The sequence below is a fragment of the Bacillus sp. FJAT-14266 genome (assembly GCF_001719225.1).
GTDB classification, from domain to species: Bacteria; Bacillota; Bacilli; order Bacillales; family Bacillaceae; genus Bacillus; species Bacillus subtilis.
Genome location: NZ_CP017072.1, coordinates 3,000,753 through 3,055,790, shown reverse-complemented (window position 1 = coordinate 3,055,790; position 55,038 = coordinate 3,000,753). Strand labels below are relative to the sequence as shown.

General features: G+C 42.8%; 64 protein-coding genes, 1 tRNA gene, 5 pseudogenes and 2 riboswitches (1 of these 72 cut by a window edge). Of the genes and pseudogenes, 35 read left to right on the top strand and 35 right to left on the bottom strand.

Annotated elements, in window-relative coordinates; all coding sequences use genetic code 11:
* Positions 1-345: the 5' portion of a CYTH domain-containing protein gene (locus BGM23_RS15830; RefSeq protein WP_046664076.1), read on the bottom strand. Its footprint begins 228 nt before the window's first position; 345 of the gene's 573 nt are visible here — the first part of the coding sequence; it begins with the start codon at positions 343-345; its stop codon lies off the left edge, out of view.
* Positions 346-469: 124 nt separating this feature from the next.
* Between BGM23_RS15830 and BGM23_RS15825 the strand changes: the two genes are divergently transcribed.
* The 4 genes from BGM23_RS15825 to BGM23_RS15810 are packed head-to-tail and all read left to right on the top strand — an operon-like array spanning position 470 to position 3,235.
* The gene (locus BGM23_RS15825; RefSeq protein ID WP_014479453.1) at positions 470-838 is read left to right on the top strand and encodes a UPF0738 family protein; all 369 of its coding nucleotides are present in this window, start codon (positions 470-472) and stop codon (positions 836-838) included.
* A 28-nt stretch (positions 839-866) separates the two neighbouring features.
* Positions 867-1,502, top strand: coding sequence for a GTP diphosphokinase (gene yjbM / locus BGM23_RS15820; RefSeq protein WP_003245294.1), 636 nt, complete (start codon positions 867-869; stop codon positions 1,500-1,502).
* Between the two features lie 18 nt (positions 1,503-1,520).
* Positions 1,521-2,321, top strand: a complete 801-nt coding sequence (locus tag BGM23_RS15815; RefSeq protein ID WP_003232918.1) for an NAD kinase — start codon at positions 1,521-1,523, stop codon at positions 2,319-2,321.
* A 14-nt stretch (positions 2,322-2,335) separates the two neighbouring features.
* Positions 2,336-3,235 (top strand): RluA family pseudouridine synthase, encoded by a 900-nt coding sequence (locus tag BGM23_RS15810; protein WP_003244860.1) that lies wholly within the window; start codon positions 2,336-2,338, stop codon positions 3,233-3,235.
* A gap of 12 nt (positions 3,236-3,247) precedes the next feature.
* Here the strand turns inward: BGM23_RS15810 and prpE are convergent, their stop codons facing one another.
* Positions 3,248-3,982, bottom strand: coding sequence for a bis(5'-nucleosyl)-tetraphosphatase PrpE (gene prpE / locus BGM23_RS15805; protein WP_003244765.1), 735 nt, complete (start codon positions 3,980-3,982; stop codon positions 3,248-3,250).
* 234 nt (positions 3,983-4,216) lie between these two features.
* Between prpE and BGM23_RS15800 the strand changes: the two genes are divergently transcribed.
* From BGM23_RS15800 to cotO, 10 genes are all read left to right on the top strand, one after another.
* On the top strand, positions 4,217-6,061 hold the full coding sequence (locus BGM23_RS15800; RefSeq protein ID WP_003232910.1) for a monovalent cation:proton antiporter family protein: 1,845 nt from the start codon (positions 4,217-4,219) through the stop codon (positions 6,059-6,061).
* A 61-nt stretch (positions 6,062-6,122) separates the two neighbouring features.
* Positions 6,123-6,231, top strand: a riboswitch (TPP riboswitch).
* Positions 6,232-6,309: 78 nt separating this feature from the next.
* Positions 6,310-7,020 (top strand): thiaminase II, encoded by a 711-nt coding sequence (tenA, locus tag BGM23_RS15795; protein WP_003232909.1) that lies wholly within the window; start codon positions 6,310-6,312, stop codon positions 7,018-7,020.
* Complete coding sequence (tenI, locus tag BGM23_RS15790) at positions 6,995-7,612, top strand: thiazole tautomerase TenI (protein WP_003232908.1); 618 nt, start codon at positions 6,995-6,997, stop codon at positions 7,610-7,612. The genes tenA and tenI overlap by 26 nt, the downstream gene beginning before the upstream one ends.
* The gene (gene thiO / locus BGM23_RS15785; RefSeq protein WP_029726273.1) at positions 7,596-8,705 is read left to right on the top strand and encodes a glycine oxidase ThiO; all 1,110 of its coding nucleotides are present in this window, start codon (positions 7,596-7,598) and stop codon (positions 8,703-8,705) included. Before tenI ends, thiO begins: the two co-directional genes overlap by 17 nt.
* The gene (thiS, locus tag BGM23_RS15780; RefSeq protein ID WP_072173897.1) at positions 8,705-8,905 is read left to right on the top strand and encodes a sulfur carrier protein ThiS; all 201 of its coding nucleotides are present in this window, start codon (positions 8,705-8,707) and stop codon (positions 8,903-8,905) included. Before thiO ends, thiS begins: the two co-directional genes overlap by 1 nt.
* On the top strand, positions 8,902-9,672 hold the full coding sequence (thiG, locus tag BGM23_RS15775) for a thiazole synthase (RefSeq protein WP_003232902.1): 771 nt from the start codon (positions 8,902-8,904) through the stop codon (positions 9,670-9,672). The genes thiS and thiG overlap by 4 nt, the downstream gene beginning before the upstream one ends.
* On the top strand, positions 9,669-10,679 hold the full coding sequence (thiF, locus tag BGM23_RS15770; protein ID WP_003232900.1) for a thiazole biosynthesis adenylyltransferase ThiF: 1,011 nt from the start codon (positions 9,669-9,671) through the stop codon (positions 10,677-10,679). Before thiG ends, thiF begins: the two co-directional genes overlap by 4 nt.
* A gap of 18 nt (positions 10,680-10,697) precedes the next feature.
* Positions 10,698-11,513 (top strand): bifunctional hydroxymethylpyrimidine kinase/phosphomethylpyrimidine kinase, encoded by an 816-nt coding sequence (gene thiD / locus BGM23_RS15765; protein ID WP_014479462.1) that lies wholly within the window; start codon positions 10,698-10,700, stop codon positions 11,511-11,513.
* 135 nt (positions 11,514-11,648) lie between these two features.
* A complete protein-coding gene (gene fabI / locus BGM23_RS15760) occupies positions 11,649-12,425 on the top strand; it encodes an enoyl-ACP reductase FabI (protein WP_003232896.1) in 777 nt (258 codons plus the stop codon).
* Positions 12,426-12,525: 100 nt separating this feature from the next.
* Positions 12,526-13,209: a spore coat protein CotO gene (gene cotO / locus BGM23_RS15755; RefSeq protein WP_072692635.1), complete on the top strand. Its 684-nt coding sequence runs from the start codon at positions 12,526-12,528 to the stop codon at positions 13,207-13,209.
* 92 nt (positions 13,210-13,301) lie between these two features.
* Here cotO and cotZ read toward each other — a convergent pair whose 3' ends face one another.
* The 5 genes from cotZ to BGM23_RS15730 all read right to left on the bottom strand — a co-directional run bounded on the left by cotZ (position 13,302) and on the right by BGM23_RS15730 (position 15,875).
* A complete protein-coding gene (cotZ, locus tag BGM23_RS15750) occupies positions 13,302-13,751 on the bottom strand; it encodes a spore coat protein CotZ (protein ID WP_014479464.1) in 450 nt (149 codons plus the stop codon).
* A gap of 127 nt (positions 13,752-13,878) precedes the next feature.
* Positions 13,879-14,367 carry a spore coat protein CotY gene (gene cotY, locus BGM23_RS15745; RefSeq protein ID WP_014479465.1) on the bottom strand — a complete coding sequence of 163 codons (489 nt, stop codon included), beginning with the start codon at positions 14,365-14,367 and terminating at the stop codon, positions 13,879-13,881.
* Between the two features lie 151 nt (positions 14,368-14,518).
* Positions 14,519-15,031: a spore coat protein CotX gene (gene cotX / locus BGM23_RS15740; RefSeq protein ID WP_015252341.1), complete on the bottom strand. Its 513-nt coding sequence runs from the start codon at positions 15,029-15,031 to the stop codon at positions 14,519-14,521.
* Positions 15,032-15,125: 94 nt separating this feature from the next.
* Positions 15,126-15,449 (bottom strand): hypothetical protein, encoded by a 324-nt coding sequence (locus BGM23_RS15735; protein ID WP_015252340.1) that lies wholly within the window; start codon positions 15,447-15,449, stop codon positions 15,126-15,128.
* 39 nt (positions 15,450-15,488) lie between these two features.
* Positions 15,489-15,875, bottom strand: coding sequence for a spore coat protein (locus BGM23_RS15730; RefSeq protein ID WP_029726269.1), 387 nt, complete (start codon positions 15,873-15,875; stop codon positions 15,489-15,491).
* A gap of 159 nt (positions 15,876-16,034) precedes the next feature.
* On the opposite strand from BGM23_RS15730, the gene yjcA reads away from it, so the two are divergent.
* The 4 genes from yjcA to spoVIF all read left to right on the top strand — a co-directional run bounded on the left by yjcA (position 16,035) and on the right by spoVIF (position 17,493).
* Positions 16,035-16,391: a sporulation protein YjcA gene (gene yjcA, locus BGM23_RS15725; protein WP_014476457.1), complete on the top strand. Its 357-nt coding sequence runs from the start codon at positions 16,035-16,037 to the stop codon at positions 16,389-16,391.
* A gap of 280 nt (positions 16,392-16,671) precedes the next feature.
* The gene (locus BGM23_RS15715) at positions 16,672-16,878 is read left to right on the top strand and encodes a hypothetical protein (RefSeq protein ID WP_017695696.1); all 207 of its coding nucleotides are present in this window, start codon (positions 16,672-16,674) and stop codon (positions 16,876-16,878) included.
* An 81-nt stretch (positions 16,879-16,959) separates the two neighbouring features.
* On the top strand, positions 16,960-17,106 hold the full coding sequence (gene yjcZ, locus BGM23_RS15710) for a sporulation protein YjcZ (protein ID WP_015252337.1): 147 nt from the start codon (positions 16,960-16,962) through the stop codon (positions 17,104-17,106).
* Between the two features lie 132 nt (positions 17,107-17,238).
* Positions 17,239-17,493, top strand: coding sequence for a sporulation-specific transcription regulator SpoVIF (gene spoVIF / locus BGM23_RS15705; RefSeq protein ID WP_003232870.1), 255 nt, complete (start codon positions 17,239-17,241; stop codon positions 17,491-17,493).
* 73 nt (positions 17,494-17,566) lie between these two features.
* Here spoVIF and BGM23_RS15700 read toward each other — a convergent pair whose 3' ends face one another.
* Positions 17,567-19,846, bottom strand: coding sequence for an ATP-dependent helicase (locus BGM23_RS15700; protein ID WP_053581887.1), 2,280 nt, complete (start codon positions 19,844-19,846; stop codon positions 17,567-17,569).
* Between the two features lie 116 nt (positions 19,847-19,962).
* Here BGM23_RS15700 and BGM23_RS15695 point away from each other — a divergent pair, with 116 nt between their 5' ends.
* Positions 19,963-20,217: a hypothetical protein gene (locus tag BGM23_RS15695; protein WP_003232866.1), complete on the top strand. Its 255-nt coding sequence runs from the start codon at positions 19,963-19,965 to the stop codon at positions 20,215-20,217.
* A gap of 72 nt (positions 20,218-20,289) precedes the next feature.
* Here BGM23_RS15695 and BGM23_RS15690 read toward each other — a convergent pair whose 3' ends face one another.
* The 3 genes from BGM23_RS15690 to BGM23_RS15680 are packed head-to-tail and all read right to left on the bottom strand — an operon-like array spanning position 20,290 to position 21,990.
* Positions 20,290-20,712, bottom strand: coding sequence for a GNAT family N-acetyltransferase (locus BGM23_RS15690; RefSeq protein WP_029726267.1), 423 nt, complete (start codon positions 20,710-20,712; stop codon positions 20,290-20,292).
* A 3-nt stretch (positions 20,713-20,715) separates the two neighbouring features.
* A complete protein-coding gene (locus tag BGM23_RS15685) occupies positions 20,716-21,231 on the bottom strand; it encodes a YjcG family protein (protein ID WP_003232861.1) in 516 nt (171 codons plus the stop codon).
* A gap of 36 nt (positions 21,232-21,267) precedes the next feature.
* Positions 21,268-21,990, bottom strand: a complete 723-nt coding sequence (locus BGM23_RS15680; RefSeq protein WP_029726266.1) for an esterase family protein — start codon at positions 21,988-21,990, stop codon at positions 21,268-21,270.
* Between the two features lie 167 nt (positions 21,991-22,157).
* Positions 22,158-22,278, top strand: a riboswitch (SAM riboswitch).
* Positions 22,279-22,345: 67 nt separating this feature from the next.
* Between BGM23_RS15680 and metI the strand changes: the two genes are divergently transcribed.
* Both metI and metC read left to right on the top strand, forming a co-directional pair.
* Complete coding sequence (metI, locus tag BGM23_RS15675; protein ID WP_003232857.1) at positions 22,346-23,467, top strand: cystathionine gamma-synthase/O-acetylhomoserine thiolyase; 1,122 nt, start codon at positions 22,346-22,348, stop codon at positions 23,465-23,467.
* Positions 23,460-24,632, top strand: coding sequence for a cystathionine beta-lyase (metC, locus tag BGM23_RS15670; RefSeq protein ID WP_017695700.1), 1,173 nt, complete (start codon positions 23,460-23,462; stop codon positions 24,630-24,632). Before metI ends, metC begins: the two co-directional genes overlap by 8 nt.
* A gap of 32 nt (positions 24,633-24,664) precedes the next feature.
* Here the strand turns inward: metC and BGM23_RS15665 are convergent, their stop codons facing one another.
* Positions 24,665-25,210, bottom strand: a complete 546-nt coding sequence (locus tag BGM23_RS15665) for a GNAT family N-acetyltransferase (RefSeq protein WP_003232852.1) — start codon at positions 25,208-25,210, stop codon at positions 24,665-24,667.
* A 69-nt stretch (positions 25,211-25,279) separates the two neighbouring features.
* The gene (locus tag BGM23_RS15660) at positions 25,280-26,470 is read right to left on the bottom strand and encodes a DUF819 family protein (protein WP_029726265.1); all 1,191 of its coding nucleotides are present in this window, start codon (positions 26,468-26,470) and stop codon (positions 25,280-25,282) included.
* 172 nt (positions 26,471-26,642) lie between these two features.
* On the opposite strand from BGM23_RS15660, the gene BGM23_RS15655 reads away from it, so the two are divergent.
* Positions 26,643-26,715, top strand: a tRNA-Val gene (locus BGM23_RS15655).
* 133 nt (positions 26,716-26,848) lie between these two features.
* Here BGM23_RS15655 and BGM23_RS21930 read toward each other — a convergent pair.
* From BGM23_RS21930 to BGM23_RS15635, 4 genes and pseudogenes are all read right to left on the bottom strand, one after another.
* Positions 26,849-27,150 (bottom strand): annotated as a pseudogene (locus tag BGM23_RS21930) (contact-dependent growth inhibition system immunity protein).
* A gap of 54 nt (positions 27,151-27,204) precedes the next feature.
* Positions 27,205-27,513 carry a hypothetical protein gene (locus BGM23_RS15645; RefSeq protein ID WP_046664079.1) on the bottom strand — a complete coding sequence of 103 codons (309 nt, stop codon included), beginning with the start codon at positions 27,511-27,513 and terminating at the stop codon, positions 27,205-27,207.
* Between the two features lie 33 nt (positions 27,514-27,546).
* On the bottom strand, positions 27,547-27,939 hold the full coding sequence (locus BGM23_RS15640; protein ID WP_003232847.1) for a CDI toxin immunity protein: 393 nt from the start codon (positions 27,937-27,939) through the stop codon (positions 27,547-27,549).
* An 11-nt stretch (positions 27,940-27,950) separates the two neighbouring features.
* A complete protein-coding gene (locus BGM23_RS15635) occupies positions 27,951-29,726 on the bottom strand; it encodes a T7SS effector LXG polymorphic toxin (protein WP_046664081.1) in 1,776 nt (591 codons plus the stop codon).
* A 136-nt stretch (positions 29,727-29,862) separates the two neighbouring features.
* Here BGM23_RS15635 and BGM23_RS21530 point away from each other — a divergent pair.
* A pseudogene (locus BGM23_RS21530) lies at positions 29,863-29,967 on the top strand (peptidoglycan-binding domain-containing protein); the annotation flags it as partial.
* Between the two features lie 32 nt (positions 29,968-29,999).
* Here BGM23_RS21530 and BGM23_RS15630 read toward each other — a convergent pair.
* From BGM23_RS15630 to BGM23_RS21920, 4 genes and pseudogenes are all read right to left on the bottom strand, one after another.
* Positions 30,000-30,236 carry a hypothetical protein gene (locus BGM23_RS15630; RefSeq protein ID WP_015715688.1) on the bottom strand — a complete coding sequence of 79 codons (237 nt, stop codon included), beginning with the start codon at positions 30,234-30,236 and terminating at the stop codon, positions 30,000-30,002.
* A 53-nt stretch (positions 30,237-30,289) separates the two neighbouring features.
* Entirely contained in the window at positions 30,290-31,018 is a 729-nt protein-coding gene (locus tag BGM23_RS15625) for a hypothetical protein (protein WP_015715689.1), read from the bottom strand.
* A 91-nt stretch (positions 31,019-31,109) separates the two neighbouring features.
* Positions 31,110-31,447 (bottom strand): annotated as a pseudogene (locus BGM23_RS21925) (YolD-like family protein).
* A 253-nt stretch (positions 31,448-31,700) separates the two neighbouring features.
* Entirely contained in the window at positions 31,701-31,904 is a 204-nt protein-coding gene (locus BGM23_RS21920) for a hypothetical protein (protein ID WP_128422176.1), read from the bottom strand.
* Between the two features lie 85 nt (positions 31,905-31,989).
* Here BGM23_RS21920 and BGM23_RS22215 point away from each other — a divergent pair.
* Positions 31,990-32,099, top strand: a pseudogene (locus tag BGM23_RS22215) (peptidoglycan-binding domain-containing protein); the annotation flags it as partial.
* A gap of 45 nt (positions 32,100-32,144) precedes the next feature.
* On the opposite strand, the gene BGM23_RS15615 reads toward BGM23_RS22215, so the two are convergent.
* The 3 genes and pseudogenes from BGM23_RS15615 to BGM23_RS22025 all read right to left on the bottom strand — a co-directional run bounded on the left by BGM23_RS15615 (position 32,145) and on the right by BGM23_RS22025 (position 33,684).
* On the bottom strand, positions 32,145-32,660 hold the full coding sequence (locus BGM23_RS15615; RefSeq protein ID WP_014476481.1) for a hypothetical protein: 516 nt from the start codon (positions 32,658-32,660) through the stop codon (positions 32,145-32,147).
* Positions 32,661-32,788: 128 nt separating this feature from the next.
* Positions 32,789-32,989, bottom strand: a complete 201-nt coding sequence (locus BGM23_RS22210) for a hypothetical protein (RefSeq protein WP_015715692.1) — start codon at positions 32,987-32,989, stop codon at positions 32,789-32,791.
* Positions 32,990-33,388: 399 nt separating this feature from the next.
* Positions 33,389-33,684, bottom strand: a pseudogene (locus tag BGM23_RS22025) (contact-dependent growth inhibition system immunity protein).
* Between the two features lie 432 nt (positions 33,685-34,116).
* Here BGM23_RS22025 and BGM23_RS15600 point away from each other — a divergent pair.
* Both BGM23_RS15600 and BGM23_RS15595 read left to right on the top strand, forming a co-directional pair.
* Positions 34,117-34,434, top strand: coding sequence for a putative quinol monooxygenase (locus BGM23_RS15600; RefSeq protein WP_072692634.1), 318 nt, complete (start codon positions 34,117-34,119; stop codon positions 34,432-34,434).
* Between the two features lie 236 nt (positions 34,435-34,670).
* Positions 34,671-35,426 carry an SDR family oxidoreductase gene (locus BGM23_RS15595; protein ID WP_038427603.1) on the top strand — a complete coding sequence of 252 codons (756 nt, stop codon included), beginning with the start codon at positions 34,671-34,673 and terminating at the stop codon, positions 35,424-35,426.
* A gap of 159 nt (positions 35,427-35,585) precedes the next feature.
* Here BGM23_RS15595 and BGM23_RS15590 read toward each other — a convergent pair whose 3' ends face one another.
* A complete protein-coding gene (locus BGM23_RS15590) occupies positions 35,586-35,933 on the bottom strand; it encodes an Ig-like domain-containing protein (RefSeq protein WP_015715694.1) in 348 nt (115 codons plus the stop codon).
* Positions 35,934-36,483: 550 nt separating this feature from the next.
* On the opposite strand from BGM23_RS15590, the gene manR reads away from it, so the two are divergent.
* The 4 genes from manR (at position 36,484) to BGM23_RS15570 (ending at position 42,146) form a co-directional block, all read left to right on the top strand.
* The gene (gene manR / locus BGM23_RS15585) at positions 36,484-38,430 is read left to right on the top strand and encodes a mannose transport/utilization transcriptional regulator ManR (RefSeq protein WP_015715695.1); all 1,947 of its coding nucleotides are present in this window, start codon (positions 36,484-36,486) and stop codon (positions 38,428-38,430) included.
* Between the two features lie 149 nt (positions 38,431-38,579).
* The gene (manP, locus tag BGM23_RS15580) at positions 38,580-40,532 is read left to right on the top strand and encodes a PTS mannose transporter subunit IIABC (protein WP_038427604.1); all 1,953 of its coding nucleotides are present in this window, start codon (positions 38,580-38,582) and stop codon (positions 40,530-40,532) included.
* 14 nt (positions 40,533-40,546) lie between these two features.
* Positions 40,547-41,494, top strand: coding sequence for a mannose-6-phosphate isomerase, class I (manA, locus tag BGM23_RS15575; protein ID WP_015715697.1), 948 nt, complete (start codon positions 40,547-40,549; stop codon positions 41,492-41,494).
* A 169-nt stretch (positions 41,495-41,663) separates the two neighbouring features.
* Positions 41,664-42,146: a YjdF family protein gene (locus BGM23_RS15570; RefSeq protein WP_072692633.1), complete on the top strand. Its 483-nt coding sequence runs from the start codon at positions 41,664-41,666 to the stop codon at positions 42,144-42,146.
* 45 nt (positions 42,147-42,191) lie between these two features.
* Here the strand turns inward: BGM23_RS15570 and BGM23_RS15565 are convergent, their stop codons facing one another.
* Together BGM23_RS15565 and BGM23_RS15560 are read right to left on the bottom strand one after the other, a co-directional pair.
* Positions 42,192-42,698: a GNAT family N-acetyltransferase gene (locus tag BGM23_RS15565; protein WP_015715699.1), complete on the bottom strand. Its 507-nt coding sequence runs from the start codon at positions 42,696-42,698 to the stop codon at positions 42,192-42,194.
* Between the two features lie 218 nt (positions 42,699-42,916).
* Entirely contained in the window at positions 42,917-43,312 is a 396-nt protein-coding gene (locus BGM23_RS15560; protein ID WP_009967031.1) for a hypothetical protein, read from the bottom strand.
* A 228-nt stretch (positions 43,313-43,540) separates the two neighbouring features.
* Here BGM23_RS15560 and ybaK point away from each other — a divergent pair, with 228 nt between their 5' ends.
* Complete coding sequence (ybaK, locus tag BGM23_RS15555; protein WP_015715700.1) at positions 43,541-44,008, top strand: Cys-tRNA(Pro) deacylase; 468 nt, start codon at positions 43,541-43,543, stop codon at positions 44,006-44,008.
* A 39-nt stretch (positions 44,009-44,047) separates the two neighbouring features.
* On the opposite strand, the gene BGM23_RS15550 is transcribed toward ybaK, so the two are convergent.
* The 4 genes from BGM23_RS15550 to cotT form a co-directional block, all read right to left on the bottom strand.
* Positions 44,048-44,242 (bottom strand): DUF4177 domain-containing protein, encoded by a 195-nt coding sequence (locus BGM23_RS15550; protein WP_003232825.1) that lies wholly within the window; start codon positions 44,240-44,242, stop codon positions 44,048-44,050.
* 131 nt (positions 44,243-44,373) lie between these two features.
* Complete coding sequence (locus tag BGM23_RS15545; protein WP_003232822.1) at positions 44,374-44,703, bottom strand: YjdJ family protein; 330 nt, start codon at positions 44,701-44,703, stop codon at positions 44,374-44,376.
* A 619-nt stretch (positions 44,704-45,322) separates the two neighbouring features.
* Entirely contained in the window at positions 45,323-46,312 is a 990-nt protein-coding gene (gene cyoE, locus BGM23_RS15540; RefSeq protein ID WP_072692652.1) for a heme o synthase, read from the bottom strand.
* Between the two features lie 122 nt (positions 46,313-46,434).
* Positions 46,435-46,683 (bottom strand): spore coat protein CotT, encoded by a 249-nt coding sequence (gene cotT / locus BGM23_RS15535; protein WP_015715704.1) that lies wholly within the window; start codon positions 46,681-46,683, stop codon positions 46,435-46,437.
* A gap of 253 nt (positions 46,684-46,936) precedes the next feature.
* Here cotT and pdaC point away from each other — a divergent pair, with 253 nt between their 5' ends.
* The gene (pdaC, locus tag BGM23_RS15530; RefSeq protein WP_003245023.1) at positions 46,937-48,340 is read left to right on the top strand and encodes a peptidoglycan-N-acetylmuramic acid deacetylase PdaC; all 1,404 of its coding nucleotides are present in this window, start codon (positions 46,937-46,939) and stop codon (positions 48,338-48,340) included.
* A 39-nt stretch (positions 48,341-48,379) separates the two neighbouring features.
* On the opposite strand, the gene BGM23_RS15525 is transcribed toward pdaC, so the two are convergent.
* Positions 48,380-48,853, bottom strand: coding sequence for a YjfA family protein (locus tag BGM23_RS15525; RefSeq protein WP_032678796.1), 474 nt, complete (start codon positions 48,851-48,853; stop codon positions 48,380-48,382).
* A 128-nt stretch (positions 48,854-48,981) separates the two neighbouring features.
* Positions 48,982-49,149, bottom strand: coding sequence for a YjfB family protein (locus BGM23_RS15520; protein WP_014476499.1), 168 nt, complete (start codon positions 49,147-49,149; stop codon positions 48,982-48,984).
* A gap of 126 nt (positions 49,150-49,275) precedes the next feature.
* Here BGM23_RS15520 and BGM23_RS15510 point away from each other — a divergent pair, with 126 nt between their 5' ends.
* Positions 49,276-50,175, top strand: a complete 900-nt coding sequence (locus BGM23_RS15510) for a DUF2268 domain-containing putative Zn-dependent protease (protein WP_029726258.1) — start codon at positions 49,276-49,278, stop codon at positions 50,173-50,175.
* Positions 50,176-50,184: 9 nt separating this feature from the next.
* Here BGM23_RS15510 and BGM23_RS15505 read toward each other — a convergent pair whose 3' ends face one another.
* Positions 50,185-50,583: a ribosomal maturation YjgA family protein gene (locus tag BGM23_RS15505; protein WP_029726257.1), complete on the bottom strand. Its 399-nt coding sequence runs from the start codon at positions 50,581-50,583 to the stop codon at positions 50,185-50,187.
* Positions 50,584-50,683: 100 nt separating this feature from the next.
* Positions 50,684-51,259 (bottom strand): YjgB family protein, encoded by a 576-nt coding sequence (locus BGM23_RS15500; RefSeq protein WP_014476503.1) that lies wholly within the window; start codon positions 51,257-51,259, stop codon positions 50,684-50,686.
* Positions 51,260-51,404: 145 nt separating this feature from the next.
* Here BGM23_RS15500 and fdhF point away from each other — a divergent pair, with 145 nt between their 5' ends.
* Positions 51,405-54,362, top strand: a complete 2,958-nt coding sequence (gene fdhF / locus BGM23_RS15495) for a formate dehydrogenase subunit alpha (protein WP_029726256.1) — start codon at positions 51,405-51,407, stop codon at positions 54,360-54,362.
* Positions 54,355-54,915, top strand: coding sequence for a helical membrane plugin domain-containing protein (locus tag BGM23_RS15490; RefSeq protein ID WP_029726254.1), 561 nt, complete (start codon positions 54,355-54,357; stop codon positions 54,913-54,915). The genes fdhF and BGM23_RS15490 overlap by 8 nt, the downstream gene beginning before the upstream one ends.
* The last annotated feature ends 123 nt before the right edge of the window (positions 54,916-55,038 follow it).

The window sequence follows — 55,038 nt, the reverse complement described above, 5'->3', positions numbered from 1 at the left end:
AAAGTATTGAATGGCATCCGTATCGATCTGAAGCTTGTGCAGCTGGTCCTTCACAGGGCCCTCGGGAACTGAAAATCCAGCGAGATCTGATACCTCTGAAAGCTGCTGGTGCGTTTCCAGAAGCCCCACATCAGCCGGCTCCTTTAATGTAAGGACATACTTTCCGTTTTTTCTGCGGATACGAAGCGCAGCTTGTTTTTGTTTCAGCGCGAAGCTGTCTGTATCAAAATAATGATTCTTTTGATCTGTAAAATCTTTTTCTGTCAGCTGGAGTTCCGCTGCTATGTTTTTGAATTCTTGTTTGGTCAGCATGTTTTTAAATTCGATTTCAATTTCTTGGCTCATGATGCTCTTCCTTTCCGCCCTGTAAATCTTATTTTTACTATTATCTCTTTAGATGTTAGGTTTATCAATATCGAGCTCGATATGATAAAATGAATCTGTACTTTGTTTAAAAAAGGAGAGCATTATGCAAAACAGAATCGAAATTTTGAATGCAACATTATCGGATGATCAGCTTCGCCTTACTTGTCAGACAGAAGGAAACGAAGCGGAACGCAAGCCGTCAGGTCAAATGCTTGTTGATTCTGACCACTTTGCTTTTGTATACATACTTGAATTAGCTGATTCTTTTGAATATGTCATTATAAAGGAACATGTATGGCCGGAACTGAAGCAGGCCCATGCACAAAAAATACCGGTTGTTTTAGAGGCAGGAGACCAAACAATTGAACTGGCAGGCCTGCATGAGGAGCTGGAATATCTTTTAGAAAATATAAAAGATAATGCAAACTATGGAGAAGAAATGGAAGAAAAAGTGAAACACGTGTTTTTATAGAAACTGGTTCGGAATTGGGGGATGTATGATGGATGACAAACAATGGGAGCGTTTTTTAGTGCCGTACCGCCAGGCTGTCGAAGAGTTGAAAGTGAAGCTCAAGGGGATCCGCACACTATATGAATACGAGGACGACCATTCACCGATCGAATTTGTGACCGGACGCGTCAAGCCTGTGGCGAGCATACTTGAAAAAGCGAGACGGAAAAGCATACCGCTGCATGAAATTGAAACCATGCAGGACATTGCTGGCCTTAGAATCATGTGCCAATTTGTCGATGACATCCAAATCGTAAAAGAGATGCTTTTTGCCAGAAAAGATTTCACCGTTGTGGATCAGAGGGATTATATTGCGGAACATAAAGAGAGCGGATACCGATCATACCATCTTGTTGTGCTGTACCCTTTGCAGACGGTATCCGGAGAAAAGCATGTTCTCGTAGAAATACAGATCCGTACACTGGCGATGAATTTTTGGGCGACCATTGAACATTCATTGAATTATAAATACAGCGGAAACATTCCTGAAAAAGTAAAACTAAGGCTTCAGCGCGCTTCTGAAGCGGCTTCCCGGCTTGATGAAGAGATGTCGGAGATCAGGGGTGAAGTACAGGAAGCTCAAGCTGCCTTTTCAAGAAAGAAAAAAGGAAGCGAGCAACAATAGGTAAAGGGGAAGAAGAGCATGAAATTTGCCGTATCATCAAAAGGAGATCAAGTTTCTGATACGCTGAAAAGCAAAATACAGGCGTATTTATTGGATTTTGATATGGAACTGGATGAAAATGAACCGGAAATCGTTATTTCAGTCGGAGGCGACGGAACGCTTTTGTATGCTTTTCACAGATACAGCGACCGTTTGGACAAAACAGCATTTGTCGGCGTTCACACAGGTCATCTGGGTTTTTATGCCGACTGGGTTCCTCATGAAATTGAAAAACTTGTTCTTGCCATCGCGAAAACGCCGTATCATACAGTCGAATATCCGCTTCTCGAAGTCATTGTGACCTATCACGAAAACGAGCGGGAAGAAAGATACTTAGCTTTGAATGAATGTACGATTAAAAGCATCGAAGGAAGCCTTGTTGCTGATGTGGAAATCAAAGGGCAGCTCTTTGAAACCTTCCGGGGCGACGGCCTCTGCCTGTCAACTCCATCAGGCAGCACAGCCTACAATAAGGCGCTGGGCGGAGCGATTATCCATCCGTCTATCAGGGCGATCCAGCTTGCGGAAATGGCTTCAATTAATAACCGCGTGTTCCGTACGGTCGGGTCACCTCTGCTTCTCCCATCCCATCATGATTGCATGATTAAGCCGAGAAACGAAGTTGACTTTCAAGTGACGATTGACCATTTAACCCTTCTCCATAAGGATGTAAAGTCGATCCGCTGCCAAGTTGCATCCGAAAAAGTGCGGTTTGCGAGATTCCGTCCGTTTCCATTTTGGAAAAGAGTCCAGGATTCGTTTATTGGAAAAGGTGAATAGAAAGAGGACATATCGTGGAGCATTTTTTTATCAGAAAGAACATTACTTCCGCTGAGGACGGGATGACTGTAAAAGAATATGCCGGTGAACTGGGAATTTCGAAACGTCTGCTGACCGATATTAAGTTTGGCGGGGGAGACCTGCAGATTAACGGTGAGCATGTGACGGTCAAATACGTTTTGAAAGAGGGAGATCTTCTTATCGTGAAGTTTCCTGAGGAGCAGGTGAGCGAGACGCTGTTGGCAGAGCCTGTTCCGCTCGATATCCTTTATGAGGATGAACATGTGCTTGTGATAAACAAGCAGCCGTATGTGTCATCAATCCCTTCGAGAGAGCACCCCTCCGGCAGCATTGCCAATGGAATTATTGATCATTATCAAACAACCGGAGTGAGGGCGACAGTTCATCTTGTCACCCGGTTAGACCGGGATACATCAGGTATCATGCTTGTTGCCAAGCATCGATTTGCCCACTCCATTTTATCGTCTGCGCAAAAAAACGGCCTTGTGAAACGCCGGTATGCGGCAGTGGTTCACGGGCGGATGGCACAGATGGAGGGAACAGTCGATGCTCCGATTGGCAGACATCCTGACAGTATTATTGAACGGACGGTAACGCCAGACGGCCAGAAGGCTGTTACTCATTTTTACGTCACATGTGCAAATGATGACATGACCTCGGTGGCATTGCAGCTTGAGACTGGACGAACCCATCAAATTCGTGTTCATATGAGCTATCTCGGGCACCCGTTGTGCGGCGATACACTGTACGGCGGAACGAGACAGGAAATTGGCCGGCAGGCTCTGCACAGCGAGCATCTTTCGTTTATCCATCCGCTGACACAGGAGAACATGAGGTTTCATGCTCCACTGCCTCAGGACATGAGCAAACTGATAAAAGGAGAGAATCATTGATTCTCTCCTTTTTTATATGGGGCGAAATCTTGATTCGTCGTAAGGCAGGGAGCTTGGAACAGAGACGGTTTCTATTTCTGGAAAGCGAAAGCCTGTCAGTTGATTTCCGAACACGCAGCCTGTATCAATGTTGATGGTGCGATTGACCTTCCGAGGCTCTTTCACAGGTGTATGACCGTATACCACCCAAGCCTTTCCGTTATAGGCTGCCGCCCAATCACGCCTGATGGGTCTGCCGTCCGGATATGTTTCACCCGTCACGTCACCGTAAAGCACAAAGTCCTTCACTCTGCGGGTATATTTGCCGATATCGTCAGCTCTTATGCCAGCATGGGCGACAACTAATTCTCCATTATGTAAGATGTCGTAAAGCGGCGCTGTTTCGTACAGCTTCATAAACTGTTCGCTGACTGATTTTTTCTCATCTTTGGAAAGTTCCTCAAGCTCTGCCGCTGTTGTTTCGAGACCATGCATCACTTTTACCGGATTTCCTTTTAAGTAACGATATAATTTATTGCAATGGTTTCCCGGGACATAACGCACAGCGCCTTTTTCGTAAGCGCCGGCTACAAATCGGATGACCTCTATCGATTTGGGCCCTCTGTCAGTTAAATCTCCGGCAAAAACAAGCACCCTGCCTTCTTCATGGACAGGTACTCCATTTTTGATTGTATAGCCAAGCTTTTGGATTAATGCAGTCATTTCGTCATAGCAGCCATGAATATCGCTGATGATATCGTAAGCCATGCGGTCTCCTCCTTACCGATTGTTTTATTTATTATGAAGCAAAGTGTTGTGAGTCATCACAAGCTTTTATGTGCAAATTATAGAAGAAGAATCATTTTCTAAACAGGATTAAGACCTTATCACTTTATTTTTCATCATCACCCTTGTTAAAATCGCGTTATGTTTTTTAAAAATGAGGTTTTGTTCTCTGAGTGAGAACTAGCATAACCCTGACTTAAAAAGGAGGTTCTGATTATGGCGCATACATCTGTCGCATCTTTAGTTGTTGTACTTATCGTTGCATTTTTGACACCCATCCTTTTGCATCGGTTTAAACTCAGCATCCCGGTTGTTGTTGCTGAAATCATTATGGGGCTGATAATTGGGAAAAGCGGCCTTAATTTAGTTGTGGAGGGTGACACCTGGCTCCAGACACTCTCTATGCTCGGATTTATCTTTTTAATGTTTTTAAGCGGGCTTGAAATTGATTTTTCGTCGTTTGAGAAAGGAAAGAAAAAGCAGTTCCTGCCGAATGGCAAGGAAGCGCCGAATACGTTTGCTGCGGCATCTGTTATTTTCGTCGGTATTTTTATTTTATCATTGCTCTTGTCCTATGGGTTCGTCTTGGCCGGATTTATCCAAAATGCATTTTTGATGACCCTGATTATTTCAACGATTTCATTAGGCGTTGTCGTTCCAACATTAAAAGAAGAACGGATCATGAATTCGAATATCGGGCAGATTATTTTGCTTGTTGCTGTTATTGCTGATTTGGCCACGATGATTCTTCTTGCTGTTTTTTCTTCTTTATACGGAGAGGACAGCGGAAACATGTGGCTCCTGATGATTCTGTTTGCGGCCGGAGTGGTGCTTTACTTTTTCGGCCGGGTCTTCAAACATCGCTCTTTTGTTCAATCCATGTCAAAAGGGACGATCCAGATCGGGACGCGTGCCATTTTTACGTTAATCATTGTACTCGTTGCCCTGTCTGAATCACTTGGGGCGGAAAATATTCTCGGCGCTTTCTTAGCGGGGGTTCTTGTTTCCCTGCTTTCGCCAAACAAAGAACTTGTTCAGCAGCTGGACTCATTCGGTTATGGGTTCTTAATACCGATTTTCTTCGTGATGGTCGGTGTGAAGCTTGATATTTGGACTCTTTTCCAGGATAAAACAATTTTAATCATGATTCCGCTCCTGCTGCTTGCGCTGTTAGTCAGCAAAATCATTCCTGTCATGTACTTAAAGAAGTGGTATGATAACCGAACCATTTTCGCGTCTGGTTTCCTGCTGACATCAACGCTTTCGCTCGTGATTGCTGCTGCAACAATCGGCCAGCAGCTTCACGTGATCAGTACAAATATGTCAGGAGCGCTAATTTTAGTAGCCGTCATTGCAAGTATTTTTACGCCGATCTGTTTTAAAAAATTATACAAACGGGAAGAGCAGCCGGAGGAGAAAAAGACGATTACGTTCATTGGCGCCAATCAAATGACTTTGCCTGTCACACTCGAATTGCCAGAGGAAGAGTATGACGTGCGTGTTGTACACGTCTACCAAGAGAATGCGGAGGAAAAGCTGTCAGAATCAGTGTTTGCTGTTGAAACAATTTCTGACTATGAACACGAGACGCTTGAATCACTCGGCATTTTTGAAACGGATATCCTCGTTGTGGCGACAGGAAATGAAGATATGAATGCAGACATTGCATTACTTGCAAAAGATAAAGGCACAGAAAGAGTCATTGCAAGCGTAGGATCACCGGAGCATGAAGCAGCTCTGAAGGAGCAGGGAATCAGCATCTTTTCTATTCTGCTGTCGACAAAAACGCTGCTTCGCGCACTGATTGAAGCGCCTGGCGTCATGAAGCTGCTCACGAACCAAGAGTCTTCGCTGTATCAAATTAATATGGAGAACAGTAAATATGATGGTGTCATTTTACGGGAATTCCCTTTAACAGGTGACGTCATCTTTGTCAGGATCTTCAGAGGTGTGGACAGCATCGTTCCTCATGGGGATACGAGGCTGAAACTTGGAGACCGTTTAATTGTCACCGGATCTCGGGGGTACGTAACGGATCTTAAGAAAACATTGGAAGGATAAATCTTGACCAAATAAGGATTCGTGTTAATATAGAGGTGCAGAACAATTCAATATGTATTCGTTTAACCACTAGGGGTGTCCTTCATAAGGGCTGAGATAAAAGTGTGACTTTTAGACCCTCATAACTTGAACAGGTTCAGACCTGCGTAGGGAAGTGGAGCGGTATTTGTGTTATTTTACTATGCCAATTCCAAACCACTTTTCCTTGCGGGAAAGTGGTTTTTTTATTTTCAGAGGGGGAATGATTTGTGAAGTTTTCAGAAGAATGCCGCAGTGCAGCCGCAGAATGGTGGGAGGGGAGCTTTGTCCATCCGTTCGTTCAAGGAATCGGTGACGGAACGCTTCCGATTGACCGTTTTAAATACTACGTACTTCAGGATTCCTATTATTTAACGCATTTTGCAAAGGTGCAGTCATTTGGTGCCGCTTATGCGAAGGATCTTTATACAACGGGGCGGATGGCAAGCCATGCCCAAGGTACATATGAGGCGGAAATGGCGCTTCATCGCGAGTTTGCCGAGCTGTTGGAAATCAGCGAGGAAGAGCGTAAGGCGTTTAAGCCGTCTCCTACGGCGTACTCTTATACATCCCATATGTACCGTTCGGTTTTGAGCGGGAATTTCGCAGAAATCTTAGCGGCCCTGCTGCCATGCTATTGGCTCTATTACGAGGTTGGTGAGAAATTGCTGCATTGTGATCCGGGGCATCCAATTTATCAGAAGTGGATTGGCACATATGGCGGTGATTGGTTTAGACAACAGGTCGAGGAGCAAATCAACCGCTTTGATGAGCTGGCGGAAAACAGCACGGAGGAAGTGCGTGCCAAGATGAAAGAGAATTTTGTCATCTCCAGCTACTATGAATATCAATTTTGGGGAATGGCCTATCGAAAAGAAGGCTGGTCTGACAGCGCCATAAAAGAGGTGGAGGAATGTGGAGCTTCACGCCATAACGGATGACAGCAAGCCGGTAGAAGAGCTAGCGAGAATCATCATTACGATTCAGAATGAAGTTGATTTTATTCACATTCGGGAACGCTCAAAATCGGCGGCGGATATTTTGAAACTGCTCGATCTTATTTTTGAAGGCGGTATAGATAAACGAAAATTGGTGATGAACGGGCGCGTGGATATTGCACTTTTCTCTACTATTCACCGCGTGCAGCTGCCAAGCGGCAGCTTTTCACCGAAGCAGATCAGAGCCAGATTTCCACACCTTCATATCGGGAGGTCGGTGCATTCACTGGAGGAAGCGGTTCAAGCAGAAAAGGAAGACGCGGACTACGTGCTGTTCGGCCATGTGTTTGAAACGGATTGCAAAAAGGGTCTTGAAGGCAGAGGAGTATCTTTGCTGTCAGATATCAAACAGCGGATTTCCATCCCGGTTATAGCCATCGGGGGGATGACGCCGGACAGGTTAAGAGACGTAAAACAAGCAGGGGCAGACGGCATTGCTGTTATGTCAGGAATTTTCTCTTCCGCTGAACCTTTGGAAGCAGCCAGACGATATTCCCGCAAGCTAAAGGAGATGCGCTATGAAAAGGCATTATGAAGCAGTGGTGATTGGAGGCGGAATTATCGGTTCCGCAATTGCTTATTATTTGGCAAAGGAAAACAAAAACACCGCATTGTTTGAAAGCGGAACAATGGGCGGCAGAACGACAAGTGCCGCTGCCGGAATGCTGGGCGCCCATGCCGAATGCGAGGAACGTGACGCGTTTTTTGATTTCGCCATGCACAGCCAGCGTCTGTACAAAGGTCTTGGAGAAGAGCTTTATGCATTATCCGGTGTGGATATCAGGCAGCATAACGGCGGTATGTTTAAACTTGCATTTTCTGAAGAAGATGTGCTGCAGCTGAGACAGATGGACGATTTGGACTCTGTCAGCTGGTATTCAAAAGAAGAGGTGTTAGAAAAAGAGCCGTATGCGTCTGGTGACATCTTTGGTGCATCTTTTATTCAGGATGATGTGCATGTGGAGCCTTATTTTGTTTGCAAGGCATATGTGAAAGCAGCAAAAATGCTTGGGGCGGAGATTTTTGAGCATACGCCCGTCCTGCATGTCGAACGTGACGGTGAAGCCCTGTCCATCAAGACCCCTAGCGGAGACGTATGGGCTAATCATGTTGTCGTTGCCAGCGGGGTGTGGAGCGGAATGTTTTTTAAACAGCTTGGACTGAACAATGCTTTTCTCCCTGTAAAAGGGGAGTGCCTGTCCGTTTGGAATGATGATATCCCGCTGACAAAAACGCTTTACCATGATCACTGCTATATCGTACCGAGAAAAAGCGGCAAACTGGTTGTCGGCGCGACAATGAAGCCGGGGGACTGGAGTGAAACACCGGATCTTGGCGGATTGGAATCGGTTATGAAAAAAGCAAAAACGATGCTGCCGGCTATACAGAATATGAAGGTGGATCGTTTTTGGGCGGGACTCCGGCCGGGAACAAAGGATGGAAAACCGTACATCGGCAGACATCCTGAGGACAGCCGTATTTTATTTGCGGCGGGCCATTTCAGAAATGGGATCCTGCTTGCTCCCGCAACGGGCGCTTTGATCAGTGATCTCATCATGAATAAAGAGGTCAACCAAGACTGGCTGCACGCATTCCGAATTGATCGCAAGGAGGCGGTTCAGATATGATGCTACAGCTGAACGGTAAAGACGTGAAGTGGGAAAAAGACACAGGTACAATTCAAGACCTGCTGGCGTCTTATCAGCTTGAAAATAAAATTGTTATCGTGGAAAGAAATAAAGAAATAATCGGGAAAGAACGCTATCACGAGGTTGAGCTTTGTGATCGTGATGTCATTGAAATTGTCCATTTTGTAGGAGGCGGATGAGCATGTTAACAATTGGCGGAAAATCATTTCAATCAAGATTGCTGCTGGGCACGGGGAAATACCCATCGTTTGACATTCAAAAGGAAGCAGTAGCTGTTTCCGAGTCTGATATTTTAACCTTTGCTGTGCGGAGAATGAACATCTTTGAAGCATCTCAGCCGAATTTTCTGGAACAGCTTGATTTATCCAAATATACGCTTTTGCCGAATACAGCGGGCGCCAGCAGTGCTGAAGAAGCGGTTCGGATTGCAAGGCTGGCAAAAGCGTCAGGCCTTTGTGACATGATTAAAGTTGAAGTCATCGGATGCAGCCGTTCCTTGCTGCCTGACCCTGTTGAGACATTAAAAGCGTCTGAACAGCTTCTTGAAGAAGGCTTTATTGTGCTCCCGTACACGTCGGATGACGTTGTGCTGGCGAGAAAGCTGGAAGAGCTCGGCGTTCATGCCATCATGCCGGGTGCATCTCCGATTGGATCAGGACAAGGAATCTTAAATCCTTTGAATCTGTCATTTATTATTGAACAGGCGAAAGTGCCGGTCATCGTGGATGCGGGAATCGGCTCGCCTAAAGATGCGGCATACGCAATGGAGCTTGGAGCGGATGGCGTACTGCTCAATACGGCTGTATCGGGCGCTGACGATCCTGTGAAAATGGCTCGTGCCATGAAGCTCGCAGTGGAAGCAGGACGCCTTTCTTATGAGGCGGGCCGCATCCCGCTTAAGCAATACGGAACGGCAAGCAGTCCGGGAGAAGGTCTTCCTGTATGACAGGCAGGTATTCAAGGCAGGAGCTGTTTGCTCCGATCGGCCCATTCGGCCAGAAAAAATTGAAAGAAGCGCGCGCCGTGATTATCGGCGCCGGCGCGCTCGGAACAGCCAGTGCAGAAATGCTGGTGAGAGCGGGAGTCGGCTCTGTGAAAATTGCCGACAGAGATTATGTTGAATGGAGCAACCTCCAGCGCCAGCAGCTTTATACAGAAGATGATGTCAAAAAAGAAATGCCGAAAGCAGCCGCTGCGGAGCGCCGTCTCCGTTCGATTAACAGCGATGTTGATGTGACCGGACTTGTCATGGATGTGACAGCAGAAAATATCTTCGAGCTGATTAGGGATGCATCGATTATTGTGGATGCGGCTGATAATTTTGAAACCCGCCTGATCGTAAATGATGCTGCGGTAAAGGAAGGGATTCCTTTTCTTTACGGTGCCTGTGTAGGGAGCTACGGCCTCACCTTTACCGTGGTGCCGGGTTCTACTCCTTGCCTGCATTGCTTGCTCGATACACTTCCGATTGGCGGAGCAACATGTGACACAGCCGGCATCATCAGTCCGGCTGTTTTGCAGGTAGCAGTCTTTCAGGTAACAGATGCACTGAAGCTGCTGACGGGAGAGGAGTGCGAGCCGGTGCTGCGCTCCTTTGATTTGTGGAAAAATGAGCGGTCAGAAGTGAGAGCGGCCAGTCTCAAACATGACGCATGCCCAAGCTGCGGCACAAAGGATTTTCCGTTTTTGTCATATAAAAATCAAACAAAAGCGGCTGTATTGTGCGGCAGGAACACGGTGCAGATCAGATCATCTATTACGAAAGAAGCGGATCTTGAAGCGCTTGCCGGTCAGCTGAGGCAGGCCGGGCTTGAAGTAACTGCGAACCCGTATTTAATTTCCTGCCGCTCGGATGATATGAAAATGGTGCTGTTCCGGGACGGCAGAGCTTTGATCCATGGAACAAATGATATTGCCCGGGCAAAATCCATTTATCATAAATGGATCGGGTAATAAAAGGAGTGTAGTGTAATGAGTATATATAAAGCATTGACAATCGCCGGATCAGATTCAGGCGGCGGCGCAGGGATACAGGCTGATATTAAAACCTTTCAAGAGCTTGATGTATTCGGAATGTCTGCGATTACAGCGGTAACCGCTCAAAATACGCTTGGCGTTCATGGGGTGCATCCGCTGACTGTAGAGGCGTTGAGACAGCAAATTGACGCTGTTGCTGAGGATTTGAGACCGGATGCAGTCAAAACGGGAATGCTCTGGAATGCCGACATGATTGAAGAAGTGGCAAGAAAAATTGACGAGTACGGATTCAATCGTGTAATTGTTGATCCGGTTATGATCGCAAAGGGCGGGGCATCCTTGCTGCGTGATGAGTCAGTTGCCACCTTAAAGGAGTTGCTCATTCCAAGAAGCTACGCGATTACGCCGAATGTCCCGGAAGCAGAAACGCTGACAGGAATGACAATCAGCTCGCTGGATGACCGGAAAAAAGCAGCGGAGCAGCTCGTCAAGATGGGTGCGCAGCATGTCATTATCAAAGGCGGGCACCAGCCTGAAGACAATCACATTACTGACCTTCTTTTTGATGGCAGCATGTTTATGCAAATCACCCATCCTTATATCAATACGAAGCATACGCATGGCACAGGCTGCACCTTTGCTGCGGCTTTAACGGCCCAAACGGCTAAAGGAGACAGCATCCATCAGGCATTTGAGGTTGCGGCCAACTTTGTCCGTGAAGCGGTGGAAAATACGCTCGGCATCGGATCGGGACACGGGCCGACAAACCATTTCGCTTTTAAACGAAACAGCTTAAATACAAGCCGATGAGATCACCAGCTGATGGTGATCTCTTTTGCGTTTGCTACGGTATGCGCTTTTCATCTGGACAAGGTTATGATATGATAGGAATTAAGATCAGGTACTAATACTATGTCTTTATTAAATATAGGAGGCTTTATACATATGAATTTTTCACTTGAAGGCCGCAACATTGTTGTGATGGGGGTAGCCAACAAACGCAGCATCGCCTGGGGCATTGCGCGTTCTTTACATGAAGCGGGTGCACGTTTGATTTTCACATATGCAGGCGAACGCTTGGAGAAATCTGTTCATGAGCTTGCCGGAACGTTAGACCGCAACGATTCCATCATCCTTCCTTGCGATGTAACAAACGACGCAGAAATCGAAACTTGCTTCGCAAGCATTAAGGAGCAGGTCGGTGTAATCCACGGTATCGCGCATTGTATCGCGTTTGCCAACAAAGAAGAGCTTGTCGGCGAATACTTAAACACAAATCGTGACGGCTTCCTTTTGGCTCATAACATCAGCTCATATTCTCTGACTGCTGTTGTCAAAGCGGCACGTCCGATGATGACTGAAGGCGGAAGCATTGTCACTTTGACGTACCTTGGCGGAGAGCTTGTGATGCCAAACTACAACGTTATGGGTGTAGCAAAAGCTTCTCTTGATGCAAGTGTGAAATATTTAGCTGCTGACTTAGGAAAAGAAAATATCCGCGTCAACAGCATTTCTGCCGGCCCGATCAGAACATTATCTGCTAAAGGCATCAGCGATTTCAACTCTATCTTAAAAGACATCGAAGAGCGTGCACCGCTTCGCCGCACGACAACACCTGAAGAAGTGGGCGATACAGCTGCGTTCTTGTTCAGCGATATGTCCCGCGGGATTACAGGTGAAAATCTTCACGTTGATTCAGGTTTCCATATCACTGCCCGCTAATCAGGATCTATATCAAGCAATCCCGAATAGGGATTGCTTTTTTATTTCTTCTGATTTTCAGCTTTCTGTCATATAGATAGAATATGACACAATCGGAGGGATGAAGATGTCTAATAAGAAAAGAAACGCGGATAAAAAACCGCTCATGTATATTGTTCAGCCGGATTATGCAGAAACTACAAGGTCATCCATGCAGGAGATTGTCATCAAAAGAAAGGCCGACAAACCCGCTCCGCCAAAAGCTGAGGAAACGCCGGCTTACCATGAGAAGCAGCAAGAGGAAGCTGTGGCACAGGATGTCCTGCAAGAAGACCAAAAGCCTGCAGCCGAACCAGTGAGTCAGCAAACACCAGAGGTGAGAGAGCCAGAGAACATAAAAAGCCAAGAGGAACAGAAAGCAGAGCCGCAGGCCGTAGAAGAAACCGTTGAACACGAGCCCCCGAAAGCAGAAAAAAAGGAAGAGCCTGCACTTGAGACCCGGAAGCCTGAGAAAGAACCGGAAGCTGTCCATAGTGCTGATAAAGCGGAGGAAAAAGCACCGCCGGCACGAAAAGTGAAAAAACCGATGAGCAAGATGACGATCCACGAAAAAATTGATTTTTTAACAAAGCTGCCTCATAACATGCCGAGAGCGCTTTGTTTGATTGAAGCCAATGGAAGAACGTACAGGGGCGTGATTGTCGGAAGAAGAAATGATTCCGTCCTGCTTCGAACAACCGGAAACGGAGCCCCAACCGAACTGGCAATCGATGATATTACCTCTTTGCACCCGCTCGGTTTTTAACGAAAAAGAAAAAAGCTGCCCGGCTGATGTTGCCGGACAGCTTTTTTACATAGAGAAAAGCCTGCAGGCCTGCAAGCTTTTCCAGCTTATGATTAATGCTGATGATGTGTACGATTAATTAATCGAGGATTTAAGCAGTTGATTGCGCAGAAGCAGTCTAAGTCAACTTCAATACAGTAGTTCGTTTTTTCGAGTCGGAACACTTCACACACCGTATCTTTATCGGTGAAGTCCAAAATGTGTTTGTGTTCGTCAAATGCGATTAATAATGACAGTGTTGCGCAGCTTCCATGCACTCTTTCGACCCTGAAAAATACTGTATTAAAGCAAGGGCCGTTATCGAGTTCGCCGACATTTCCGAAGGCGACTAATGGCGTTGATTTTGATGTAAATATTGCAAAAGGCACTGTGTCGCCTAACGAATGGCTTACAGATAAAAGCTTAGAGTGGCAGCCGGTCGGGCAGTCTTCTTCAACAGCGTTTTGCAGATCTTCAATATTTTCTACAGCTTCACGCACGCAGCTTGATGTTTTCTGGCTCATATTATCCCTCCTGCCTTATAAATTTGAGACTGGCGAAATGATGGAGAGTCAGCTGCCTCACGCTGGAAGCAGCTGAATGATTTGCACCTGTAATAGAGTTTGGAAGGGGATTCCTCTTTACAAGTGATTATCCATTGTGATGATGCTTTTTATCTTTATGAGGCGATGTTCTGTCAACTAGCTCTGGTGACAGGCACTGAATCGCACAGAAGCATCCGAGATCCACTTCTATGCAGAAATCTGTTTTTTCTAGCCCGAAGAAATCCGGGTCACAAGGGTGGCAAACACTTAAGGTATCGCCTTTAACATCGACAGGGCGTAAAATAGACAGTGTTGCGCAGCAATCACATAATTTTTCAACGCGGAAGAAAATGGATTCAAAGCATTGCATATCATCCACAAATCCCCCCACGTTTCCGAATGTGGAGAACAATCCGCCTTTTTTATCAAACAAGAGAAACGGAATTGTGTCTTTACCTGCAATTGTCGGATTCAAAAGGTTTGTATAGCAGCCAGTCGGACACTGTTCCTCAACTGCCTCCTGCTCTGCTAAAATCTTTTCCACTGCATCGCATACACAGTTCTCATGCCGGCCATGGGTTTTTCCGCAGCTCATTGATTTCAGCTCCTTCTTTATAGGGTATTTGACTTTAGTCCTTAACAACATATGTACCCGTGCCCCACTTGGTGTGGGTGAACGTCTATATATTCATCATATGCTTGGAAAATAAGAAAAAGCAGAGCGTTTTTAGCTCTGCTTTTAGGTTCTAGAGGACAAGAGTGATGACTAGGACAGCGATCAGAACGTTTGTAGCTGTAGAGACAAGGGTTGCGATATCGGCATCTACTGTTGTGACGTTTACGCCGCGGGAGCATTCGATAAGAAGTTTCTGGCGGTTTACTTGCTTGTTAGCTGTAAGCTGCAATAAATCTTGTGCGACTAATTCAGCAATAACGCCATCTGCAATGGAGGTGAGAGCTACTGTCAAGACAGCTGCATTAAGCGCTGTTACAATAGATGTTACGGCTTGAACGTCTGTAGATGAAACGTTGATGTCACAAGAGTCTCTAATAATAATTGTCTCATCTGAGACTTGTTTGTTGAGATTTGCCTGAGCTAGATCTTGGTCGATAAAGGCGTTGTTGTCATTGCCAAACCCATTGTTATTGCAGCAAATATCGCAATTGCATTTTCTTTCTTCTTTTTCTTTCTCTTTGTGCTCTAACGGATGGTCACAGTCAGGATCAAGTGCAACCCAAGAGTATGGTCTGCTTTCCATATCTATTCCTCCTTTTCTTTTACTGTTATTAAATGAGCGAGCCTCTTACTTTGACTGAGGCATTTATCTTGATGATGTGCCCTATTTTTTATGATTAATTTGAATTGTTATTGTTTTGCCGTCTTTGTCTGAGCTGTTCAATGAGCTGCTCTCTGCGGCTAAGCGGTTTATCGCTCTTTTGCTCTTGTACGGCTTCTTCTTCTTTTTTCTTCTTGTGTTTTTCAGCTAGCTCCGCTGATTTCGCTTGCAGGTCTTTTACCATATTCAAAAGCATTTCTTTTTCTTCATCTGATACTTTTTTCATTTTGTCTTTTGTGATGCCGTGTTTTACAAATATGTTTTGGACCAGCATTTTCATCATTGGATCAACTTCTGGGAGCTTTTCAAGCTCTTCTTTGATTTTATCGTTATCTGACATTTGTTCTCACCTCAACTTTTAGTTTGTGAAAAGAAAGGGTTAAAGGATGTCGAATTCAAGGAGCATACTGTTTAACACCTGAAGCAAGATTTGTACAAAGGTTATTATTTCGTCTGCAGACAAAGTAATCTTGATGTTTCGGCTGTTGATAATTTTAATGATGGTTCTTTTTTTGATTTGAGAGTTATCAAGAATGAGTATTTCGCTTGCTACTGTGTCGGCCAAGTCCTCGTCGGCAATAACGAGCTGTGTCAACAGGATAATCAATGTTGTAACCAAGGCTTGTATAGAAAGGGCAGCTGTTATATGTGACGTATCTATTGTGATATTTTCGCAATCAATCACTTCGATCTGCTGCTCGAATTCGCTTGATAATTGCTCAAATATGTCAGGATGCAGGGATTCAATTTTTGTTTCAAATGACATAACCTTCACTCCTTTCTTATCCATACTCTATATAATGCAAATGGGGTGCCGAGCGGAATAATAAAAATAACCAATTTTCTGCCGGACAAGATACAATTCATGAAGAATAGGGTTTTCGCATATATGTGAAGGGATCATGATTGGCAAAGGAGTGAACGAGTGGTTATAAATGGGCTGACAATTGTTCTTCTATCGCTTGCGGTCTTTCGGCTCGCCCGCCTGCTGGTGTTTGACACGATTATGGCGCCGCTTCGCAGTCTGTTTCATGAAGAGAAGGAAGAAAAGGATGCGGACGGGAACATTGAAACCTATATCGTGATTAAGGGAACCGGTGTCAGGGCGTTTATTGGTGAATTGCTGAGCTGCTATTGGTGCACAGGCGTGTGGTGCGCCGGCTTTTTGATTTTATGCCAGGCGTTGATCCCGCAAGCGGCGCAGTGGCTGATTTTACTTTTGGCGATCGCCGGCCTTGCCGGCATCATAGAAACGCTCGTATCAAAATGGCTGCAAGAATGAGGCGTTACCACCAGCAACTTTTCACTAGCATCAGCATAAAGTAGCATATATGACATAAGGAAAGGAAGGGGACAAAAATGAGCCAACATCATAAACCTTCCCAAAAATCTCCATATACAGATTCATCGTATCAATCAAAAAAGATAAAAAAGAAAGGCTGCGGGTGCGGAAATAAAAAGAAAAAGCCTCAATAGCCTGGCAAAGAAACCGGAGAACTCCGGTTTTTTGTTTTTTTAACGGGGCGGCCTCGCTCAGCATATATCATAAGCGGGGGATAAAAGTGAATGAGTTTGAAAAATGGATAGAAGGAAGATATGAACCACACGAACAAAAGCAAAAAGAGTATGAAGACACGATGGGCCGTATCAGAAAAGACTTGGATGCATTTGATAAAGCCGGTCTGGAATTTGAAGATGAGATTGAAGAGCTGGCTGAAAAAACGGAGGCCTTACTTAAGAAACATCAAGCTCAATATGATCAATCATAAATCCGCAAACGCCCTATGCGAATATCCAAGCCGATCCAAGCAGCTCACATAGTGTATAGAGAGTAAAGGAGGTGCTTATCTATGGGCTTTGGATACGGATTCGGCGGCGGCTACGGCGGCTGTTATGGCGGTTATGCTGGCGGTTACGGCGGCGGCTATGGTTCAACATTTGTTTTGTTGGTCGTATTATTCATTCTCCTCATCATCGTAGGTGCATCTTTCTTTTAAGATGTATTGAGGAAGTACGGGTTATAACCCGTGCTTCCTTGCCTTGTGTTTATTTTTAAAAATGTTGGAAAAGCACATTGTATTATGTGCATTCATACAATACCGTATTACTCCGCCAAAAGGAGGCGCATTATGGATAATCAATTTTTTAAGAACATCGAAAAGAAAACAGGTGTGAAGATGCAGGATGTAATGAATCTTGCCGGATCACTCCAAAACGCTAATTTTAAAGATGAAAATACAGTGCGCAGTGTGATTAACCGCGTAGCGCAGATGGCAAACAGACGCGTGCCAAAAGAATTAGAAGATAAAATTGTGGAATCTATTACAAGCGGAAAAGAAAAGCTTGATTTTGGCACGATTTCTAAAATGATGGATAATAAATAAGTGGATGGCCTGGCTGACTCACTGCAGCGGGCCTTTTTTTACAGTAAAAACCCGGCAGTAATCTGCCGGGCTGTTAATGATGCAAGGGCTGTCTTGCTTTCTGTACCAGGGGATACAAAAATCTTGAGCGGTTGGCTGTTTTGCCGCGCCTGTTAGCGGGGCAAGACAAATATAAATGCTGTTTCGCCCGGGTCATGGCTACATATAAAAGGCGTCTTTCCTCCTCAAGAGCGGCCTCGTCTCCTTTTCTTGCCGTTTCTAATGAGAAATCGTGCGGAATCGAGCCGTCTACAGTGCCTAACACGTAGACTGTTTTGAATTCAAGTCCTTTTGACCGGTGAATGGTCATCAGCTGAACGCCATGTTCATCCGTTCTGTTTTTCTCAGCGGCCCTCATATGGTCTACGTGGGCAAGAAAGTCAGGAATCGTTTTGAACTTCTTGGCGACAACCTTGATGTCACGCAAGTCATCAGAGCCTTTTTCCAGCTTGTTGCCCTCATTGCCCCGCTTTTTTAAATATTCGGAGAAGCCCATTTTTCCTTCTGCAAAGGTGATGGCTTCTACGGGTTTCATTGTGCGGAGGCTTGCAAAAAACGGTACGATTTTCTTGATTTTGTCCAGCTGGAATGGCTTCAGATCAGGCAATTTGGCCAGCGCTTTGATCATGGTACAGTTCTCTGTAATCGAGAGCGCCTTCAGCGTATTCAAAGCGGACTGTTTTAAAAACAAGGCGGGAAGCAAATGTTTAATCGCCTCGGTGTCATCCTCATTTTGGCTGGCGTACAAGTAGGCGAGAATCTGGCGGACGATCCGTCTGCTGTAAAACGATTGGACGCCGCGGTCAGCTGTATACGGAATTGACGATTGATGAACCCTTTCATATATAGCACGGCCTCCGCTGTTTGTGCGGTAAAGAACCGCAAAGTCTTCTGGACTGGCTCCATTTTGAATTTTTTCTTTGATATCGGAAACGACCATTGTGGCTTCTTCCTCTTCATCATAAGGATAAAACAGCACAGGGACCTGAATGTCATCGCGGGCCGCTTCAAGCGTTTTGGCATATCTGTTTTTGTTCTTTTTCACAACGATATCAGCACTAGAGACGATCGGGTGCGTAGACCTGTAGTTCGCAGTTAAATAGATCGTCTTCGCTCCCGGATAATCCTTTTGAAAATCAAGAATGAAAGACGGATTGCTTCCGCGAAACGCGTAGATGGACTGGTCATCGTCTCCGACACAGCACAGGTTTTGCTCCGGGCTGGCGAGCATTTGCATGATTTTGTATTGAACCGGATTAATGTCCTGAAACTCATCAATTAAAATATACGTAAACCGAGATTGATATTGTTCCAGAAGGTCAGGCCGCTCGATAAACAATTCATAGCAGGCTGAAGCCATGTCATCAAAATCAAATTGGCTGTGTTCTTTTTTCTGGCGTTCATAATGTTCATATAAACGATAAACTTGTTTTTCCCACTCATCTTTTAGAGGGATGCGTTCATTTGGGACATAAGTGTTTTTCCAAAAACCGATCTGCTGCAGAGCTTGGTCAACTGGGAATTCTTTCTCATCGATGCCTTCTTCATAGAGTGCTTTTTTGATATATTGTTCCCGCTGCCACTCCATTTTCAGCAGATGCTCACCGTTCCATTTAGCAGAATTAGAGTGATACAAGATCTTATAAAACAGACTGTGGAATGTTCCTGTCACAAGTCTTCTGATTTTTGCCGGCTGTAATCCGTACTGGTTCGCCATACGCTCTTTCATTTCAGCGACAGCTTTTGTTGTAAAGGTGACAAGCAGCATATTTTCAGGCGGTATGCCTAAGTGTTCGATCATGTGGGCGGCACGGGCTGTCAGCACCCGTGTTTTTCCGCTCCCCGCACCTGCAAGCACAAGCAGCGGACCTTCTGTTTCCGTGACCGCTTTCAGCTGATCCGTGTTTAAGCCGACAGACGGAAAAAGGCTCGTATCGGGTTCTATTGTTTTTGGCACAAATGGTGTTCCTGGTTTAATGCTTCTTGGACGGTGCCATTCCGTAACAGCTGGAGACGGGTCAGCGGCGATCGCTTTTCCCTTGGGCAAACGAATGACACCAGATTCCTGATCATCTTCTTTTTTTTCCTCTTTGGCGGGCTTCGGAGCACACGCCTCCTCACATGCCGGGAAATCGCCTGGCTGGCGATGGATAAACTCTGGCGGATCGGCGATGTTAAGCCGTAACAAAACGGGATTTCCGCAATGAGAACAAAATAAATGTCCTTTTATTCCTTCTTCAAAGAGGAATTGATAATGTTCTCTCGAATATGTATGTAAATGTATGATTCTATCATTCAGTCGGGCGCATTTCAAAAAGGGGTCCTCCCAATCAAAAGGTGTTCATTACAGACAATGACTATCATATCAAAAGAAATGTGTTTCAAAAAGTAAGTTTAAGGGAAAAGAGACAGCAGAGGGGTGGGTATTGTATGATATATGCAGGTCAAATTCAGAACCAGCAATACGCTCAATATGCTAATAGAACGATTGGACATAAGCAGGATTATGCCGGAACCGAAAAAATCAGCTATGTCCCGTTTCAGCGGGTATACAAAGAACTGGAAAAGCAGCAGGAGAATCAAACGGCAGCTGAAAGAAAAGTAAACGAGATGAAACGTAAGCGCTCTCTTTATAAGAGGTTGCGAGAAAAAGGAATGGGGACATATATTAATCGATATGTATAAAAAACCGTTCATACGAGAGAACGGTTTTTTTATATGCAGTAAAAATCCGGATCTCAAAAGATCCGGATGCGTTCAGTCCTTCATCATTTGTAAGTGCGGAATGCCGGCATCGAGGAATTCTTTTTCAGAAAGCACGCGATACCCGTGTTTCTTGTAAAACGGCACAGCCTGTGTTTGCGCGTTTAAAATGAAACCGGAAGCGCCTCCGTCTGTCGCGGCTTTTTCGAGCGCTTTCATAATGATGCCGCCGACACCGGCTGAGCGGTGGCTTTTCAGTACGCAAATCCGCTCTAACTTGCCATAGCCGTCCTTCATGCGCCATCTTCCGGCACCGACAGGCTTTTCACCGTCATACACGACGATATGCTCTGACTCATTTTCAAGTTCGTCAATTTCTTCTTCAGCAGGCACGTTTTGTTCTTTGACAAAGACTTCTTCTCTTACATAGAATGCATCTTTCAGTTGTTCTTCATTTTTTGCGATAACTGCTTTCAAACATTATTCTCCTCTGCCTAGCAAGAAGGTTTCATATACTGTCCACGATCCGTTTTCCAACTGGTAAAGCAAGTGGAAACGGTCAACGATTTCTTCATGCGACACTTCCTGCATTTTTAATTGTCCCAGCACATCTGAATGCTCATCGTCGGAAAGATTTTGGCCGACCGTCACATGCGGAACGAAATTATATTCCTGTTCTCCTGCCAACACACCGGTGTATAGCTTTTCATTGAGCGTTTTTAACTCTTCCGTCGGTTCTGCTTTGATGTAAATGACATTATTGACAGGCGCAAATGAGCTGTATTTTGTCATTTTGAGAACGAGTGGGTGGGACTCTTTTGCGATGTTTCTTAAATGTGATACGAGCTGATCCGCTTTCTCCTCCGCGCATTCAAAGGATGCTCTGAGCGTCAAATGAGGCGGGATTAGAGAGTAGCTTGGGTCATAGCGCTTTCTGTAAGAGTTTGCAAGGTCTTGGAGCTTTTTTGATGGAAATAAAACGATTCCGTATTTCATATAATGTCCCTCCTGGAAATAAAGTATGATAGAGTGTTAAAGCATTTTTTTCAGCGCCGGGGTGATGAGCGGCTGCCAGTATGTCCATTTGTGGTCTCCGTCAAATGGCTCGAAATCATAATCGGAAAGCTTTTTCTCCAGCAGCTGTTTCAGCTCCCGGTTCGGTTCTGTAAAGTCCAGAATGTTCCCGTCTGTCGTGTGGACGTCAGTTTCTTTTGTTCCGATTTGGTGATAAATAGAGAGGTGTTTGATATCGCCTGACTGTTTCACGGCTTCTAGTACATGTTTGTCAACATAGGGAGACTGCATGATGATGTTGCCAAACATATTCGGATAATCAAGCGCTGTCATAAGTGACACGGTCGCTCCGAGTGAATCACCGATCAGCGTTCGGCCGTAACCGATCTGATAGGTTGGATACTCATCATCTGCAAAAGGAACGAGCTCATGGGCGATGAACCGTTTATAAGCCGAAAATTTTGAACCCTCCGGATGATAAGTGTTTCTGCGCTCTTTTACATCCTTATAAGGAACACCGATAATAATGCTCCGGTCTATTTCGCGTTTCGACAGCAATTCCTCAACCTGTCTGCCGATCCTCCCCAGCCTGAAATAATCGTGGCCGTCCTGCGCGATAATAACATGGTATTTATAAAGCGGGGAGTAGTTGGACGGCAGGTAAACAAGCAAGGTCATTTCCTCGTTAAGCTCTTTTGAAAAGAATTTCTTTTCTTGCACTGTGCCGTTTTTCGGTGCCATAAAAACATTCCTCCAGGACATCACTATACTTTCTTGCATTTTCAATTATTGTACCATGAATTATTAGAAATTTCTCTCTTTAAACGGTTCGGCACACGAAGAAAAAAGTGTTGAAATAAACTGTGAATTGCGCTAATATAAAACAATCAGAAAATTGAAATCGATATTTCTTATCGTGAGAGGTGGAGGGACTGGCCCTTAGAAACCTCAGCAACCGGCTTGTTTTGCATGTGCAAAGCGCCAAGGTGCTAAATCCAGCAAGCGTTTTTTATGCTTGGAAGATAAGAAGAAGCGTTAAACCCCTTCTTCTTATGAAGAAGGGGTTTTTATTTTGAAAAGGGAAGGTGTCAGCTATATGTCACAGCACGTTGAAACGAAATTAGCCCAAATTGGGAACCGTAGCGATGAAGTCACGGGAACAGTGAGTGCTCCTATCTATTTATCAACAGCATACCGCCACAGAGGGATCGGAGAATCTACCGGATTTGATTATGTCCGCACAAAAAATCCGACACGCCAGCTTGTTGAGGACGCCATCGCTAACTTAGAAAACGGCGCGAGAGGGCTTGCTTTTAGTTCGGGAATGGCTGCTATCCAAACGATTATGGCGCTGTTTAAAAGCGGAGATGAACTGATCGTTTCATCGGACCTATATGGCGGCACGTACCGTTTATTTGAAAATGAATGGAAAAAATACGGATTGACTTTTCATTATGATGATTTCAGCGATGAGGACTGTTTACGCTCTAAGATTACGCCGAATACAAAAGCGGTGTTTGTGGAAACGCCGACAAACCCCCTCATGCAGGAGGCGGACATTGAACATATTGCCCGGATTACAAAGGAGCACGGTCTTCTGCTGATCGTAGATAATACATTTTATACACCGGTCTTGCAGCGGCCGCTTGAGCTGGGAGCTGACATTGTCATTCACAGCGCAACCAAGTATTTAGGCGGGCATAACGATCTGCTTGCTGGACTTGTCGTGGTGAAGGATGAGCGGCTCGGAGAGGAAATGTTTCAGCATCAAAATGCGATCGGTGCCGTCCTGCCGCCATTTGATTCGTGGCTTCTGATGAGAGGAATGAAGACGCTGAGCCTCAGAATGCGTCAGCATCAGGCAAACGCGCAGGAGCTTGCGGCGTTTTTAGAAGAGCAGGAAGAAATTTCGGATGTGCTGTATCCCGGAAAAGGCGGCATGCTGTCCTTTCGTCTGCAAAAAGAAGAATGGGTCAATCCGTTTTTAAAAGCACTGAAGACCATTTGTTTTGCAGAAAGCCTCGGCGGGGTGGAAAGCTTTATTACATACCCTGCGACCCAGACGCACATGGATATTCCTGAAGAGATCCGCATCGCAAACGGGGTGTGCAATCGGTTGCTGCGCTTTTCTGTCGGTATTGAACATGCGGAAGATTTAAAAGAGGATCTAAAACAGGCATTATGTCAGGTCAAAGAGGGAGCTGTTTCATTTGAGTAAACACAATTGGACGCTGGAAACCCAGCTCGTGCACAATCCATTTAAAACAGACGGCGGAACCGGGGCGGTCAGTGTACCGATTCAGCACGCCTCGACTTTTCACCAATCTTCATTTGAAGAGTTCGGGGCATATGATTACAGCCGCTCTGGCACGCCGACAAGAACAGCTCTCGAAGAAACAATTGCCGCATTGGAAGGCGGAACAAGAGGATTTGCTTTCAGTTCAGGCATGGCTGCCATCTCAACAGCATTTTTACTGCTGTCACAGGGTGATCACGTTCTTGTGACAGAAGATGTATACGGCGGAACCTTCCGTATGGTGACAGAGGTGCTGACCCGGTTTGGCATTGAGCATACGTTTGTCGACATGACGGATCGTAATGAAGTGGCGCGGAGCATCAAGCCGAACACAAAGGTCATTTATATGGAGACACCGTCAAATCCGACACTTGGGATTACGGATATTAAAGCGGTTGTTCAGCTTGCAAAAGAAAACGGCTGTCTGACCTTTCTGGACAATACATTCATGACACCGGCACTGCAGCGACCGCTTGACCTCGGCGTGGATATTGTACTTCACAGCGCGACAAAATTCTTAAGCGGACACAGCGATGTGCTCTCAGGTTTGGCTGCTGTCAAAGATAAAGAGCTTGGGAAGCAGCTGTATAAGCTGCAAAACGCGTTCGGCGCCGTCCTTGGCGTACAGGATTGCTGGCTTGTCCTGCGCGGATTAAAAACATTGCAGGTCCGTTTAGAGAAAGCGAGTCAAACAGCCCAGCGGCTTGCGGAATTTTTCCAGAAGCATCCGGCGGTGAAGCGCGTGTATTATCCGGGACTGGCTGATCATCCCGGCGCTGAAACCCATAAAAGCCAGTCAACGGGAGCGGGCGCCGTACTATCTTTTGAGCTTGAAAGCAAAGAGGCCGTTAAGAAGTTAGTCGAGAATGTGTCACTGCCGGTCTTCGCTGTCAGCCTTGGTGCCGTGGAATCGATTTTGTCCTATCCGGCAACGATGTCTCACGCGGCAATGCCTAAGGAAGAGCGTGAAAAACGCGGTATCACTGATGGCCTGCTCCGTCTGAGTGTGGGCGTCGAACATGCAGACGATTTAGAACACGATTTCGAACAAGCGCTGAAAGAAATTGCTCCAGTTGCGGTTCGTTAAAAAAGAAGCCGGGGATGGCCCGGCTTCTTTTATTATTGTTCGTCATCAGGATTCAGAATCGCGAGGACTTGATGATCCTCCCAAACGCCATTAATTTTTACATTTTTTCGGGCGATGCCTTCTTTATGAAATCCCGCTTTTTCTAAAACACGCATGGACCCGAGATTACGGGGCATCACACCGGCTTCAATCCGATGCAGTTTCAATTCGTGGAACGCATAATCAACAACCAATCTGACTGCCTCTGTCATAATGCCCTTTCCATTATGGGCTTTGTCTAAAAAATACCCGATGAACGCAGTTTGCAACGCGCCACGGATGATTTGAAAGAGCGAAACCGTCCCGATTAATCTATCGTCTGACGCTGTAAAGATGCCAAAATGATATTCTTCATCTTTCTCAAGTCTTTCCTGATACTCGGTTATCCGTTTTCTTTGCCCCTCAACCGTATAGTAATCGTCTGCGCGTATCATAGAAAACTGTTCGAAAAAATCCCGATTTTCGCTTTGCAGCCGCAGATTTTCTTCGGCATCCGTTACTTCTAAAGGTCTAACATAAATGGTTTTTCCTTTTAACATACAGTGATCTCTCCGTTCTCGTGTCAGCTTTCCTCTTACATTATTCTCAGGGAAATGCAAATATCCTTTTTATAAGAAGGAAGAAAACCAATTTCCAATAAAAGTGCCAACATAGTTGCCGATTAAGTAGCCGAGCGTACCGACAAGCATGATCGGGGCGACAAGCTCCCGCCATCCCTTGGCAATTGCCATCGCAGCCGCAGTCGTCGGTCCCCCGACAGTAGCGTTGACGGCGAGCAGAATTTCTTCAAGCCGCACGCGGAACAATTTTCCGGCAGCTAAGGAAACTGCTAAATTGCTGATCGCAATGATAAACACGAATAATAGAATAAGAGGCGCATTCGTGACGATTAAGCGGAGATCTGCAGGAATGCCGATCACCACAAAAAACAAATAAATCAAAAAGGTTCCAAGTTCCTGAGATCCATTGAGCCTTTCAAAAAAACGCGGGAAAAGAAAAATGATAAGAACAGTTAAAGACGTAAGCACCAGGTACTGATCGCCAAGCGTACCGGTCAGCAGGGGATGAGAAAAAATGCTTTTAAAATAACCGGAAACCTTCATACTAACCGCAACAAGTGCGAAAGCGGCACCGGCATTAAATGCGATATCCTTTAAGGAAATATCCTTCCGTTTCCAATAGCTTTCAGCACTGTTTCCGCTGTTTCCATCGGCTTTTACCTTCTCTTCAAACGGCATGGCATAATGCCGCTGAAACCATTTGAGTGCAGGAATGCTGATTAAAATAAAAAACAAAAGCGCCATCATAAAATTATCAGCCACAACGGTAGCCGACACATATTCACCAGGCGTCTCAAATTTTGCCGCCATCGCCGCAAAGTTGACCCCGCCGCCGATATAAGAGGCGCTGATCATCCCGCCGATTTTATCGAGATAGGGAATATGCTGTTTGAGTAGAAAAAAAGCCAGGATACTGCCAAGCACTGTTCCAACGGAGCTAATCAGAAAAATAAACAGCAAACGCCTGCTTTCCTTAAAAATTTGCCTAACATTGATCTGAAACAATAAAAGTGGTATCGCCAGTGGTACCACATAAGACCACACAGTGTCATACACAGGCGACTCAACAGGAAGCACTCCTACATTTGTAAACACCATAGCACCTGCAAGGGCAATAATAGCGCCCGACACAGCAGAAGCCCACTTAAAGCGCTGCTCCAGCCCGATACTCACTGCCGCCCACACCGCAATAAACCCCCATAATACCCAAACATCATCGGAAGAGATCAAAGAATGCAAAACCCCATCACCTCTATTGTTGGAAAATTAAGACATATTATAATAGCCGGGGAACGGAACAGCAAGTCCAAAAAAAGTTTTTCTAAAAAAGCAGTTGACGAATAGAAGGGAAGGTTATATAATAGAACTTGTCAGAAAGACAATAACATACCCAGCAACACATACATATCATGATTCCGTAGCTCAGCTGGGAGAGCGCTACCTTGACAGGGTAGAGGTCGCTGGTTCGAGCCCAGTCGGAATCATAGCTTAAACCCTTGCGTAGCAAGGGTTTTTTACTTTGCCTATTTATTGATTTTGTCATCATTCATCGAGTTGGGGACGGAAGTTTTTTTAAGCTGATTTTGAAGTGAATTCAAAATCAGCTCTGTTTCTATGCTAGGTTAAAGTTTCAATATTCTTTTCGATTTTTTGAATAACTTGTTCGAGCCATATGATTGGAGATACGCCGTAACTAAGAACGTCCACTCCGTCAGCAGCTTCATCGATAAAATCATTCTTTTCTTCATCCGAATAATCGCTGTTAATAAAATCTTTCAATGCAACTATATCAGTTTCTTGCTCTTCTTTTGGAATCTCTTCTAGTATTCGTCCAGTGCTGATTCTGGAGAATCAATATCCTGATGAAAATAACCGCCAAGGAATCCAAATACAGAATCAGAAACTTCGATTTCTATCATTACTTATCACCACCAAGAAACTGGTAACTTTAAATCTGAGAGATGGTACGTATCTTATTCTATATAACTTTCTGCTATATCAATATAATTTGTCATTTCTAAATCAGGGTACTTTTCATCTAATTTTCTTAAACAATTAATAAGTTCTTTACTTTGCAAACTTTCAGCTAAATCTTCAAATACTTCACTGATCCAATATAAATCTTCTTTATTACAATTTTCTAGATAGCTAATTGAATTTTCCTCATTTTCTGAGAGTACTTCAATTATTTCATCCCAACTCTTTTGAATTTCATAGTCATCATTAAGATTAAGTTCTTTTCTTTTAATTAATATAGCTTCCATTTTTTTCTCTAAGTTCATATTGGTCCTCTTAACTAAGAAGGGCTATTATTTTCAGCTTGCTTTTCCTATTGTTACATCTCCATCATGGAAAAATTCAATAACATAACCAGATTCGCTGAACATGAAAGTATCTGAACCTACAGCAGTTACATCATCAATTACGTTTAAAGCGTTGTCTAAGCTGGTTTTTACAGCTGGATAATCACCATAAGCCCAGAGGAGAATAACATTTTTGTCATCTATTTTATTCTCAATTAACCATTCGTCGATATCTTCAGCATAATCAATAGATCTGTGAGTAGTTACTTCATCCCATTTAATTCTTCCCCATGATGTGAAGGGGAAGCTTTCGCCAAGTTGTTCATGATATTTGCGTGTCTCAGAAATAGTGAGGACTTCTTTGTTATCTCCAAGAGCTTCTAGACATTCTTCGTATAAAGTCATATTAACACTTCCTATTTATTTAAATGTTTTAAAAGGGATTTATAAGTATCTTCGTTTCCGTTAAAAGGTATATAATATTTCTTTGCCTTATCTCCTTTTCCATTTCTATAATCCTCAACATTTATATGAGGTCCCTTTTCGGGGTCATAATCTAATCTCCAAAGGACTTTATTATCTCCAGACATTCGGCCAGTAACTTTACCAAAGCCTGCGCTTTTAGATAAAGTACCTATAAAAGGTTTTGAATCTATTCCTAAATCACCAATTAGATTTAGCGCCTCATTTCTAGCTTGTTCATATGTATCTACCTTTGGAAGCGCGACTTCTCTTGATTTTTTGGAAAGGCCTTTTTTAACTGTCTTGTTGTTTGATGACTTACCATTGATTGATTTAAAGAATACACTATCTTTAGTGGAATCGGCTATTCTTTTTAGGAGCGGCGTATTTTTAACGTTAATAGTATTCCCGGCGTCTTGTAGAATCCCTTCTAATGCAGGAGTATATCGATTAACATAAGGTTTGACAGATGGATTGCCATTCTTAATCTTTTCACTAGCTGCTTTCCCAACTTTAGCAAGATCCTTCGAGCCTGTTGAGACAGATGACTTTCCACCTTTCAATAACAGAAGACTTCCGCCCAAATAAGTAACATAGTGCATCCGTGTATATGCATCCCCGTGAATCATTTTTTTATCCCAATTATCCTTCAATGTGTCAACCATACTTTGAAAGGCAGCTTGATAGTCGTATTCCAAAACGGTATCCAGCACTTTTTGAGGCTCCTTGTTTAAGTTGTCAATTGTCCAACCGATATTCCATCCGAATTGAATGGCTCCTTCACCGGTATCCTTGGCAAGATCGTATATACCAACAATCGCACCCTTGGCGCCATCACCTATGATTTGCAACACTTCTTTTCCGTTATCCATGAAAGCTTTACGCTGTTCAAGAAATGAAACAAATTCAAGCTGTTCAGGGGTAAGGTTCTCATAGCCGACCTTCTTGGCAATGTCTAAGTATTCATCTGGATCCGTCACTCCGTCAGCTAGCTTCTTTTTCAGCTCTTTGATTTCTCGTTCTTTCGCTTCATCTTTCTTGATCTTCAAATAAGCTTCAGTCTGTTTCTCGATATCGCCTTTTTTCTTATGTATGTCACTTTCACGGTACGCCTTGGCGTAGTGAATGGGCGTAGCGTTTTTCCCTTTTCCTGTGGATTCCTCAAGCTTTTGAAAGTCCTTCTTGATGAATTGCTCGTTTGGCTCTGACTGAGCATATTCAGAAACAAGTGCTTCGTCAACACTGCCTACTTTATTAACTGTTTTTTTGCGTTGGTTCTCCGCATCGGCAAGTTCGTCTTTAAAGGTTTCTGTCGAGAACAAATCAAGCGGAAGAATATCGTCGATATCATGTATGATATCTTTCATCGCTTTCTTTTGTTCAGACATTATGGATTTTGATTTTGTGTAGGCGTTAGCCAGCTCGTGTTCTAAGAAGGATTCTTCTATGTATGCATCAGACAAGCTGGCGTCATCTAAAGTGCCTGAAATGCTTGTTAAGAAAGCAATTTTCATATCAAGTAAGTCAATCCAATTGTCAGCTACACCGGCATGATCTTGGTAAAATACTTTGATGTTGTCGGCACCTTTTCCAGAAAACTCACTGTCATCTAAATCAGCTACAGCTTTAAAAGCCTTTTTTAGATTGACCATCTGACTTCTTAATTCTTTGTATTCCTTTGCACGTCTATCTGCTTCTGAAAGCAGTGATTTGGCTTCAAATACTTTCATGATCATATCCTTTCGTTTGAATAGCTCCAACAAGATTTTACCATGGGAAAATGAAGAAATAGACAGCGATGTAATTCAAAAGTGTGAAATGAATAATTTGATCTGTGTCAATTTACCTATTCGGATTATTTGTTTGGAAACTAATGACGCAGTAAGACGATTCCAGCTGATGAATGGTTTAAATCCTAATGGCATTTATGGCCCGAAAACTAAAGCGAAGCTCGAATCCCTTCTTAAATAAAAAAGCCCTTCCCGATTGGGAGGGCTTTTCTCTTATTTAATAGAAACGTGATGTGTGTACCAGTTTCCGGTTGCAGTGAATCGTAATTCCATATGGCCGTGGCGGTTACCTCCATACTTTACAAACGTGTAATCAGAATTGGCGATTGCATCCTTAGCCGTTTTATCAATGTTTGCAATTTTCTTGGAAGTGATTTTACCATTAATTAGAAGCAGGTCGGAAGAAGTATCGACTGTATGATGAGTGAACTGAACTTTTGGAAGGTACATCTTAATAGAAAAACCCTTCTCTATAAGAGCAGGGTTTTATTTTTTATACATGCCTATTTTTTATCTAAACTTGCAACTACATCTTTAATATAGCTAGCAAACTCTTCGTTAGTTACCTTATTATGGCGGCCATCATAAGTTGCTGAGTTTCTGTTATATAGAGAATATTTCGGGAAAATTACAAACGAACCACCGTTAATCATTCTTGTCACAATACGAGCGGTATCTGGCATTTTTATTTCTCGGCCATCTTCATCATATCCTAAAAAACCTTCTTCCCATAATGAGCGGTCTTCATATTCTCCAGAGGTTAATTCAAGAACTTCTTCTCCGTTGAAATGCACAGACCAATGAAGTTCGCTCTCATCGATAAGCTGATGAGTATTAGTTTCTTCATCTTGCTGATCTTCATATACTTTACTACGGTTAAACGAGCTAGTATCTAGTCTAAAATACCACCATTCAGGATTTTCTCCAATTGGATGGAAAGATAATTTTGTAGGATTTACTATTAAAACATTACCGCTAAAGTTTAATTCTATACGTCCATCTTCAGAAGAAAAAACAGAATCTGTTAGATCATCCCCGCCACCTGCTGGCATAAAAGTATGATTATCAGCTTCACTACTCCCTATCTTATGTAATATTCGAACTATATGACTTCGGTCAGTAATTGTCATTTGAGAAGTAGGCACACCATCAAATATTTTAGAGATAAGGTCTTTCCATAAAACTAAGTGTTTTGCTTTTGTTTCTTGATACTTCTCTTCATATTCTTTCATAATTGCCCCCAAAGGTTTTATAAAATATTAATTGTTTTCTAAATAATGATAATTATTCCATAGGATGTGATTATTATCAAGATGTATTCTGTTAGTAAAGATTCTTTACGTTTGTAATATCAGACAATTTAATTAAATTTGTATCACCTTTTAAATCCTTCACATGAAACTTCTGTTTCACTTCGTTTATGAAATGGACATGTCCTGTTATTTCTTCTATAAAGCCATCTCTGTATACAGTGATGACCAGAAGCGAGTTAAATTCCATGGCTTCGCAAATAGTGCGTGCCATTTCCTCGAGCAGGTATTCATCGAGAATGGGTTTTTCGATTTTCTTAACTTCTCTCTCTTTCTGTTTAAAAGGGCAGCCCTTTGCTCAGGCAATATGAATTTTTGTTCCCATCTCTTGTCGTAAATTCCTTGACTCATTCTGATCATCTCCTTGGATAAATTATATGCGAACAAACGTTCCTTAATTAACGGAGAAAATAATGGAATATCAAGACTGTAGTGTAATCCTAATTAGAAAAAGAATCGGTAAGTTATAATGCTATTTGGGGACAGATGGGGACGAATTGGGGACCAACTTGTTCATTTTTAGTCAAAACAGAAGATTTTTTATCAGAAACATTTGTCAGAAAACCCTATAAAATAAGGTTTCGAAATGAAACATACGTTCGTATCAGAACATAATCGCTACCTTGACAGGGTAGCGATCGCTGGTTCGAGCCCAGTCGGAATTATAGCTTAAACCCTTGTGCAGCAAGGGTTTTTTACTTTGCTTTAATAAAGCAGGTTTATCAAATTCGCGAGTTGTTGGCGAACTTTTCTCTCCAAACAAACATAAGGTTTTTAAAATTTTCTGTTTCCATGGAACTTTTGTCATTTACACTTTCTGTATAAAGATGTTCTACGACCGTTTTATCTTTTTTTATATATGCAATGGTGGTGTTTAATTGAATCTCATATTCTACGGATCAAAAATCGCAAACGCGGTTAAACGGTTCCAACTGATGAATGGTTAAAAGCTAACGGTATTTATGGACCTAAGACTAAAGCGAAACTTGAAGCGAAATTATAAAAAATTAAACCCCTTCTGTTGTAGAAGGGGTTTAAAATTCATTTATCAATTTTCTTGTGGAGCAATCTTTGCCACTGGAGCACCACAGAGTAGGAAGAATGCAAATACTGCTGGTGGGGAAACTGCTAAACCTATAGTTCCTAGAAATCCTACAACAGTCAACCAATCTCCGTTTTGAATGGCTTTTTGAACTTGATTTAAAGCACCTTTACTTAAGTTAAGTGCATCTTCTAAACATCCTTGAACACTATTGATTTTGACATCGGTATAATTATATTCCTTATTCATATAATTAGCGAAAGCAATCATGCCCTCTTTTTGAGCTGGAGGATAAGGAGCTTTTTCAAGCTCGTCCTCATTGACTGTATATCCCGTCTCTTTGTCAAAAACTAAAATTTTAGTAAAGATGTACTCAACTTCTGCAACAGATTTTTCAATTTGTTCTTCAGTTAAGCCATCTAAACCGTCCTCCGGATTCAATTGTGTTGCTGAAGCTGCTGGTGCAATTGTGGCAATAGCAAGAAAGAAAATCGACGCCAGAAAAAACAATCTTTTCAACATGTGTGAACTCCCCCTTTTTTGAAATGGTAAAGCAATTCAATAGTAACATACATTTTTTCAAGAAAAAGGGAGTTTTATTTAGAATTAAACAAATTAGACATAATAAGTCAAATATCGACAGAAGATTGTTACCACAAGTGCAAAGCAAGAAACGAAAGTGCCCATGCAAATATCCCGAACATTACAAAGAATCTAAGAAAAGTTTCGTATTTTGTAAGTTTTCGTTCTTTTTTTGTTTTACCTAATCTCCAGTAAAGGGCATAGCCGGAGAATAATAAAATTATTTGTCCCAGTTGAGACACGGACTCTAAAAACTCTATACCATTCATTGATTTCACCTCTTATTTAATTATCGCAGACGGAAAAACCGTTTCCAACAGTTATATAAAAATTGAGCAATCCGTAATATGTCTAATGGTATATGAAATGATGTTTCCCTTATCCAGCAGACCATAAGTGTATAGTGGTAGCAGCGTTACTCGGGGTTAAGCGGGCATGTGCAAGCCAGCTTAATGTTAGAATATAATCGCTACCTTGTGACAGGGGGAGAGGCCCCTGGTTTGAGACCAGTCGAAATCATAGCTTAAACCCTTGCGTAACAAGGGTTTTTTATTTAGTTATATTTGTTAGCTTTGTGTCTACATAGGGACGAATTGAGGACGAAAATTTTTTTGCTGATTAAGAAGTGAATTCAAAATCAGCCCTATTTTTATGCTAGGTTTAATGGATTATAAGGTTTCAATATTCTTTTCTATTATTTGAATAACTTGTTCGAGCCATACTAATGGAGATACTCCGTAACTAAGAATGTCCACTCCGTCAGCAGCTTCATCTATAAAATCATTCTTGTCTTCATCCAAATAATCACTGTAAAATCTTTTAATGCTACTATATCAGTTTTTTGCTCTTCTTTTGGAATCTCTTCTAAGTATTCGTCCAGTGCTGACTCTGGAGTTTCTATATCTTGATGAAATATACCTCCTAGAAAATGAAATACAGGTTCAGATAAGTTTGTATCTATCATGATATCATCTCGTTGGCTAGCCAGTTAATATAAAGATACCTTTTCAATAAATTTTAGCAATTGTTAAAACAGTAATTGTATCTTCTCCCTTGGCTATTTCTCTTCTTAAATCTTCATTTCCTTTATAGGAGTATAAAGGCTTGTTCTTATCACAATTTAACCATTTTTCTATCTAACTGTAAATTAAGAGTACTATTAACAGCTCTTTCTGTAGTGCTTTATTTTTAAATGATGATGAACTGGAAATCTTCTTGTTACTCATTTTGCTTTTAGCTAGTCTTTGAATCAGTTCTTCGTCGGTTCCCATACCCCCACGACTAAGTCTTTAACACCAAATATAGTACCGTCAATCGCATTCATTACTCTACTATTACCCCTTAAATCGCTGCCTTAATGTCGGGGGTTGTTTTTATTTTTCAAGAAAATGTTATAATGAAAAGCCATAAAATGATGGGAGGGGAAATTTCGATGCATTACATAACGGCATGTTTAAAAATCATCAGTGATAAAGACCTTAATGAGATAATGAAGGAATTCAAAAAACTTGAGGAAGAAACGAACAAAGAAGAGGGTTGTATTACATTCCATGCTTATCCGCTTGAGCCATCAGAACGTAAAATAATGCTTTGGGAGATTTGGGAAAACGAAGAAGCTGTGAAAACCCATTTCACGAAAAAACACACAATAGACGTTCAAAAACAAGAATTAACGGAAGTAGAATGGTTAATGAAAAGCAATGTGAATGATTGAAAGGCTCTTTAAAAAGAGACATTCAACGACTTAGTATCAGCCACTTGTGACTAAGTAGTAAATTGTTGTCCAAATCTTATTTTTTCTATTTAATATTTTTTGAGACGAAAATGTTTTTTTAAGCTGATTTTAAAATGTATTCAAAGTCAGCTCTGTTTGATTTAATGGATTATATTCTTTGGATAGCTTGTTACCATCATAATGGAGATACTCCGTATAAATTGGAGGTTAAAATAATGAGTCATTCTCAAGAAAAAATCGCACTAATTACAGGAGCAAGCAGTCAAGGGGATATTGGTACGGCTATTTGTCGTAAGTTAGCCTCACAGGGTATACATATCTTCTTTACTCACTGGAATTCTAATACGGCCTGGATAGAAGAATTTCAACAAGAAATTTTACGTATGGGTGTCCGCTGTGAGGCAATGAAAATTGATTTATCAGATGCACATGCTGCATTCACAATACATGAAAAAATTTCAGATAAATTAGGATATCCTTCCATCCTTATTAATAATGCAGCTCATTCCGCAAGTGATAATTATGTATCGTTAGATGCTAAATCACTTGATGAGCATTATGCGGTTAATATGAGATCGAATTTTCTTCTTTGTGTTGAATTCGCCCGTCGGTTTAAAAAATCTAATTTAATATCAGGAAGAATCATCAATATGACATCAGGGCAGGATTTAGGTCCTTTGCCTGGGGAGTTAGCGTATGCAGCAACTAAAGGAGCTATTTCTGCATTTACTAGGTCGTTATCACAAGAACTTGCACCATTGGGCATCACTGTTAACGCCGTAAACCCAGGTCCAACAGATTCTACATGGATGACAGATGAAATAAGAAATTTTCTTTCACCTAAATTTCCAATGGGGCGTATTGGCACACCAGATGATGCAGCACGAATGATTGCTTTTCTTGCAAGTGATGAGGCTGAATGGATAACTGGACAAATTATTCATTCAGAAGGTGGATTTATTCGGGGCTAAGCTACTGAAACACAATATACACCAATGTATGATGTATTCCCAAAACTAAATCTAAACTTGAAGCGCAATTGAAATAAAATAAGGTCCCTTCTCTTTTTAGAGGGGGACCTTATTTTATTCATGCATGTTTTGCATCCAGAAAATCTGGCAGATAAGAGATTAATAAACCGTTACATATACTTTTCCGAATACTGCAGTACCTTTAAACAAAGTGATCGTGGCTTTCCCTTTTGATTTAGCCGTCACTAAACCATTTTGATCGACTTCAGCAACTTTTTGGTTATCAGTCCAATAACGAGTAGCTGAATTATTTTTAACAGAATAGGTTTCTCCAACTTTTAGAGGTAAATCATAGTCTTGAATCTTGATAACATGTGTAGGTGAAATAGAAATGTTCTTTACTTCAGTAGGTGTGGAGTTTATTTCATGAGCTGAAGCTACCCCGCTGACCGACAGAGCTAACGCAGAAATCGATAAAGCAGAAGCAACCGTTTTTTTGAAATTCATTTTGAAACACTCCTTTAAAGTTTTTTGTCTTGCACTATAACAATTCAATAAAAGTAATTATTTTCCTTGTAAATAAATGTTAATAATATGTGAACGATCAACTGATTTGAGCTAAGACTATTGTGTGCCCTGCACAGAGTTTGTATTTATGATTGAAAATTGCTGAGAGAGAATGGCCATCCTTAAAATGTTAATAAAACACATTTGATGGTTATTAGTTTGTTGAGCGTGTGGAAATTTTGTTACCTGCACTTTATCCCCGAAGATACCAAATCATTTTTCTTCATCATGTTCTTACTTTCGTACTCATACATTAGAAAATCTTCGTTCTAAATAGGTGAAGAATTGGAGTATTTTTATGAATTTCTGCTGAATATACATTACATAGCAAACTCAAAGAGTATAAAAATCGCATTTTTCCGGAAGCTTCGGTAAAAAACGAAACTTTTGTCTCTATGATTTTATTTTATAATGTAAACGGTTTCTTATATAGTATACTTATACTATCAATTTGCTCAAGTAGATACTGACAGGAAGGATAGAAAAACAGATGGAATACATAAATACAAGACAAAAAGAGATTTTGTATCTGTTGTTATCTGAACCTGATGACTATTTAGTTGTGCAAGATTTCGCAGATAGGGTACAGTGTTCTGAAAAAACAATCCGGAATGATTTGAAAGTGATCGAGGATTATCTCAATGAGCATTCTCATGCACAGCTTATTCGAAAACCAGGGTTGGGCGTTTATTTACATATAGAAGAACAGGAAAGGACCTGGCTAAGCCAACAATTACATACTGAACATTTTTCTTCTAGGCAGCGGAGCGATGAAGAAAGAATGCTGCACATTGCTTATGACTTATTAATGAATCCGAAGCCTGTTTCCGCAAAAGACATTGCCGCTCGGCATTTTGTCAATCGATCTTCCATTAAAAAGGATTTATACGCAGTAGAAGAGTGGCTGAAGCGTTTTGATCTCACACTGGTTTCTAGGCAGCGGCTTGGATTAAAGGTTGAAGGGAACGAAAGAAATAAAAGAAAGGCATTGGCAAGAATATCTGATTTGATCCACAATACAGCGTTTACCAGCCAATTTATTAAAAGTAAGTTTTTACATTATGAAGTAGACTTTGTGACGAAAGAAATCAAATCACTACAAAAAAAGCATTCCCTCTATTTCACAGACGAAACGTTTGAAAATTTGCTGCTGCATACATTGTTAATGGTCCGCCGCATCAAAATGAAGCAGCCGATTTCATTGTCCCCAAAAGAAATGGCGGCAGTAAGAAAGAAGAAAGAATATCAATGGACATTTGCTTGTTTACAGCGGCTTGAACCGGTTTTTGCAATCCGCTTCCCTGAAGAAGAAGCCGTGTACTTAACATTACATATATTGGGCGGTAAAGTTCGTTATCCATTGCAGACAGAAGAGAATTTTGAAAATGCTGTGCTTCCTAAGGTTGTAGGGCATTTAATCAATCGTGTTTCAGAGCTGAAAATGATGGATTTTCATAAGGATCAGGATTTGATCAATGGTTTGAACATTCATCTCAATACTGTGCTACAACGGCTGAGCTACGATCTTTCTGTAGCAAATCCTATGCTCAATGACATCAAAAAGATGTACCCTTATTTGTTCCACCTCATCATTGATGTTTTGGAAGACATCAATCAAACTTTTGATCTTCATATTCCTGAGGAAGAGGCAGCATATTTGACATTGCATTTTCAGGCAGCGATCGAACGGATGCAGGGCAGCAGCGAGACACATAAAAAGGCGGTTATCGTCTGCCACATGGGGATTGGGATGTCACAATTGCTGCGGACAAAAATTGAACGGAAATATCACCAAATCGCTGTAATGGCTTGTATTGCAAAGGCCGATTTAAAGGATTATATCAAAAAGCATGAGGATATTGATCTTGTCATATCCACCATTGCGCTGGAGAATATAACGGTTCCCCATATTGTTGTGTCTCCGCTTTTAGAGCCTGGCGAAGAGAAGAAATTAAGTGCGTTTATATGTCAGCTGGGCGAATCACACCGCCAAAAACAAAAAACGTTTCAGATGCTGAACAATACGACTCCTTTTTTGGTTTTTTTGCAGCAGGAGGCAGAGCACCGCTACAAGTTAATCGAACAGCTGGCGACAGCTTTGTTTGAGAAAGGCTATGTTGATAAGGACTATGCGGTTCATGCGGTGATGAGGGAAAAAATGTCGGCGACAAATATTGGGTCAGGCATTGCCATTCCTCATGCAAACGCTAAATTTATTAAACAATCAGCAATCGCGATTGCCACATTAAAGGAGCCGCTTGAATGGGGAAATGAAAAAGTTTCGCTCGTTTTTATGCTGGCTGTCAAACACGAGGATCAAACCATGACAAAGCAGCTGTTTAGCGAGCTTTCATATCTTAGCGAGCAGCCGGCCTTCGTCCAGAAGCTGACGAAAGAAGCCAATGTCATGACATTTTTATCTCATTTGGATTATTAAAAGCAGGGATTATTCCTTGCTTTTTTTTGTTATAGGGAAAAATGCCTTTATTACCGGAACCTATGGTAAAAAAAAGCGATTTTAATGAGCTGATTTCGGTATACAGTTGAGACAAGATCTTATAATTCACACTTTAAAGGAGGGTTCCTATGAAACTGTTAGCGATTACATCTTGTCCGAATGGAATCGCCCATACATATATGGCAGCGGAAAATCTGCAAAAAGCTGCTGACAGACTGGGCGTTAGCATCAAAGTTGAGACCCAGGGAGGGATTGGTGTCGAAAATAAGCTAACCGAAGAGGAAATTCGCGAAGCGGAAGCAATCATTATTGCTGCAGACCGTTCGGTAAACAAAGACCGGTTTATAGGCAAAAAACTGCTGTCTGTGGGGGTACAGGACGGTATCCGCAAACCGGAAGAATTGATTCAAAAAGCTCTTAACGGGGATATACCGGTCTATCGTTCCGCTACAAAATCGGAATCCGGTAATCATCAGGAGAAGAAACAAAATCCAATTTACCGTCATTTAATGAACGGCGTTTCATTTATGGTTCCTTTCATTGTTGTCGGCGGATTATTGATAGCGGTTGCATTAACGCTTGGAGGGGAGAAAACACCTAAAGGCTTAGTTATTCCGGATGATTCCTTCTGGAAAACGATTGAACAGATCGGCAGTGCTTCATTTTCATTTATGATTCCGATTTTAGCCGGCTATATCGCCTATAGCATCGCTGATAAACCGGGGCTTGTGCCAGGTATGATCGGCGGTTATATTGCGGCGACTGGAAGTTTTTATGACAGCGCAAGCGGCGCCGGATTCCTCGGGGGGATTATTGCCGGGTTTTTGGCCGGATACGCTGCACTTTGGATCAAAAAATTAAAAGTTCCAAAAGCCATCCAGCCGATTATGCCGATTATTATTATTCCGGTGTTTGCATCACTGATTGTAGGTTTAGCGTTTGTATTTTTGATAGGCGCGCCTGTAGCTCAAATTTTCGCCTCTTTAACAGTTTGGCTGGCGGGGATGAAAGGGTCGAGCTCGATCCTTCTGGCATTGATTTTAGGGGCGATGATCTCATTTGATATGGGCGGTCCTGTAAATAAGGTGGCGTTTCTGTTTGGATCGGCAATGATTGGAGAAGGAAATTATGAAATTATGGGACCAATTGCTGTCGCCATTTGTATCCCCCCGATTGGCCTTGGCGTTGCGACGTTTTTGGGAAAAAGAAAATTCGAGGCATCTCAAAGAGAAATGGGGAAAGCGGCATTTACGATGGGTCTCTTCGGCATTACTGAAGGAGCGATTCCATTTGCGGCGCAGGACCCTCTGCGCGTTATTCCAAGTATTATGGCAGGCTCAATGACAGGTTCTGTGATAGCCATGATTGGCAATGTGGGAGACAGAGTGGCGCACGGCGGACCTATCGTTGCAGTGCTTGGCGCAGTTGATCATGTCTTGATGTTTTTTATTGCTGTGATTGCAGGATCTCTTGTCACTGCTCTGTTCGTCAATGTACTAAAAAAGGATATTACGGCGTCTCCTGTGCTCAGTGAAACTGCACCGCCCTCCGCGCCAAATGAAGCTGCGGCAGCAAATGAAATAAAGCAGCCAATTCAAAGCCAAAAAGCTGAGATGTCGGAATTTAAAAAACTGACAGACATTATCAGCCCGGAATTAATTGAACCAAATTTATCGGGGGAAACGAGGGATGACATCATAGATGAATTGATTCAGAAATTGTCACGAAGAGGTGCGCTGCTTTCAGAGAGCGGGTTTAAACAAGCCATTTTGAATCGTGAACAACAGGGAACAACGGCGATTGGCATGAATATCGCGATTCCGCACGGAAAGTCTGAGGCGGTCAGGGAGCCGAGTGTTGCCTTTGGGATCAAACGATCAGGCGTTGATTGGAATAGCCTGGATGGATCAGAAGCTAAATTAATCTTTATGATTGCTGTACCGAAAGAGAGCGGGGGAAACCAGCATCTCAAAATACTGCAGATGCTATCTCGTAAGCTAATGGATGACAATTATAGGGAGCGGCTGCTCTCTGTGCAAACAACAGAAGAAGCCTACAAGCTGCTAGAAGAAATCGAATAAAGCGGGGGATTTTCATGACGACTGAACCGTTATTTTTCAAGCCTGTTTTCAAAGAAAGAATTTGGGGTGGGACCGCTTTAGCTGATTTTGGCTATACCATTCCGTCACAACGAACAGGAGAGTGCTGGGCTTTTGCCGCGCATCAAAATGGTCAAAGCGTTGTTCAAAACGGAATGTATAAGGGGTTCACGCTCAGCGAATTATGGGAACATCACAGACATTTATTCGGACAGCTTGAAGGGGATCGTTTCCCTCTGCTTACAAAAATATTAGATGCTGACCAGGACTTATCTGTTCAGGTGCATCCGAATGATGAATATGCCAACATACATGAAAACGGTGAGCTTGGAAAAACAGAATGCTGGTACATTATTGATTGCCAAAAAGATGCCGAGATTATTTATGGCCACAATGCAACAACAAAGGAAGAACTAACTACCATGATAGAGCATGGAGAATGGGATGAGCTCTTGCGCCGTGTAAAGGTAAAGCCGGGGGATTTTTTCTATGTGCCAAGCGGTACTGTTCATGCGATTGGAAAAGGAATTCTTGCTTTGGAGACGCAGCAGAACTCTGACACAACCTACAGATTATATGATTATGACCGAAAAGATGCAGAAGGCAAGCTGCGCGAGCTTCATCTGAAAAAGAGCATCGAAGTGATAGAGGTCCCGTCTATTCCAGAACGGCATACAGTTCACCATAAACAAATTGAGGATTTGCTTACAACGACATTGATTGAATGCGCTTACTTTTCGGTGGGGAAATGGAACTTATCAGGATCAGCAAGCTTAAAGCAGCAAAAACCATTCCTTCTTATCAGTGTGATTGAAGGGGAGGGCCGTATGATCTCTGGTGAGTATGTCTATCCCTTCAAAAAAGGAGATCATATGTTGCTGCCTCACGGTCTTGGAGAATTTAAACTCGAAGGGTATGCCGAATGTATTGTTTCCCATCTGTAACATGGCAGGGCTTGAGAAATAAATTTGCGAGTGAAGACTCCTATTCTCCAGCAATGATCTAACTAAAATAAGAGTTTAATAGTTGGAGAAGAAATGTTACACTCTTTTCTGTATATGGTAAAGAATGAAAAAACACGATTCGGTTGGTAGTCCGGATGCATGATTGATCATGTCAGTAACCTTCCCCTCCTCGGGATGTCCATCATTCTTTAATATCTTTTATGAGGAGGGAATCGTTATGAAATTAACGGTTTACTATGATGGTCAGTTTTGGGTAGGCGTTGTTGAAGTTGTGAACAATGGAAAGCTAAGAGCCTTTCGTCATCTTTTTGGCACAGAGCCGAGGGATTCTGAAGTATTAGAGTTTGTTCATAACCAACTCCTGAATATGTTGGCCCAAGCTGAGCAGGAAGGAGTTCGTTTACAAGGCAGGCGTCAAAAAAAGATCAATCCAAAAAGATTGCAGCGCCAGGTTTCAAAAGAGTTGAAAAACGCCGGAGTAGCTTCTAAAGCTCAAGAGGCGATAAAGCTAGAGCTTGAAGCAAGAAAGCAAAAGAAAAAACAAATAATGAAAGAACAACGAGAACGTGTAAAAGAGCAAAGGTATATGCTCAAAAAGCAAAAAGCGAAAAAGAAGCACAGAGGTAAATAATCCAAACAAAAGCAGGCGCAGTGCCTGCTTTTGTAATTAAGGACTCTACTTTGTAACATATATCCAATGTTTATAATCCGCTGATTTATGATTCAATATAAACCCTAACTTCTCCAAGGTTTTTTGTGAGCCTAGATTATCATGTTCGCATCTTGCGGTTATCCGGTTTACTGTTTCTTGGCTTAATGCCCATTTTATTAGTTTTTGGGCGGCTTCCACACAATAACCTTTGCGGCGATGACTTTTATTTGTTGCAAAACCGATTTCAATCATGCCATTTTCGTCTGGGTCACCTAAAAATCCAGTTCCCCCAACAATTTCATGGCTGTCCTTCTTTACAATAATCCATGAATCAAATCCTTTTGTTCCATTGTTTTTGACTAAAATCTCGCGGAAATAAGGTATCGCTTCAAAAAAATCAGAATTTGGCCATTCACCATTTGTTTCATAACCTAAGTCTTTGATAGCCTGATGATCTTGTTTAGACGCGGCGTCAAGAAGGGGAATATCAATCGTTTTTAATCGTAATCGATTCGTCTCAAGGAGAACCATATATCTAATCCTCTTTTCTTTTTACTGGGAATAATGATAACATATAACAATTTTCTCTGATACCTTGGCAGTAGAGAAAGATGAAGAAATTGAGGGGAATTGAAAGAGTGACAGGTAAGAGTTTGCCCAGACCAAAAACGGGTAGGAAAATACCGATGTTAATGTGTCCCTACCCGTTTTTCTGTTCCTGAATGCAGGGTTTCTGATAACATGTTGTGCTACCTTTTCGCAATCAAATAAAGCGATATGGCTCTTTGGGTTTGCACAGGATTATGAATGATAATGACCCATTGGTTTCTTCGTCTTGGAAAGCTTGCTACCGCATACAATGGAGCAGTATCGCGCGGAGTGAATCCACCATTTATCACGTTGATATCTCTTCCTTCAAGATGACAAACTAAGTATTCACCTGGATTGATGACCTGTTGGTTCGTCCATGCGTAAGAATAAAAGCCGTCTCCAAGATCTTCGGTGGAAGATGGGGGGACAAAGCCATCTACAGTCAATGTGATTTCTCTTCTTCGCTGTCTTTCTGAGAAGTCTGGACTTCTTTGAGGGTTATGAGTATGTGAAAAGTAAGGAATTAACGCAGGGCCATAAAAGTAATGATACAAAGCAACCACTCCTTTATTTTCCATTCATACAAATTGTATGTGAGAGTTATTTGTTCATTCCTGTTTTGTTCCATGTAGTCTAATAATGGGCTATAGGCGTCCAAGGAAATCAATTTGTCCTTTCGTTGATTCAATGCTAGTAACCTTGAAAATGCAGGTTAGGATGATAGAATTTACATATTACTGCAAGAAGTTAGACATACATCATTTTGATAGTGGGTGAAAAAAATGGCAAAAACAAATGCGGTTCGTCTGATAGAACAGCAGAACATCTCTTATGAGGTATTAGGGTATAAAACAGACGGCCAGCCGGTAGATGGCATCTCTGTTGCGGAAAAAATCGGTTATCCTGTGAAATATGTATATAAAACGTTGGTTGCAGCAGCAGGAACAAATCATTATTATGTCTTTGTTGTACCCGTTGCAGAAGAGTTAGATGTAAAAAAGGCAGCAAAGGTGACAGGGGAAAAGAAAATAGAAATGATTGCAATGAAGGAGCTGTTAGCGGTAACTGGCTATCTTCGCGGCGGCTGCTCGCCAATTGGCATGAAAAAAATGTTCCCGACCTATATTGATGCATCTGCAGAAACGCTTGATTTTATTATTGTCAGTGCAGGGAAAATCGGTATGCAGCTAAAGTTGGCGCCACAAGATTTAGCCAGATCATGTGATGCCGCATTTGCAGAAATTGTATAGATGCAGATATAGGGGAACGAAAAAGCTTAGTCATATCGATTAAGCTTTTTCCGCATCCCTTTCAAATATGATTTCAAAATAAGCAGCTGCCCCATACCCATCTATACTGGGAGCGAAAATCTGAACGAATCTCCAGCCTCTTTTCGCATAATCATGGATGATTTGCTGGTAGTCTTCTTTAGGCCTTCTTCTCATCGTGCTCAGCTCAACTCTTACGAATTCATATTCTTTCATCGTTTGATCCCTCCTATTAAGGTATACGTAAAATGGAGCGAGAAGTTCCGAAAACCTAGGTTAAGGTCTGCCTCACTAAACACAGGAACATCTTGAAGAGTTAAAGGGCTATAAAAACGGATTTTACCGGGTCAGCAGTCCAAATGAATCTCTTGCTTATTGCATTTGACTGAGTATATAAGTAAAAAAAGAGCGGCCAGAACATATAAGAAGGAGATGATCATTAACGCACTCATAACAGGGTAGTGTTTAGCGGAATAGATGAAAAAATCAAGCTGTGAAATTTGTTTGGGGCTGCTGACGGCATCAATTCCATTTAGCAGTTTTGAGAGTTTAGCAGTATAGTTCCAATCAAATCGATCTGAAACAAGCTCGCTTCCTTGATACCAATTAACAGCAGCTAAAAACAGAAATACCATAATAGAAAATCCAAGCTGAACAACTAAAAATATTCCCTTCACTTTTGTATGACCTCCAAATCTATGAATATGGGAAAATCAAACAATATATTACCACCGTATGGGTTATTCTTGCAATTTCACTTTCATACAACTTAAACGCAAGTCTATTTTTTTGTTTGTTTTTGGCTTATAATACCTGATGATGGAAAAAGAGTGCGGGTTTATAGATTAGAGAAACAAATGTATTTCTTAGCATTTTTTATTTGTGGAGAGAGTATAGAAGCATTCGATTAGATCTGCTTTTTCACAGAAACGGTTTTCATCTGTTTGCCTGAGCTTTACAATTGGCTGGCAAAAAAACAATGATTTCTTTCAATCAAAACATGCAACGATGCGACACATTTTATATCTTGATGACTTATCTCATTGCCTTTAAGTCATCCTATCGAGAAAGCGATGGTATTTTATGAACAAAGAAACCCTAAAAAACATACTCATGATTTTTTCAATATGCGCAACCCTCCGAGAAACCGATGGTATGCGCATAGCTGATAGCTGGATTTTGAGTGAGATTATACGATTTTTGATTTGCATGGCTGTGTTTTTTGCCGTGACATTTCTATTAGATGCTGTTTTTCCAAACAAAAAAGAGTCACATTAATGTGTGGCTCTTTTTGCATCATCTGATTAGAAACATCATAAATGAATCGATCATCATGATGAAGAACAGCAAGCAAAAATAAATAAGCGAGTAGACAAACATATCCTTTGCCCACTTCACGTCATCGTCTGTTTTGAATCCTTTGATGCTTTTTTTGATCCATATGCCTCCGAGAACCAAGGCGGCTAAGAAATAAAATGGGCTTATATGGCCGGTGCCGAGAGAGAAAGGAAATAATAGCGTGACCGGCACCAGGACGGCAATATATTGCATCATTTTTATTTTAGTTACATGGTTGCCTTTGACTACTGGCAAGAGCGGAACGCCAGCGGCACGATATTCCTCTTTGCGTCTTATCCCAATCGCCCAAAAATGCGGCGGCTGCCACAGAAACATAATCGTGTACAACAGCACTGCTGTCATACTGAAGTCACCGGTTACGGCACAATACCCCATCAATGGCGGCGCAGCTCCTGGGAAGCTCCCGACAAATGTGCTCCACACAGACGTTCGTTTCACCCATACCGTATAGATGATCGCATAAAAAATAAAGGCGGCCAGTCCGAGATAGGCCGTTAATGGATTGAGGGAATAAAGCATGGCAAGGCCTGCGATCCCTAAAACAGAGCCATATGTTAAGATCATGGCTGGCGGCATTTTCCCTGTGACCGAGGCCCTGCTGCGAGTGCGTGCCATTTTTGCGTCCATATGCCGATCAAAATAGTTGTTATAGACAGTGCCGGAAGCCATCACAAACGCGGTTCCCAACATTGCTGTTACCATTGTCATCAAAAAAGCCAAGCCGGTTAACGTTTTTTCTGCGCTTGCAAACGCGATCCAAAACCCGCCGAAGGCTGCTATCGAGTTTGATATGATAATGCCCGGCTTTGCAAGTTTGATAAAATCGTAAATGGTTACCCGGTTCGAAGCTTTTATGTATTTTGTTTCAGATATGGCTGCAGAATCTCTTGTATTCTCCAAAAATAGACGCCTCCCCCAAAACTGCATGCTTTTGTTATCGTAACAAGAGGGGGACAGAATCACAATTATTTCCTATATTTGTCATGATATTGTCATTTTTAAAACAAAAAAATGGGGAGCTCGACTGCCCCCATTTTGATATGCGGCGACTAGTAACCGTAACCTCCGCCATATCCTCCGCCATAACCGCCGCCGTAACCGTGCCAAGGGTAGTAAGGCGGTCGCGGGCGCGGGTAGTAATAAGGCGGGCGCGGATAAAACGGGTAGAACGGATAATACGGTCTTGGATAATAATAAGGCGGATAAAATGGCGGTCTCGGACGCGGATAATAATAAGGCTGTCTTTCATCATAAGGGGTAATTTGTTCAAATGACTGTTCATTCAAAGGGTAATCCAAGAGGAAAACCTCCCTAGCTTTTTTTATTCCTTTTACCATATTCCTGATGCTTAAGTTGGGTGTATGTACATTCATGAAATTCGGTTTTTTTTATGATGAAATTCCTTAAAAAGGATTGACATGAACTTCTAAATCTCATAGTATTACAAATGTGAAATAAATGTTACTGCAATGTTACAAAAACATTTCTAAATAGATACAGTTCCAACTGATGAAGAGTAAATCGAAATGGCTACGAAAGAAGGAGTTTTTGTTGTTGGCAAAAAGAATCAAATGGTTTCATGTATTAATAGCAGTTGTATGTGTGGTGGGCCTTATCGGCTTTTTCCATAATCATTCATTGAAAAAAGAAACGGTCATGAATAAAGTAAGAACTGATTCTCAATATGGGAATGTTGAGATCGCAACGCTTGTGAATGACGGGAAAACTTTTAATTACGCGGTTAACTATCCCGTTTTCAAAAATGAAAAAATGGATTCGGCATTAAAAAGATTCGCAGAAAAAGAGGTTCGTCAATTTCAAAAGGAAACAAAAGACGTTGACCAAGAGCATACGACAAAACGCAACGAATTAAATGTTGATTATAAAATTGTCCATTATGCCAAACAGACAGTGGCGATTGTATTTAATGAATATAAATACATCGGCGGGGCACACGGGCAAACCGTGAAAAAAACGTTTAACTATGATTTTAGTAAACAAGCGTTTCTTTCCATTGATGATATTTTCAAAGAGGACGCTGACTACTTACATAAGCTTTCGTTAATCGCTTATCACGAGCTGAAAAAGAATAAGGACATTGCCGCGGACGATGCACTGTTAAAGGAAGGGACGGCTCCGAAAAAAGAAAATTTCAGCCGCTTTGCCATCAAGGAGGATTATATCGAACTTTACTTTGACACATATCAGGTTGCAGCAGGCTATCTTGGAGAGCAATCGATTGCCATTAAGAAAAGTCTTTTGAAAGACATTCTGAAAGAACAATATATTGATAAAGCAAAAAATAAAAATAAAATCAAAGAACAAAAGCCGAAGCATGAAGTGATTTCTTTACCCAAAGAGGAAACGGTTGATCCAAATCAAAAAGTCATTGCGCTTACTTTCGACGACGGCCCGAATCCTGCGACAACAAATCAGATTCTAGACTCCTTGAAGAAATATAAGGGTCATGCCACGTTTTTTGTTTTGGGGAGCAGGGTTCAATATTATCCGGAAACGCTAATAAGAATGCTGAAAGAAGGAAATGAGGTGGGGAACCATTCATGGAGCCATCCGCTTCTCACAAGGCTTTCAGTGAAAGAAGCTTTAAAGCAGATCAATGATACGCAAGACATCATTGAAAAAATAAGCGGATACCGTCCGACGCTTGTAAGACCCCCATACGGCGGCATTAATGATGAACTGCGGAGTCAAATGAAAATGGATGTTGCGTTATGGGATGTTGACCCGGAAGATTGGAAAGACCGTAACAAAAAAACAATTGTTGACCGTGTCATGAATCAGGCGGGAGATGGAAGAACCATTTTAATTCACGATATTTACCGCACCTCTGCTGATGCGGCCGATGAAATTATAAAAAAGCTCACCGATCAAGGCTATCAATTGGTGACGGTTTCTCAGCTTGAAGAGGTTAAAAAACAAAGAGAAGCGAAATAAATTAAAAAAGGCTGTCCGTACGGACAGCCTTTTTTCTATTTAATAAGAGCCTGTGGTGGCCCAAACATTTAAGTTTGGTCCTGAATATTTGCCGAAAGCGTAAGAAGTCCTTGGATCTAAATCATATACCATCGGTGTATAGCAAGACTTTTGGCCGGCCACCGCTTTTCCATTGCCGCCTGCAGAATCACAATTATATCTCTTTCCGTCCGTGTTTCGGGTAATCTCCGCATTTGCTTCAAAGCCAGACGTCAATGTATTATTCATCGTGATTTTTGCCCAAGCTGTTTTACATGTACTGCTGAATTTAAGCTCGACTACTCCGATGACTTGATTGCTGGCATTCACTAAGTTTGAGGATTTTTTTGTAGAGCCGGTGGACGCACAATCATTGTAATAAGGGCTTTTACCATCGTAGGCATGGGTTTCCGCATTGGCGGGTACACCTTTGGCGGCAAAAACAAATACTACTGCGAATAACACCAATGAAGCCTTCGTAAACAGTCTTTTCATATTCTTTATGACCCCCTTAATATGGCAAACAATAAATCATACGGAGGAACAATCAAAACATGCATGATTTTTTGTGAACAATAAAGGCGGCCGGGAGGATGGAGTTATTGGCCGCCTTTGGTGTGAGGTTAAGCTTTTACATCAATGGTTTGTCCGAGAGTCGGATGCTGAATCATCTTTAAGGTTTGATCGGCATTTTGCTGGGCGGTGTCCAGCATTTTTTTCGTTAAAGCGATATTAACATTCTGGGCAAGGGATGCTTGATGCATCGCAACTGATAAAGCAGGAATATCCATCGTTCCACCTCCTATGCCTTACCTATCGGCGGGTTTGTATGATTTTACAGTGAAAAATGGCTTAATTTCTCCTGTTGACCTTTACGCTGCGGCATATCGTATGTTTTTGACAAGGAGGGAATCAGGATGAATCTTGTAATGGAAAAGACCTTTGAGCAATACGAAAAGCTGTTTTCAATGGAAGAACAGAAAAGAGAAGATGAATTTCGGTATACGATGATGAGGCCGTTTGAAAAGATGTGGACCGCCATCCAAGTTCCGCTGAAAGCGAAGGAGCCAAACGGCTATGATGTGATCATGGCTGCGAAAATGCTGGGCTATTTGGATGTCCGTGATACTGAAAGCGGCCAGAAAGCACTGCAAATACTGAAAGAATCACATGTTTCAGAGACAGCTGAATCTGCACTTCGGCAATGCATATTTTTTGCTGAGCGCGAACAGCTGCGGGTGAATGCAGAGGAGATCAAATTCGGCCTTTATATCGCTGATCCAAATAAACTTCAGCTGCAAAAAGGCTACTGCGGGTTTGGCGGGATACCGGGCTTTATTCATGTATGGATTGATCCGAACCGTTATAACCTGCCAAGGATTCCTTCAATTATTGCTCATGAGTTTCATCATAATGTGCGGTTTTCGTATATAGATTTTCATCATGGCTCTGTAAGTGTCGGGGATTATCTTGTGATTGAAGGATTGGCGGAATCATTCGCCAGAGAGCTGTTTGGCACGGAACGATTGGGCCCTTGGGTAACTCGTTTTGATCATGAGGATTTGCAATATTCCATTGATGTGATTAATGAGGTGCTGGATGTGAAAGGATTTTCGGAAGTCAGCCGTTATATGTTTGGTGATCCAATTGCTAACGATCAAGGCTTTAAGCCTGCTGGTTTATCGGCTTTTGCAGGTTATGCGGTTGGATATCATGCCGTTCAGTCATTTATGAATCAACATCACATGACGATAAGCGAGGCCACGCGTTTGGATGCGAAGACCATTCTTTCTCAGTGCGGATTGTTTTCCAAATGAAAAAAAGCGTCACATACAGCGGCGCTTTTTGATTCCCAAAACCAGCAGTTCTATGGCGGCACAGGCGGCAATTCCGATTGTATATGCTTCGATATCGCTCCATAAAAAACCGTACCCTAGTACAAGCCCGCCAAGAGAAGCATCCCTAATCTGGTCGATCCATTCGGCATGATAGAGCTGGCTGAATTCAATGACAAAACAGAAAGAAAGACTGATAATGCCCGTTATCATTGTCTTCAGCTTCCGAAATAGAAATCCGCATCCCGTAAAGATCATAGCGGCCCACAACGAGTCTCCCAGATAAGTATTGAGGGTATCAGGAAGAACACTGGAGAATGCTCTGGATCCAAGCCCCAGCCCAATGATCAGTACGGTGAAAACTGCATATATCCAACGATTTCGCTTCATTGCGAATTGATACCCCGTCTCTTTTTCATCTCCCTGTATTGTAAGGAATATATCTTTTATTTGTCCACTAAAAAAGCGGCTGAATAGCCGCATAGGGTGTTTATTTTGCTTTTAGGTTTACATGGTCGGCTGTCTGATCTGTGCCTATTACAAAATGGAGTTCATAGCGGCCTGTATCATATACATAATCGATTTCATCGGTAAACGGGACGGTTAACACCCGATTTGCTGGTCCTAATTGCTTCTGCAGCACTTCCGGCGTAACTCCGCCTAAATTCAGCTGCCGTTCCACACCGGTTCCAAAGTAGCGGATTTCTGAAATTGTCATGTCTTTATGATAGGAAAATCCGTAGCCCGGCTGTCCCATATTCCAGTGATATAAATCAAATCGATTGTCTCCCCCGACTGGTCTTTCCGGTTCCCCAAACGCAGCGTGGACATCCCCTTTTGTGCTTTTGTTAATGGTAAGGCCTTGCGCCTGCTGAGGCATTTCCCCTTTATAGGCGGTGTTATAGAGGTTTTTGACAAGCTCAGCGGCTGATTGATTCGTGTTTTCTGAGAGTGTGTTTGTTTGAGCTGCGGCCTTTGCCGGTGCTGAAAAGGACGCAGCCCCAAAGCCGGTAAAACAGCTTGTTACTGCTGCCGCAGCGGTAATAGCAGACATTGTCTTTTTCATGTTGATCCCTCCTTATTGATCTACCATCCCGTTTCCCGGTGTTAGTGCAATAAAACATGTGAGTGCGCTTTGTATGTTTTATTGAGTTGTTGTAAGGGAACTGAAATAGGTAATTCGGTATATAAAGCAAGAAAGGGGAATGGAGATGCCTGGCAAGAAAAAAATCACAATAAACGGCGTTGAAATGGAAGCGTCCGAGGAACAGACGGTGCTGCAGCTTTTGAATAACAGCTCGATTGAAGTGCCGCAAGTTTGCTATCATCCAAGCTTAGGGCCGATTGAGACATGTGATACGTGCATCGTCAGCATCAATGGTGAGCTGAAGAGGTCGTGCTCCGCTGAATTAAAGGATGGGGATATCATTGATACGCTCTCACCTGACGTGAAAAAAGCGCAGGTCATCGGGATGGACAAGATTTTATATAATCATGAGCTTTATTGTACAGTTTGCGATTACAACAATGGGGGATGCGAAATACATAATACGGTGAAGGAAATGAAAATCAATCACCAAAGCATTCCGTTTGATCACAAGCCATACCATAAGGATGAATCCCATCCGTTTTATCGGTATGATCCAGATCAATGTATTTTGTGCGGACGCTGTGTTGAAGCATGCCAGGACGTTCAGGTAACTGAAACGCTGACCATTGACTGGGAGCGGAAACGCCCGCGCGTCATTTGGGATAACGACGTGCCGATCAATGAGTCGTCATGTGTGTCGTGCGGCCATTGTTCAACGGTCTGTCCGTGCAACGCGATGATGGAAAAAGGAATGGAAGGGGAAACCGGATATTTAACAGGCATCAATAACGAAACGCTGCGACCGATGATCGAGATCACGAAAGGCGTAGAGACAGGCTACGGCTCGATTCTCGCCATTTCTGATATGGAATCGGCCATGCGTGATGAACGAATCAAAAAAACGAAAACCGTCTGCACGTATTGCGGCGTCGGCTGCAGCTTTGATGTCTGGACAAAGGGCAGAGACATTCTGAAAGTAGAGCCGCAGGAGGAAGCGCCAGCCAACGGCATTTCTACTTGTGTGAAAGGCAAGTTCGGTTGGGATTTCGTCAACAGCGAAGAACGCCTGACAAAGCCGCTGATCCGGGAAGGCGATCATTTCCGTGAAGCAGAGTGGGAGGAGGCGTTATCGCTGATCGCCAGCAAGTTCACTGAATTAAAAGAGGCGTTTGGCCCGGATTCTCTCGCTTTTATTACATCTTCTAAATGTACAAATGAAGAATCCTATCTTATGCAAAAGCTGGCCAGAGGTGTCATTGGCACAAATAATGTGGACAACTGCTCTCGCTATTGCCAATCTCCTGCGACTGCCGGCCTGTTCCGGACAGTCGGCTATGGCGGTGATTCAGGATCAATTACAGATATCGCGCAAGCGGACCTTGTTTTGATTATCGGTTCGAACACGTCTGAGTCGCATCCAGTCTTATCCACTCGCATTAAACGGGCTCATAAGCTAAGAGGGCAGAAAGTGATCGTCGCGGATATCAGAAAACACGAAATGGCAGAACGCTCCGATTTATTTGTCCAGCCGCGTGCCGGATCGGATATCGTCTGGCTGAATGCGATCGCCAAATATTTAATAGAAAACGGCAAGGCCGATGAACGATTTTTGAGAGAAAGAGTGAACGGACGAAATGAATATGTAAAAAGCCTCGCGCCGTACACACTTGAATATGCTGAGGAGAAAACCGGGATTGATCGAGAAACCCTTATCCAAATGGCAGAGATGATCGGGCAAGCTGACAGTGTGTGCGCATTGTGGGCGATGGGCGTGACACAGCACATTGGAGGAAGCGACACGAGCACGGCGATCTCTAATCTGCTGCTTGTGACAGGAAACTACGGAAAACCGGGAGCAGGTTCTTACCCATTGCGCGGCCATAACAACGTGCAGGGAGCAAGTGACTTCGGAAGCATGCCTGACAGAATGCCGGGCTATGAAAAAGTGACGGACGAACAAGTCCGCCAAAAATACGAGCGTGTGTGGGGTGTGCCGCTGCCGAAGGAGCCGGGTATGACCAACCACGAAATGATTGAAAAAATCCATTCCGGACAGCTGAAAGCGATGTATGTAAAAGGTGAAGAAATGGGCTTGGTGGATTCCAACATCAATCATGTACACGCCGCATATGAAAAGCTTGATTTCTTTGTGGTGCAGGACATTTTCCTTTCACGTACAGCGGAGTTTGCTGATGTGGTTCTTCCTGCGAGCCCAAGCCTTGAAAAAGAAGGAACGTTTACAAACACAGAACGCCGGATTCAGCGTTTGTATCAGGTGTTTGAACCGCTGGGCGAATCAAAGCCGGATTGGCAGATTATTATGGAGGTTGCCAATAAGCTTGACGCCGGCTGGCACTATGAGCATCCTGCAGACATTATGGAGGAAGCAGCCAAGCTGTCGCCGATTTATGCCGGTGTCACCTATGAACGTCTTGAGGGCTATAATTCCCTGCAATGGCCTGTAAACGCTGATGGAAAGGATTCGCCTTTACTCTTTACAGAGCGCTTCCCTTTCCCGGACGGCAAGGCCATTCTCTACCCTGTCCAGTGGACAGAGCCTGAGGAATTCGGTGAGGAATATGATATCCATGTCAACAATGGGCGGCTCTTGGAGCACTTCCACGAAGGGAACCTGACTTACAAATCAAAAGGGATTTCGGAGAAAACACCGGAAGTGTTCTTAGAAATTTCTCCTGAGCTTGCGGCAGAACGAGGGATTCAGGACGGAACCCTCGTCAGACTCACATCGCCTTTCGGAAATGTCAAAGTGAAGTGCCTGATTACTGATCGAGTCAAAGGGAAGGAAGTATATCTGCCAATGAACGATTCAGGGGAAGCGGCGATCAACCTGTTAACGGGCAGCCATGCCGATAAGGATACCGATACGCCTGCTTACAAAGAAACATCGGCCAAGATGGAAATTTTGAAGCACGACGGAATCAGCCCGCTGCCTAAGATCAACCACCGCAACGGCAATCCGCAGCCGCAAATCGGTGTGCAGGTTCATAAGAAATGGGCGCGGAAGGATTATATTTTCCCTGGTGACGCTGTGAAAAGGGGGATGGGCCATAATGGCTAAAGCGATTAAACGAATTCAAAAAATCGAGGTAACAGAAGAAGATCAGCGAAAGCGTGATTTGCGGGAAATTGAAGATGCTCTAGTTGATCACAAAGAAGCGATTCTCGAAACATTGCATATGCTGGGCCATATGAACGAGCGCGGTGTCCTGCCGTTGCTCCGCGGCCTTTTTGGCCAAGGGGATAAAGTTCTTGATATCCTGGTGAAAAAGGCAGATACAGAGGAAACAGCCAATACGCTGAAAAATCTGCTTCTTTTGTTTGGAACACTCGGCATGCTGGACGTGAAGCAGCTGGAGCCTCTTATTTTGAAAGTGAATGCGGGTGTGGCAAGCGCTGTAGAGCAGAAAAACAGCGAAGAAAAGACAGGTTATTTTGATATTATCCGCTCGCTAAAAGACCCGGAAATCAACAAATCAATTACACTGCTCTTTTCCTTTTTAAAAGGAATGGGACAAGATACAAAGGAGTTGGAACGCACGACACAGCCTCCCGAGCACCAAAAACATCATCAGGAACCTCGAGAGAAAAGAGGAATGAATAAGCGAGATTGACCTCCTGCCCGAGCGGCTTCAGCCAGCTCGGGTTTTTTGATGAAAAGGTCTAATGGACTAGTAAAAAATATTTAAATACTAGGAAGAAGTAAGATTGTGATGAATGAGATAGAAATAATCGTT

Bases quoted from the DNA above. Each gene is read 5' to 3' on its own strand.
- BGM23_RS15525 (WP_032678796.1), bottom strand. From the start codon at position 48,853: ATGAAAAGACTGTTTACGAAGGCTTCATTGGTGTTATTCGCAGTAGTA.
- manR (WP_015715695.1), top strand. From the start codon at position 36,484: ATGGAATACATAAATACAAGACAAAAAGAGATTTTGTATCTGTTGTTA.
- BGM23_RS15730 (WP_029726269.1), bottom strand. From the start codon at position 15,875: ATGTCATTTGAAACAAAAATTGAATCCCTGCATCCTGACATATTTGAG.
- BGM23_RS15570 (WP_072692633.1), top strand. From the start codon at position 41,664: ATGTCAGTAACCTTCCCCTCCTCGGGATGTCCATCATTCTTTAATATC.
- BGM23_RS15695 (WP_003232866.1), top strand. From the start codon at position 19,963: ATGATATATGCAGGTCAAATTCAGAACCAGCAATACGCTCAATATGCT.
- yjbM (WP_003245294.1), top strand. From the start codon at position 867: ATGGATGACAAACAATGGGAGCGTTTTTTAGTGCCGTACCGCCAGGCT.
- cotX (WP_015252341.1), bottom strand. From the start codon at position 15,031: ATGGAAAGCAGACCATACTCTTGGGTTGCACTTGATCCTGACTGTGAC.
- thiO (WP_029726273.1), top strand. From the start codon at position 7,596: ATGAAAAGGCATTATGAAGCAGTGGTGATTGGAGGCGGAATTATCGGT.
- manA (WP_015715697.1), top strand. From the start codon at position 40,547: ATGACGACTGAACCGTTATTTTTCAAGCCTGTTTTCAAAGAAAGAATT.
- BGM23_RS15595 (WP_038427603.1), top strand. From the start codon at position 34,671: ATGAGTCATTCTCAAGAAAAAATCGCACTAATTACAGGAGCAAGCAGT.
- thiF (WP_003232900.1), top strand. From the start codon at position 9,669: ATGACAGGCAGGTATTCAAGGCAGGAGCTGTTTGCTCCGATCGGCCCA.
- BGM23_RS15590 (WP_015715694.1), bottom strand. From the start codon at position 35,933: ATGAATTTCAAAAAAACGGTTGCTTCTGCTTTATCGATTTCTGCGTTA.
- cyoE (WP_072692652.1), bottom strand. From the start codon at position 46,312: ATGCAGTTTTGGGGGAGGCGTCTATTTTTGGAGAATACAAGAGATTCT.
- fdhF (WP_029726256.1), top strand. From the start codon at position 51,405: ATGCCTGGCAAGAAAAAAATCACAATAAACGGCGTTGAAATGGAAGCG.
- fabI (WP_003232896.1), top strand. From the start codon at position 11,649: ATGAATTTTTCACTTGAAGGCCGCAACATTGTTGTGATGGGGGTAGCC.
- BGM23_RS15685 (WP_003232861.1), bottom strand. From the start codon at position 21,231: ATGAAATACGGAATCGTTTTATTTCCATCAAAAAAGCTCCAAGACCTT.
- ybaK (WP_015715700.1), top strand. From the start codon at position 43,541: ATGGCAAAAACAAATGCGGTTCGTCTGATAGAACAGCAGAACATCTCT.
- BGM23_RS15635 (WP_046664081.1), bottom strand. From the start codon at position 29,726: ATGAAAGTATTTGAAGCCAAATCACTGCTTTCAGAAGCAGATAGACGT.
- BGM23_RS15550 (WP_003232825.1), bottom strand. From the start codon at position 44,242: ATGAAAGAATATGAATTCGTAAGAGTTGAGCTGAGCACGATGAGAAGA.
- metI (WP_003232857.1), top strand. From the start codon at position 22,346: ATGTCACAGCACGTTGAAACGAAATTAGCCCAAATTGGGAACCGTAGC.
- BGM23_RS15735 (WP_015252340.1), bottom strand. From the start codon at position 15,449: ATGTCAGATAACGATAAAATCAAAGAAGAGCTTGAAAAGCTCCCAGAA.
- BGM23_RS15615 (WP_014476481.1), bottom strand. From the start codon at position 32,660: ATGTTGAAAAGATTGTTTTTTCTGGCGTCGATTTTCTTTCTTGCTATT.
- BGM23_RS15625 (WP_015715689.1), bottom strand. From the start codon at position 31,018: ATGAAAGAATATGAAGAGAAGTATCAAGAAACAAAAGCAAAACACTTA.
- BGM23_RS21920 (WP_128422176.1), bottom strand. From the start codon at position 31,904: ATGACAAAAGTTCCATGGAAACAGAAAATTTTAAAAACCTTATGTTTG.
- BGM23_RS15490 (WP_029726254.1), top strand. From the start codon at position 54,355: ATGGCTAAAGCGATTAAACGAATTCAAAAAATCGAGGTAACAGAAGAA.
- thiD (WP_014479462.1), top strand. From the start codon at position 10,698: ATGAGTATATATAAAGCATTGACAATCGCCGGATCAGATTCAGGCGGC.
- BGM23_RS15665 (WP_003232852.1), bottom strand. From the start codon at position 25,210: ATGTTAAAAGGAAAAACCATTTATGTTAGACCTTTAGAAGTAACGGAT.
- cotO (WP_072692635.1), top strand. From the start codon at position 12,526: ATGAAGATGTCTAATAAGAAAAGAAACGCGGATAAAAAACCGCTCATG.
- BGM23_RS15630 (WP_015715688.1), bottom strand. From the start codon at position 30,236: ATGTACCTTCCAAAAGTTCAGTTCACTCATCATACAGTCGATACTTCT.
- BGM23_RS15800 (WP_003232910.1), top strand. From the start codon at position 4,217: ATGGCGCATACATCTGTCGCATCTTTAGTTGTTGTACTTATCGTTGCA.
- thiS (WP_072173897.1), top strand. From the start codon at position 8,705: ATGCTACAGCTGAACGGTAAAGACGTGAAGTGGGAAAAAGACACAGGT.
- BGM23_RS15565 (WP_015715699.1), bottom strand. From the start codon at position 42,698: ATGGTTCTCCTTGAGACGAATCGATTACGATTAAAAACGATTGATATT.
- yjcZ (WP_015252337.1), top strand. From the start codon at position 16,960: ATGGGCTTTGGATACGGATTCGGCGGCGGCTACGGCGGCTGTTATGGC.
- thiG (WP_003232902.1), top strand. From the start codon at position 8,902: ATGAGCATGTTAACAATTGGCGGAAAATCATTTCAATCAAGATTGCTG.
- spoVIF (WP_003232870.1), top strand. From the start codon at position 17,239: ATGGATAATCAATTTTTTAAGAACATCGAAAAGAAAACAGGTGTGAAG.
- prpE (WP_003244765.1), bottom strand. From the start codon at position 3,982: ATGGCTTACGATATCATCAGCGATATTCATGGCTGCTATGACGAAATG.
- BGM23_RS15645 (WP_046664079.1), bottom strand. From the start codon at position 27,513: ATGAACTTAGAGAAAAAAATGGAAGCTATATTAATTAAAAGAAAAGAA.
- BGM23_RS15600 (WP_072692634.1), top strand. From the start codon at position 34,117: ATGAAAAGCCATAAAATGATGGGAGGGGAAATTTCGATGCATTACATA.
- BGM23_RS15680 (WP_029726266.1), bottom strand. From the start codon at position 21,990: ATGGCACCGAAAAACGGCACAGTGCAAGAAAAGAAATTCTTTTCAAAA.
- BGM23_RS15640 (WP_003232847.1), bottom strand. From the start codon at position 27,939: ATGACTTTATACGAAGAATGTCTAGAAGCTCTTGGAGATAACAAAGAA.
- BGM23_RS15510 (WP_029726258.1), top strand. From the start codon at position 49,276: ATGAATCTTGTAATGGAAAAGACCTTTGAGCAATACGAAAAGCTGTTT.
- BGM23_RS15500 (WP_014476503.1), bottom strand. From the start codon at position 51,259: ATGAAAAAGACAATGTCTGCTATTACCGCTGCGGCAGCAGTAACAAGC.
- BGM23_RS15825 (WP_014479453.1), top strand. From the start codon at position 470: ATGCAAAACAGAATCGAAATTTTGAATGCAACATTATCGGATGATCAG.
- BGM23_RS15815 (WP_003232918.1), top strand. From the start codon at position 1,521: ATGAAATTTGCCGTATCATCAAAAGGAGATCAAGTTTCTGATACGCTG.
- cotY (WP_014479465.1), bottom strand. From the start codon at position 14,367: ATGAGCTGCGGAAAAACCCATGGCCGGCATGAGAACTGTGTATGCGAT.
- BGM23_RS15520 (WP_014476499.1), bottom strand. From the start codon at position 49,149: ATGGATATTCCTGCTTTATCAGTTGCGATGCATCAAGCATCCCTTGCC.
- BGM23_RS15505 (WP_029726257.1), bottom strand. From the start codon at position 50,583: ATGAAGCGAAATCGTTGGATATATGCAGTTTTCACCGTACTGATCATT.
- BGM23_RS22210 (WP_015715692.1), bottom strand. From the start codon at position 32,989: ATGAATGGTATAGAGTTTTTAGAGTCCGTGTCTCAACTGGGACAAATA.
- cotZ (WP_014479464.1), bottom strand. From the start codon at position 13,751: ATGAGCCAGAAAACATCAAGCTGCGTGCGTGAAGCTGTAGAAAATATT.
- manP (WP_038427604.1), top strand. From the start codon at position 38,580: ATGAAACTGTTAGCGATTACATCTTGTCCGAATGGAATCGCCCATACA.